The organism is Pantoea sp. BL1 (assembly GCF_000963985.1).
In the GTDB taxonomy this organism is placed as follows: domain Bacteria; phylum Pseudomonadota; class Gammaproteobacteria; order Enterobacterales; family Enterobacteriaceae; genus Pantoea; species Pantoea rwandensis_B.
Genome location: NZ_JZRH01000009.1, coordinates 1 through 56,457 on the forward strand (window position 1 = coordinate 1; position 56,457 = coordinate 56,457).

At 55.1% G+C, this 56,457-nt stretch carries 58 protein-coding genes and 1 riboswitch (1 of these 59 only partly in view); of the genes, 26 read left to right on the forward strand and 32 right to left on the reverse strand.

Annotated features, from left to right (window positions below; all coding sequences use genetic code 11):
* A partial coding sequence (locus VH86_RS26090) for a hypothetical protein (protein ID WP_045832188.1) occupies positions 1-181 on the forward strand: 181 nt, incomplete at its 5' end.
* 31 nt (positions 182-212) lie between these two features.
* On the opposite strand, the gene VH86_RS05550 is transcribed toward VH86_RS26090, so the two are convergent.
* Complete coding sequence (locus VH86_RS05550; protein WP_072050584.1) at positions 213-1,211, reverse strand: LacI family DNA-binding transcriptional regulator; 999 nt, start codon at positions 1,209-1,211, stop codon at positions 213-215.
* A 108-nt stretch (positions 1,212-1,319) separates the two neighbouring features.
* Here VH86_RS05550 and VH86_RS05555 point away from each other — a divergent pair, with 108 nt between their 5' ends.
* From VH86_RS05555 to VH86_RS05570, 4 genes are all read left to right on the forward strand, one after another.
* On the forward strand, positions 1,320-2,069 hold the full coding sequence (locus VH86_RS05555) for an SDR family oxidoreductase (RefSeq protein WP_197080196.1): 750 nt from the start codon (positions 1,320-1,322) through the stop codon (positions 2,067-2,069).
* Between the two features lie 19 nt (positions 2,070-2,088).
* Positions 2,089-3,702, forward strand: a complete 1,614-nt coding sequence (locus VH86_RS05560; RefSeq protein WP_045832190.1) for an FGGY-family carbohydrate kinase — start codon at positions 2,089-2,091, stop codon at positions 3,700-3,702.
* 230 nt (positions 3,703-3,932) lie between these two features.
* Positions 3,933-4,865: a nucleoside recognition family protein gene (locus VH86_RS05565; protein ID WP_045832191.1), complete on the forward strand. Its 933-nt coding sequence runs from the start codon at positions 3,933-3,935 to the stop codon at positions 4,863-4,865.
* Positions 4,866-5,123: 258 nt separating this feature from the next.
* Positions 5,124-5,903 carry an L-threonylcarbamoyladenylate synthase gene (locus VH86_RS05570; protein ID WP_045814106.1) on the forward strand — a complete coding sequence of 260 codons (780 nt, stop codon included), beginning with the start codon at positions 5,124-5,126 and terminating at the stop codon, positions 5,901-5,903.
* Between the two features lie 44 nt (positions 5,904-5,947).
* Here VH86_RS05570 and VH86_RS05575 read toward each other — a convergent pair whose 3' ends face one another.
* The gene (locus VH86_RS05575; RefSeq protein ID WP_045832192.1) at positions 5,948-6,964 is read right to left on the reverse strand and encodes an NAD(P)-dependent alcohol dehydrogenase; all 1,017 of its coding nucleotides are present in this window, start codon (positions 6,962-6,964) and stop codon (positions 5,948-5,950) included.
* Positions 6,965-7,254: 290 nt separating this feature from the next.
* Here VH86_RS05575 and VH86_RS05580 point away from each other — a divergent pair, with 290 nt between their 5' ends.
* Complete coding sequence (locus tag VH86_RS05580) at positions 7,255-7,593, forward strand: DUF488 domain-containing protein (protein WP_369800310.1); 339 nt, start codon at positions 7,255-7,257, stop codon at positions 7,591-7,593.
* Here VH86_RS05580 and VH86_RS05585 read toward each other — a convergent pair.
* A complete protein-coding gene (locus tag VH86_RS05585; protein ID WP_045832193.1) occupies positions 7,590-8,411 on the reverse strand; it encodes an SDR family oxidoreductase in 822 nt (273 codons plus the stop codon). The two genes, VH86_RS05580 and VH86_RS05585, sit on opposite strands and share 4 nt — an antisense overlap.
* Positions 8,412-8,506: 95 nt before the next feature.
* Here VH86_RS05585 and VH86_RS05590 point away from each other — a divergent pair, with 95 nt between their 5' ends.
* Complete coding sequence (locus tag VH86_RS05590; protein WP_045832194.1) at positions 8,507-9,409, forward strand: LysR family transcriptional regulator; 903 nt, start codon at positions 8,507-8,509, stop codon at positions 9,407-9,409.
* A gap of 79 nt (positions 9,410-9,488) precedes the next feature.
* Here VH86_RS05590 and VH86_RS05595 read toward each other — a convergent pair whose 3' ends face one another.
* Positions 9,489-10,565 (reverse strand): type I restriction endonuclease, encoded by a 1,077-nt coding sequence (locus tag VH86_RS05595; RefSeq protein ID WP_045832195.1) that lies wholly within the window; start codon positions 10,563-10,565, stop codon positions 9,489-9,491.
* Positions 10,566-11,048: 483 nt separating this feature from the next.
* Between VH86_RS05595 and VH86_RS05600 the strand changes: the two genes are divergently transcribed.
* Complete coding sequence (locus VH86_RS05600) at positions 11,049-11,291, forward strand: LysR substrate-binding domain-containing protein (protein ID WP_045832196.1); 243 nt, start codon at positions 11,049-11,051, stop codon at positions 11,289-11,291.
* A 1-nt stretch (position 11,292) separates the two neighbouring features.
* Here the strand turns inward: VH86_RS05600 and VH86_RS05605 are convergent, their stop codons facing one another.
* The gene (locus VH86_RS05605; RefSeq protein ID WP_045814110.1) at positions 11,293-11,934 is read right to left on the reverse strand and encodes a hydrolase; all 642 of its coding nucleotides are present in this window, start codon (positions 11,932-11,934) and stop codon (positions 11,293-11,295) included.
* 255 nt (positions 11,935-12,189) lie between these two features.
* On the opposite strand from VH86_RS05605, the gene VH86_RS05610 reads away from it, so the two are divergent.
* Entirely contained in the window at positions 12,190-13,107 is a 918-nt protein-coding gene (locus tag VH86_RS05610; RefSeq protein ID WP_045832197.1) for a bestrophin family protein, read from the forward strand.
* Between the two features lie 111 nt (positions 13,108-13,218).
* Here the strand turns inward: VH86_RS05610 and VH86_RS05615 are convergent, their stop codons facing one another.
* From VH86_RS05615 to VH86_RS05630, 4 genes are all read right to left on the reverse strand, one after another.
* Positions 13,219-14,064, reverse strand: coding sequence for an alpha/beta hydrolase (locus VH86_RS05615; protein ID WP_038649806.1), 846 nt, complete (start codon positions 14,062-14,064; stop codon positions 13,219-13,221).
* Between the two features lie 471 nt (positions 14,065-14,535).
* Positions 14,536-14,883: a YaeQ family protein gene (locus VH86_RS05620; RefSeq protein WP_045832198.1), complete on the reverse strand. Its 348-nt coding sequence runs from the start codon at positions 14,881-14,883 to the stop codon at positions 14,536-14,538.
* 26 nt (positions 14,884-14,909) lie between these two features.
* Complete coding sequence (locus tag VH86_RS05625; protein WP_045832199.1) at positions 14,910-16,259, reverse strand: sodium:proton antiporter; 1,350 nt, start codon at positions 16,257-16,259, stop codon at positions 14,910-14,912.
* 53 nt (positions 16,260-16,312) lie between these two features.
* Positions 16,313-17,521 carry an MFS transporter gene (locus VH86_RS05630; protein ID WP_045832243.1) on the reverse strand — a complete coding sequence of 403 codons (1,209 nt, stop codon included), beginning with the start codon at positions 17,519-17,521 and terminating at the stop codon, positions 16,313-16,315.
* Positions 17,522-17,613: 92 nt separating this feature from the next.
* Between VH86_RS05630 and VH86_RS05635 the strand changes: the two genes are divergently transcribed.
* Entirely contained in the window at positions 17,614-18,543 is a 930-nt protein-coding gene (locus VH86_RS05635; protein WP_045832200.1) for a LysR family transcriptional regulator, read from the forward strand.
* Positions 18,544-18,829: 286 nt separating this feature from the next.
* Here the strand turns inward: VH86_RS05635 and VH86_RS05640 are convergent, their stop codons facing one another.
* The 11 genes from VH86_RS05640 to VH86_RS05685 form a co-directional block, all read right to left on the reverse strand.
* Entirely contained in the window at positions 18,830-19,327 is a 498-nt protein-coding gene (locus VH86_RS05640) for a TIGR00645 family protein (RefSeq protein WP_045832201.1), read from the reverse strand.
* Positions 19,328-19,381: 54 nt separating this feature from the next.
* Positions 19,382-22,057 carry a two-component system sensor histidine kinase KdpD gene (gene kdpD / locus VH86_RS05645; protein WP_045832202.1) on the reverse strand — a complete coding sequence of 892 codons (2,676 nt, stop codon included), beginning with the start codon at positions 22,055-22,057 and terminating at the stop codon, positions 19,382-19,384.
* Between the two features lie 296 nt (positions 22,058-22,353).
* Positions 22,354-22,926, reverse strand: a complete 573-nt coding sequence (gene kdpC / locus VH86_RS05650) for a potassium-transporting ATPase subunit KdpC (protein ID WP_045832203.1) — start codon at positions 22,924-22,926, stop codon at positions 22,354-22,356.
* Positions 22,927-22,937: 11 nt separating this feature from the next.
* Positions 22,938-24,986: a potassium-transporting ATPase subunit KdpB gene (gene kdpB, locus VH86_RS05655; protein ID WP_045832204.1), complete on the reverse strand. Its 2,049-nt coding sequence runs from the start codon at positions 24,984-24,986 to the stop codon at positions 22,938-22,940.
* A gap of 7 nt (positions 24,987-24,993) precedes the next feature.
* Positions 24,994-26,673 carry a potassium-transporting ATPase subunit KdpA gene (gene kdpA / locus VH86_RS05660; protein WP_045832205.1) on the reverse strand — a complete coding sequence of 560 codons (1,680 nt, stop codon included), beginning with the start codon at positions 26,671-26,673 and terminating at the stop codon, positions 24,994-24,996.
* Positions 26,673-26,762, reverse strand: a complete 90-nt coding sequence (kdpF, locus tag VH86_RS24975; RefSeq protein ID WP_064511346.1) for a K(+)-transporting ATPase subunit F — start codon at positions 26,760-26,762, stop codon at positions 26,673-26,675. The genes kdpA and kdpF overlap by 1 nt, the downstream gene beginning before the upstream one ends.
* 108 nt (positions 26,763-26,870) lie before the next feature.
* Complete coding sequence (locus VH86_RS05665; RefSeq protein WP_038644209.1) at positions 26,871-28,034, reverse strand: HD-GYP domain-containing protein; 1,164 nt, start codon at positions 28,032-28,034, stop codon at positions 26,871-26,873.
* 263 nt (positions 28,035-28,297) lie between these two features.
* Positions 28,298-28,630, reverse strand: coding sequence for a HigA family addiction module antitoxin (locus VH86_RS05670; protein WP_038644208.1), 333 nt, complete (start codon positions 28,628-28,630; stop codon positions 28,298-28,300).
* 42 nt (positions 28,631-28,672) lie between these two features.
* The gene (locus VH86_RS05675; protein ID WP_045832206.1) at positions 28,673-28,981 is read right to left on the reverse strand and encodes a type II toxin-antitoxin system RelE/ParE family toxin; all 309 of its coding nucleotides are present in this window, start codon (positions 28,979-28,981) and stop codon (positions 28,673-28,675) included.
* 221 nt (positions 28,982-29,202) lie between these two features.
* Positions 29,203-30,162 carry a 2-hydroxyacid dehydrogenase gene (locus tag VH86_RS05680; RefSeq protein WP_045832207.1) on the reverse strand — a complete coding sequence of 320 codons (960 nt, stop codon included), beginning with the start codon at positions 30,160-30,162 and terminating at the stop codon, positions 29,203-29,205.
* A complete protein-coding gene (locus VH86_RS05685; RefSeq protein WP_038644205.1) occupies positions 30,143-31,537 on the reverse strand; it encodes an MFS transporter in 1,395 nt (464 codons plus the stop codon). The genes VH86_RS05680 and VH86_RS05685 overlap by 20 nt, the downstream gene beginning before the upstream one ends.
* Before the next feature lie 467 nt (positions 31,538-32,004).
* Here VH86_RS05685 and VH86_RS05690 point away from each other — a divergent pair, with 467 nt between their 5' ends.
* Positions 32,005-32,919 (forward strand): sugar ABC transporter substrate-binding protein, encoded by a 915-nt coding sequence (locus VH86_RS05690; RefSeq protein WP_045832208.1) that lies wholly within the window; start codon positions 32,005-32,007, stop codon positions 32,917-32,919.
* Between the two features lie 140 nt (positions 32,920-33,059).
* Here VH86_RS05690 and VH86_RS05695 read toward each other — a convergent pair whose 3' ends face one another.
* Positions 33,060-33,554, reverse strand: coding sequence for a GNAT family N-acetyltransferase (locus tag VH86_RS05695; RefSeq protein ID WP_045814125.1), 495 nt, complete (start codon positions 33,552-33,554; stop codon positions 33,060-33,062).
* 62 nt (positions 33,555-33,616) lie between these two features.
* Between VH86_RS05695 and VH86_RS05700 the strand changes: the two genes are divergently transcribed.
* Entirely contained in the window at positions 33,617-35,449 is a 1,833-nt protein-coding gene (locus VH86_RS05700) for an ABC transporter ATP-binding protein (RefSeq protein ID WP_045814126.1), read from the forward strand.
* Here the strand turns inward: VH86_RS05700 and VH86_RS05705 are convergent.
* From VH86_RS05705 to VH86_RS05715, 3 genes are all read right to left on the reverse strand, one after another.
* Complete coding sequence (locus tag VH86_RS05705) at positions 35,446-36,570, reverse strand: GNAT family N-acetyltransferase (RefSeq protein WP_045832209.1); 1,125 nt, start codon at positions 36,568-36,570, stop codon at positions 35,446-35,448. The genes VH86_RS05700 and VH86_RS05705 overlap by 4 nt on opposite strands.
* Positions 36,571-36,722: 152 nt before the next feature.
* Complete coding sequence (locus VH86_RS05710; protein ID WP_045814128.1) at positions 36,723-37,052, reverse strand: type II toxin-antitoxin system RelE/ParE family toxin; 330 nt, start codon at positions 37,050-37,052, stop codon at positions 36,723-36,725.
* A complete protein-coding gene (locus VH86_RS05715) occupies positions 37,021-37,257 on the reverse strand; it encodes a ParD-like family protein (RefSeq protein WP_045814129.1) in 237 nt (78 codons plus the stop codon). The genes VH86_RS05710 and VH86_RS05715 overlap by 32 nt, the downstream gene beginning before the upstream one ends.
* Positions 37,258-37,446: 189 nt before the next feature.
* Here VH86_RS05715 and VH86_RS05720 point away from each other — a divergent pair, with 189 nt between their 5' ends.
* The 3 genes from VH86_RS05720 (at position 37,447) to VH86_RS05730 (ending at position 40,004) form a co-directional block, all read left to right on the forward strand.
* Complete coding sequence (locus VH86_RS05720) at positions 37,447-38,346, forward strand: LysR family transcriptional regulator (protein ID WP_045814130.1); 900 nt, start codon at positions 37,447-37,449, stop codon at positions 38,344-38,346.
* Positions 38,347-38,445: 99 nt separating this feature from the next.
* Complete coding sequence (locus VH86_RS05725) at positions 38,446-39,387, forward strand: glutathione S-transferase family protein (RefSeq protein WP_045832210.1); 942 nt, start codon at positions 38,446-38,448, stop codon at positions 39,385-39,387.
* 11 nt (positions 39,388-39,398) lie between these two features.
* On the forward strand, positions 39,399-40,004 hold the full coding sequence (locus VH86_RS05730; RefSeq protein ID WP_045832211.1) for an alpha/beta hydrolase: 606 nt from the start codon (positions 39,399-39,401) through the stop codon (positions 40,002-40,004).
* Here the strand turns inward: VH86_RS05730 and VH86_RS05735 are convergent.
* From VH86_RS05735 to VH86_RS05750, 4 genes are all read right to left on the reverse strand, one after another.
* The gene (locus VH86_RS05735) at positions 40,001-40,798 is read right to left on the reverse strand and encodes a sugar phosphate isomerase/epimerase (RefSeq protein ID WP_045814132.1); all 798 of its coding nucleotides are present in this window, start codon (positions 40,796-40,798) and stop codon (positions 40,001-40,003) included. The two genes, VH86_RS05730 and VH86_RS05735, sit on opposite strands and share 4 nt — an antisense overlap.
* Before the next feature lie 118 nt (positions 40,799-40,916).
* On the reverse strand, positions 40,917-41,294 hold the full coding sequence (gene crcB / locus VH86_RS05740; RefSeq protein WP_045832212.1) for a fluoride efflux transporter CrcB: 378 nt from the start codon (positions 41,292-41,294) through the stop codon (positions 40,917-40,919).
* 91 nt (positions 41,295-41,385) lie between these two features.
* Positions 41,386-41,461, reverse strand: a riboswitch (Fluoride riboswitch).
* A 53-nt stretch (positions 41,462-41,514) separates the two neighbouring features.
* Positions 41,515-41,856: a plasmid stabilization protein gene (locus VH86_RS05745; RefSeq protein WP_045814134.1), complete on the reverse strand. Its 342-nt coding sequence runs from the start codon at positions 41,854-41,856 to the stop codon at positions 41,515-41,517.
* A gap of 7 nt (positions 41,857-41,863) precedes the next feature.
* Positions 41,864-42,091, reverse strand: coding sequence for a type II toxin-antitoxin system Phd/YefM family antitoxin (locus tag VH86_RS05750; RefSeq protein WP_034819917.1), 228 nt, complete (start codon positions 42,089-42,091; stop codon positions 41,864-41,866).
* Positions 42,092-42,182: 91 nt separating this feature from the next.
* Between VH86_RS05750 and VH86_RS05755 the strand changes: the two genes are divergently transcribed.
* Both VH86_RS05755 and VH86_RS05760 read left to right on the forward strand, forming a co-directional pair.
* Entirely contained in the window at positions 42,183-43,100 is a 918-nt protein-coding gene (locus VH86_RS05755; RefSeq protein WP_045832213.1) for a nucleoside hydrolase, read from the forward strand.
* 197 nt (positions 43,101-43,297) lie between these two features.
* On the forward strand, positions 43,298-44,119 hold the full coding sequence (locus VH86_RS05760) for a DUF4225 domain-containing protein (protein WP_045814136.1): 822 nt from the start codon (positions 43,298-43,300) through the stop codon (positions 44,117-44,119).
* Here VH86_RS05760 and VH86_RS05765 read toward each other — a convergent pair.
* Both VH86_RS05765 and VH86_RS05770 read right to left on the reverse strand, forming a co-directional pair.
* Positions 44,116-44,430, reverse strand: a complete 315-nt coding sequence (locus tag VH86_RS05765; protein WP_045814137.1) for a hypothetical protein — start codon at positions 44,428-44,430, stop codon at positions 44,116-44,118. The genes VH86_RS05760 and VH86_RS05765 overlap by 4 nt on opposite strands.
* Before the next feature lie 411 nt (positions 44,431-44,841).
* The gene (locus VH86_RS05770) at positions 44,842-45,870 is read right to left on the reverse strand and encodes a zinc-binding alcohol dehydrogenase family protein (RefSeq protein WP_045832214.1); all 1,029 of its coding nucleotides are present in this window, start codon (positions 45,868-45,870) and stop codon (positions 44,842-44,844) included.
* 135 nt (positions 45,871-46,005) lie between these two features.
* Here VH86_RS05770 and VH86_RS05775 point away from each other — a divergent pair, with 135 nt between their 5' ends.
* Entirely contained in the window at positions 46,006-46,908 is a 903-nt protein-coding gene (locus VH86_RS05775; protein ID WP_045832215.1) for a GntR family transcriptional regulator, read from the forward strand.
* A gap of 172 nt (positions 46,909-47,080) precedes the next feature.
* On the forward strand, positions 47,081-48,433 hold the full coding sequence (locus VH86_RS05780) for an MFS transporter (RefSeq protein WP_045832216.1): 1,353 nt from the start codon (positions 47,081-47,083) through the stop codon (positions 48,431-48,433).
* 105 nt (positions 48,434-48,538) lie between these two features.
* On the opposite strand, the gene VH86_RS05785 is transcribed toward VH86_RS05780, so the two are convergent.
* Together VH86_RS05785 and VH86_RS05790 are read right to left on the reverse strand one after the other, a co-directional pair.
* Positions 48,539-49,453, reverse strand: coding sequence for a LysR family transcriptional regulator (locus VH86_RS05785; RefSeq protein ID WP_038644186.1), 915 nt, complete (start codon positions 49,451-49,453; stop codon positions 48,539-48,541).
* A gap of 2 nt (positions 49,454-49,455) precedes the next feature.
* Positions 49,456-50,505, reverse strand: a complete 1,050-nt coding sequence (locus VH86_RS05790; RefSeq protein WP_045832217.1) for a dipeptidase — start codon at positions 50,503-50,505, stop codon at positions 49,456-49,458.
* Between VH86_RS05790 and VH86_RS05795 the strand changes: the two genes are divergently transcribed.
* From VH86_RS05795 to VH86_RS05825, 7 genes are all read left to right on the forward strand, one after another.
* Positions 50,495-50,692: a hypothetical protein gene (locus tag VH86_RS05795; protein ID WP_156150565.1), complete on the forward strand. Its 198-nt coding sequence runs from the start codon at positions 50,495-50,497 to the stop codon at positions 50,690-50,692. The two genes, VH86_RS05790 and VH86_RS05795, sit on opposite strands and share 11 nt — an antisense overlap.
* 12 nt (positions 50,693-50,704) lie before the next feature.
* Complete coding sequence (locus VH86_RS05800; RefSeq protein WP_045832219.1) at positions 50,705-52,300, forward strand: ABC transporter substrate-binding protein; 1,596 nt, start codon at positions 50,705-50,707, stop codon at positions 52,298-52,300.
* Positions 52,300-53,310 (forward strand): ABC transporter permease, encoded by a 1,011-nt coding sequence (locus VH86_RS05805; protein ID WP_038644180.1) that lies wholly within the window; start codon positions 52,300-52,302, stop codon positions 53,308-53,310. The genes VH86_RS05800 and VH86_RS05805 overlap by 1 nt, the downstream gene beginning before the upstream one ends.
* A complete protein-coding gene (locus VH86_RS05810) occupies positions 53,307-54,206 on the forward strand; it encodes an ABC transporter permease (protein WP_045832220.1) in 900 nt (299 codons plus the stop codon). Before VH86_RS05805 ends, VH86_RS05810 begins: the two co-directional genes overlap by 4 nt.
* Entirely contained in the window at positions 54,207-55,034 is an 828-nt protein-coding gene (locus VH86_RS05815; protein ID WP_045832221.1) for an ABC transporter ATP-binding protein, read from the forward strand. It abuts the gene before it with no gap.
* Positions 55,035-55,139: 105 nt separating this feature from the next.
* A complete protein-coding gene (locus VH86_RS05820; RefSeq protein ID WP_045832222.1) occupies positions 55,140-55,880 on the forward strand; it encodes an ABC transporter ATP-binding protein in 741 nt (246 codons plus the stop codon).
* On the forward strand, positions 55,877-56,457 hold the 5' portion of the coding sequence (locus VH86_RS05825; protein WP_045832223.1) for a serine hydrolase. It continues 931 nt past the right edge of the window; the window shows 581 of its 1,512 coding nt (coding positions 1-581); it begins with the start codon at positions 55,877-55,879; the stop codon falls past the right edge of the window. Before VH86_RS05820 ends, VH86_RS05825 begins: the two co-directional genes overlap by 4 nt.

Below are 56,457 nucleotides of genomic sequence, written 5' to 3' on the forward strand. Positions count from 1 at the left end.
GAACGGAATGAGGAAGCCAGAAGAGCCAGCATGGATGCTGGCGAAAGGTGCAGCCGGGACAGGGAAAGTCCCGTCTGCACCGGTCCGTCAGGCTGACGAGGGAAGTGAAGGTACCGCGTTAGCGGCGCGAGGACAGCCAGCCCCTGAGCGGCACCAGACTGCGTTATCACCACATGCTTAACTGACAAGTATTACGGCATTTGCCGCCCTTTTTACTGCATCTGCAGCACCGGCACTTCTATAACTGTCACTTCCTGCTCGCCTCTCTCCATCAGGCGGAACACCGTTTCCATCATGCCTGCCACATCCTGTTTCACCATGCTGATGTCTTTACACAGCAGCGCGACGAACGGATCCCAGTCGAAACAGCCAATCGCTGGATGTTTATCATCAGATAACAGATCCTCAGCACGCAGAAACTGCACCACCCCTTCCAGCGAAATGGTCGAGTTCACAAACAGGCCAAATTGCCCCGTTACATGCTGCTGAAAGTGATTTTTCAACGCCGTTTGCGCTTTTTCCGGCTCGTAGCCACACAACAGCAAATTCTCCTCCGGCACGGAAATGCCTCGTTCCTGATGTGCCGCCAAAAAGCCGCGCAGGCGCTCTTTACTGTTGTGATCGCTGGCACGCCCACCGATAAAAATCAGCGGCTGCGGGCACTTCTCCAGCAGGCTGCGCGTCAGGCTCAATGCGCCATTGAAGTTATCCGAAATCACTGAAGGGGCCAGCGAACCGGGCAGATCAAGATTCAGCGAGGGGACGCCTGCGGCCTGACAGAGTGCAGTAATACGATCCGGATCGGTTGCCCCCGTCACTACCATGTAATCCACCTGCCAGGAGAGCATGGTGCGCGCCGCTTCCAGTTCCAAATCAGGATCGCGCTGCGTGCAGGTAATCACCGGGAACAGGCCGCGATCGCGCGCCATCTGCTCAAAATTTTCCACGATTGAGCCAAAATAGCGGTTGTCGTATTTGGGCACGATCATCCCGATGGTTTTCGAGCGCGTAGTACGCAGCATGCTGGCCTGTCGATTTAGCGCATAGCCCTGCTCTTGCGCAATCCGGCTCACTTTCTCGGCAGTGCTGGCACTGATGCGCCGCTTCTTCCAGTTGCCGCTTAAAATCGCGCTCACCGCGCTTGCCGAAACCCCCGTGAGTTCCGCGAGGTCATAAATGGTGGTTTTCTTGTTTTTGCCGATCCCCGTCACAGAACCCATCCCTTTATTGCGCTTTTTGTTGCTGGTTAAAAGTCGGGGTGATACTTGTGCTTCATCGATTGAGCACCACCCAAAACGCCATTGATAAAGGATTATAAGATGAACTCGAACCTCTTCTCCATGCATAACCCACTCAACGGAAAAGTCGCCGCCATTACGGGCGCTGCCTCCGGGATCGGTCTGGAATGCAGCAAAGTGCTGCTGCAGGCCGGGGCGAAAGTCGTCCTGATCGATCGCGACGGCGACAAGTTGCAGCAGCTGGTGGCGGAACTGGGTCCACAAGCGCTGCCGCTGCAGATTGACCTGATGGACGGCAAACAGGTTGATGGGATTCTCGATGACATTCTCAAGCTGGCGGGCCGCCTCGATATTTTCCACGCTAACGCCGGTGCCTACATTGGCGGGCCGGTGGCGGAAGGCGATCCCGATATCTGGGATCGCGTACTGAAACTCAACACCAGCGCGGCCTTTCGCTGTGTGCGTTCGGTGCTGCCGCATCTGATCGCGCAGAAATCGGGTGACATCATTTTCACCAGTTCGATTGCGGGCGTGGTGCCAGTGGTCTGGGAACCGATCTACACCGCATCCAAATTTGCGGTGCAGGCTTTTGTGCATTCAACCCGTCGTCAGGTGGCGCAGCATGGTGTGCGCGTCGGTGCAGTGCTGCCGGGTCCGGTGGTCACTGCCCTGCTCGATGACTGGCCGCAGGAGAAGCTGGACGACGCGCTGGCCAATGGCAGCCTGATGCAGCCCATTGAAGTGGCGGAGTCGGTACTGTTTATGGTGACGCGTTCGCCGGGTGTCACGGTGCGCGATATCGTTATCCTCCCCAACAGCGTTGACCTGTAACCAGCCGAGGTGCAGCAGCATGAGTAACGAAAAATATTTGATTGGTGTCGATGTGGGTTCGGCCAGCGCTCGTGCGGGCGTGTTTGACCGCGCGGGAAATCTGCTCGGTCATGCAAAGCAGTCCATCACCACCTTCCGCGCCCACGGTCATGTGGTGGAGCAATCCGCCAATGAGATTTGGCAGGCGGTCAGCCGCTGCGTGCGCGAGGCGGTGGCCACTGCCGCTATCGATCCCGCTGCGGTGGCGGGCATTGGCTTCGATGCCACCTGCTCGCTGGTGGTGATCGATGATCAGGGACAACCGTTGCCCGTCAGCCCAAACGGAGAAGCAGAACGTAATATCATTGTATGGATGGATCATCGCGCGACGCAGCAGGCCGATGCCATCAACGCGACGAAACATCCGGTGCTCGACTATGTGGGCGGACGCATCTCACCGGAGATGGAGATGCCAAAACTATTGTGGCTGAAAACATACAACCCGCAGACGTTCCAGGCCGCCGCTCACTTCTTTGACCTGACCGATTACCTGAGCTGGCGCGCGTCGGGCGATAGTGCCCGTTCGTCCTGCACCGTCACCTGTAAATGGAACTATCTGGCGCATGAACAGCGCTGGGATAGCGACTACTTCCACGCCATTGGTTTACCGGAATTCGCCCAGGAAAAGTTTGCGCGCATTGGGCAACGCATCGTCGAACCTGGCACGCCATGTGGAAGCGGTTTAACCGCACAGGCCGCCGCCGACTTCGGTTTACCCGCAGGCACGCCAGTGGCCGCCGGGTTAATCGATGCCCATGCAGGCGGCGTCGGTACGCTGGGCGCAGATGGCAGCCCGGAAGACAAACTCGCCTACGTATTCGGCACCTCATCCTGCACCATGACACCCACGCGTGAGGCCGCATTTGTGCCAGGTGTGTGGGGCCCGTATTACTCGGCGATGGTGCCGGGTTTATGGTTGAGTGAAGGCGGACAAAGCGCGGCAGGCGCCGCCATCGATCGCCTGCTGGAGATGCATCCAGCGGCTGCAAGGGCACAGCAGGCCGCCGATGCCGCTGGCCTTTCACTGCCGGTGTACCTTGCGGAACAGGCTTTGCAGCACGCTCGCGGTGAATCAGCAACGGTGGATTTAGTCGAAGGTCTGCATATCGTGCCGGAATTTGCGGGTAATCGCGCCCCCTTTGGCGACCCTTACGCGCGAGCGGTGATTTGCGGTCTGGGCATGGACAATGACGAAGCCAGCCTGATCGCACTGTATATCGCCGGCTTGTGCAGCCTTGGCTACGGCCTGCGCCAAATCATTGAGGCGCAAACCAGCAAAGGCATTGTCACGCGGTCGATTGTCATCAGCGGCGGTGCGGGGCAACACTCGTTGGTGCGCCAACTGTTGGCGGACAGCTGCCAGCTTCCAGTGCAATCCACCCACTGCCCTGAGCCGGTATTACTGGGCTCAGCGATTCTTGCCGCTGCCGCCAGTGGCGTGTATTCCGACGTCACCTCGGCGATGGCCAACATGACCACCGATGAAAAGCGCTGGCATCCGGAGCCGTCGGTTTCGCCACTGCATCAGCACCGTTATGATGCATTTAAATTATTGCAGAGTACCGCGCGTAATATTCGTCAGATAAGCGAATAAACGTCGAATAATATTTCCGTGCGCCGCACAAACGTCGGCGCCCGGTTATTTCACCCTGCCATTTCCTGCAAGATAAAATTTAATTTCTTCACTACTCAAGCTTACGCCACCGGGATACTATTTATCCCTTAGCTAGCGCCCTTCGCGCTGGCATTTTTATGCGTTTTTTAAGGCAAGGGGAGCAGCATGTTTATCGGTATTAAGCCGTGGTTCGAGGTTCAGGCAACCGCATGAATATCATCAGCATTATTATGTCTGCGGGCAAAGCCTCGGTGGATGTCGCGTTGTACACGCTAATTCCTATCATGGTGGTGATGTTATTCATCATGAAATATCTGGAAGTGAAAGGCGTGCTGGATTTTGTGGTTCGTCATTCCACTCCGTTATTAAAACCTTTGGGTATTACCGGACTGGCGTTATTTGCCCTGATCCAGCTGAACTTTGTCAGTTTCGCTGCGCCGTTAGCGGCATTAGCGATTATGGAAAAGCGCGGCACCTCCGATCGTCATATGGCGGCCACGCTGGCGATGCTGTTTGCTATGGGGCAAGCCAACGCGTTTTATCCGTTGATTCCCGCAGGACTGAACTGGACTGCGGCACTGCTGATCTCCATCTGCGGCGGCGTGCTGGCCGCAGCAGCCACTTATCACTTCTTTGGCCGCAAACTTTCTGATGCGGCGCTGCTCAATGAAGATGAAGCCGTTGCGAATAGTGAAAGCAAGATGGGGCTGATTGCCATCATCAACAGTGCGGGTGCGGATGCGATTCGCCTGGCGCTGGGCTCACTGCCGATGCTGATTCTGTCGCTATCAGTGGTCGGCATTTTGAAGGAATCCGGTGGCATTGAGATGCTCACACGGCTGGTTTCTCCGCTGCTGGATAGGCTCAACATCTCCGAAGTCTACATTCTGCCTGCCCTGACCAAATGCCTGGCAGGCGGTACTGCGTACTATGGCGTGGTGGCGGGATTGGTGGAGAAGGGACTCTACAGCGCGCATAACATTAATGCCTCGGCGGGCTGGTTGATTCAGACCTTTGACCTGCCGGGTATTGGTATCTTCCTGGGTCTGTCGAGCCGTTTCCCGCGTCTGTTCCGTTTCGCCGTGCCGGGCATTATTCTTGGCATCGCGCTACGCGGCGTGGCACACGCCCTGATATTTTAATTAACCCTGGCGCTGAAAGGTTTATTCAGCGCCCTGTTTAAATAACACTACAATTCCCGCGTGTTATTTTAAATTAACCCTATACATTCCATCGTTATTTTCATCAGTTGCAAAGCCTTTAAATATCGTACTATTATCGCCAGCATGGTTTTGCAAAAATAATTAATCCCGACTTAATATCCGGTTAATTAATTCCTTAATTTCATTGCAGGTAATATTCCTGCACGTCATCTATTGATACGCAGATAGGGTAGATCCATGAGCGGTAAACAAATAACGTGGAATGGCGGGTTACAACCTGAAGCCATCGACATTTTGTCACAAGACGGCGGCATGATTGTGAGCCCAACGAAAGTCGGTTACATCATCATGACCTCCGATAAAGCCGGGTTAGAACGTAAGTTCGAAGCCAAGCAGCGCAAGCGCAACAAGCCTGGCGTAGTGCTGTGTGGCTCGCTGGAACAACTGCGTTCACTGGCTCAACTGACGCCGGAAATTGACCAGCTTTATCAGCAACATTGGGATCAAGATATCCTGCTGGGCTGTATTTTACCGTGGCGCGAAGAGGCGCTGGCGCGTATTCCGGCAGACGGCTCTAAAGAGCTGATGATGGATGGACGCCAGACCAGCTGCTTCGTGATTAAATTTGGCCGTCCCGGTGAAAATATTGCGAAAGCGCTGTGGGAAGAGCACGGGAAATTCTCCTTCGCCAGTTCCGCCAACCCATCGGGTCAGGGAAACCGTGGTCTGGTTGAGGGTATTGGCGAACGTATTGAAGCACGTGCTGATTTAATTATTGAAGCCAATGACTACGTGAAATCCATCCAGCCCAACGACGAAAATAAAGTGCGCTATGAACAGGGTGTGATGGTGTCGATGGTAGATAGCGAAGGTCGTCTGATCCCGCAGCAAAACGGCGAACGTAAAATCACGCCGTGCCCGGTGCTGATTCGTAAAGGTCTGGATGTCGATAAAATCATGGCGCTGCTGTCAGATATCTTCCCATCATGGGATTACCGCCACGGTGATTACTACTGATGTGCTGACGCCTGTTTCCTCATAGAGGAAACAGGCTCACCTTATTACCACTCCACCGTAATCTTGCCGAAATGCCCTGCTGACTGCTGATGTTTAAACGCCGCTGGCAGGTCGCTCAAGGTACCGTAGCTGTCGCTGATCACGGGGCGAATACCGGTTTGCTCTAACGCCCGCACAAAGTCCTGCTGCTGACGGCGATGCCCGACAATCAGGCCCTGAATACGTGCCTGTTTTGCCATTAACAGCGAGGTGGGGATCACCCCTTCGCGCCCGGTCAGTACGCCAATCAGCGCAATATGACCGCCGACGCGCACTGCCTCAATCGACTGTGCCATGGTGCCCGGCCCACCGAGTTCAATCACCACATCGGCCCCCTTGCCATCCGTCAGCTGTTGAACGGCTTTGCCCCACTCCGGCGTGCTGCGATAGTTGATGCCCGCATCGGCACCCAGCGCTTGCGCCCTTGCCAGCTTCTCATCTGACGAGGAGGTGACAATCACCCGTGCACCCATCACTTTGGCAATTTGCAATGCGGTGATCGACACGCCGCCGGTACCCAGCGTGACGATGGTATCGCCCGCTTTGATTTGTGCATCCCCTACCAATGCGCGCCACGCCGTCAGGCCGGACGTGGTAATGGTTGCCGCTTCAGCATGGCGCCAGCTACGCGGGGCGAGCGTAAAGTGATGGGCCGGACGCACCACCACTTCAGCGGCAAAACCGTCCGCGCCATCGCCGGGTGTCTGGGTGAAATTGCCGACCTGGGCAAAGGGTAAACCGTCCTGCCACTGCGGGAAGAAGCAGGACACCACGTGGTCACCGGGCTTAAAGTCCGTGACGCCCGCCCCGACCTCTTCGACCACGCCCGCGCCGTCCGCCATCATGATGCGATCCTGCTCGGTAGGAATCGATCCATCAGCCACCAGCAGATCGTGGAAGTTGAGTGACGTCGCGTGGATCGCCACGCGGATCTCTCCGGCGGCGGGTTTACCCGGATCGGGCAGATCCGCCAGTTGCAGATGCGCTAAACCACCGGGCTGTTTCAGGATCATCGCTTGCATGATTGCTGTTCTCCTTGGTGACGGTCGCCATAAATGGCAACCCTGCAATGTTGGATGCAGTGTGTTCGCTCAGATATATGGCGACCCCACTATGTTGGATACCGTGTATACGACCAGATATATGGCAACCCCACCCTGTTGGATGCCGTGTATACGACCAGATAAATGGCAATCTAGGGTTTCATGTTCAATCGTAGGGTGCGCATTTATGCGCACCTGGTAAAAACTGACGCTAAGTGTGGCAGTTATGCTCAATCCCTGCCTGCTACAATGTGCGGTAAAGGAGCGCAATGATGGTTGATGTGAAAAGGGTCTATGACGAGATCAGCGAGCAGGACGGCTACAGGATTTTGGTGGATCGGCTGTGGCCGCGTGGCATTAAAAAAGCCGATCTGCACTGCGATGCGTGGTTGAAGGACATCGCGCCTTCTGCCGTATTACGCAAAGAGCTACACGGTAAAACCATTGATTTCGCCCATTTCGAAAAGCAGTATCGTGCCGAGTTGCAACAAAACGCAGCACTCGCCGAGCTGAAACAGCGGATGGAAAAGCAAAAAGTGACGCTGCTGACCGCCACCAAACTCGATCAGCAGAGCCACATTACCGTATTGCAGCAACTGCTGGATTAAACATCCGCCCCGTACGCGGCGGCTTTTTGCGCACGTAACTCAGCCAGGCGCCGTTCCAGTGCGGCCTCAATATTGTCATACGCTGTGCTGCCCAGCGCTAAGCGCAGCGGCATGGCAGGCTGATCCAGTGTGGCGATCATGGCGGTGACAGATTTTGCGGCATCTCCCTTAATCACGAAATCACCCGACAAGATCGCGCGGCGCAGTTGGCCTGAAGCCGAATCATGATAAGCATCCAGCGGCTCGGCAATATCCAATCCGGCACCAAAGTTAGTGGCGGTTGGCCCCGGCTCCACCAGCAGGAAATCGATGCCAAAGCTGGCCACTTCCTGCCGTACTGCTTCAACAAATCCTTCAATGCCCCACTTGCTGGCGTGATACAGGCTGAAGTTGGGATAAGCCACCTGCCCACCTTCCGAGGAAACCTGCGCGATGCGACCGCCGCCCTGCTGGCGCAACAATGGAATCACGGCACGAATCAGCTGAATGGAGCCGGTGAGATTGGTGGCGATCTGGCGATTAATCTGCGCATCGCTCAGCTCTTCCGCAGCACCAAACAGACCATAGGCGGCATTGCTCACCACCACATCGACGCGCTCAACGTTGGCAAATGCCTGCGCGATGGCTGGCGCAATGCTGGCAGTGTTCGCCAAATCCAGCATCATGACCTGTAACTGCTCACCGTATCGCGCTTGCAGATCTGCCATTGCCTCAGTGCGGCGCACGCAGGCCAGCACGCGATCGCCACGCGCCAGTAAATCTTCACTCATTAAACGGCCCAGTCCACTGCTGGCACCGGTAATTAACCAGGTTTTCATTTTGTCGTCCTCCGGTTGAAAACCCGATGATAGAACGCTTTACTGGTGGCTATCGTCTCCCTAATCGCGCATGACCTGGTGAGGAAAATCCACCAATGAGAAGACCTTCCTGGCATGAATTGCAGGCCATCAAAACCTTGGGTGAGCAACGCAGCTTCCGTCGCGCCGCTGAGATGCTCGGCCTGAAACGCTCTTCACTCAGCCATCTGGTGAAAACGCTGGAACAGAATCTGGGGGTACAGCTTTTTCAGCGCACAACCCGCAGCGTATCGCTCACCGATGCCGGGCAACAGCTCATCGACCGGCTGGCACCGCTGCTGAATGAAATGGATGAAGTGCTGCACGATGTCAGCGCTCGCCGCCAGCAGCACGCAGGCACCTTGCGCATCAGCGCCAGCGATGCGGCAATTAGTATCCTGCTGGAAAAGGTAGTGCCGGGATTTTGCGCCGAGTACCCCAATATTCAGCTCGATCTAGCCGCGCAAGGTGAACTGGTGGATATCACCGCAGCCGGATTCGATGCCGGCATTCGGTTAATGGAAGATGTGCCGCAGGATATGGTGGCGATTACGCTGGGTGGTTCATTGCACTTTATCACCGTCGCTTCCCCTGAATATCTGGCCGCGCACCCGCCGGTGCAGCAGCCACAGGATTTGCTGCAGCAGCAGTGCATTCGCCACCGGCTGCCAAGCGGCAAGCGATATCGCTGGGAGTATGCAAAGGCGGGAGAGAGTTGTGAGATCGATGTACCGGGCTTGATTACGCTGGACAATAACGCGCTGATGACCAGCGCGGCCATCAGCGGATTGGGCATTGCTTATGTACCCTCGCTTTACGCCGAAGCGGCGCTGCAATCGGGTCAGTTAGTGGAACTGCTCGCCGACTGGCGGGTGCAGTCGGCGGGGATGGCCTTGTGGTTCCCGCCCAACCAGCATCAGTCGATGGCGCTGCGGCTGTTTATCGATGCGCTGAAAATCAGCCTACCGCGCCAGTCGTAATTCAAGCCTGACGCTGTGGCGCTTTGTGCACCATGGTGTAGGCCTGCTTATAGTAACAAGCAGGCTTCCATCAAGGTAATCAAGCGTTCACGTACCCTTCAATCATTGCGACAATAGCATCGGCATGCTTGTAAATGTCATCCAAATCATTAATTGCATGTTTAATCTCTTTTTTCTCTGAATCAAACAGACTTAAATATTTTTGAGCTGTGTTGAATCTAAACCGACAAATTGGCTTTCTATTATTATCATCGAAAAGTATTGCGCAATATGACTTTGAATCCCTGAGAAAAACTTTGGAAGGAGAAACAACTTTACTGGCTATAGCTTTAACAATTAAATAGCCATTAATTTCATCTTCGGTTGTTTCAATCTCCCCACCATCAAGAATATCACTGACAGCCTCTTTGACGGGCATCGTGTCATCGGCAACGCCGCTCGTGTTGAACATTGCATTTTTCAGTCTAATATTCAACTGATCGTTAAGATATTGCGCTGAACCTTTCTTAATTAAAATGGAGAATAAATCTCTCACTTTTTGTGTTACTACTCCTTCATAAACCTTTGATGCCATATACTTTGTGAAGTCATCATCACCTTCATTCAGTATGAGACCAATCACCTTTTTTATTTGGCTAACATACTTCAACTCGCCTGCCGCATTAACTATGGATTCGACATCAAACGTCTGTTTATTAAGCTTTATTATCTCTGGAATTGCGTACTCATCAATATCCAACATATCCAGTTCAAGGAAGGGTTTTTCATCCATCTTATTAGGTGTATCAAGATCGGTGAAAAACTTATAGTACTGACCGTTAGTAAGTATCGCGACTCTTGCACTAGTAACATGGAAATATCTAAAGAGCTGCATAGCATGATTTATGGATAAGGACTCACCTATTTTTTTACACTCAATCAGTATCTGTATATTCCCATCTTTCTTTATCGCGTAATCGATTTTCTCTCCTTTCTTAGTCCCTATGTCACAGATGTATTCTGGAGTAACCTCTTCAGGATCGAACACATCATAACCAAGAACACTGCTGATGAAAGGCATAACGAATGCTGCTTTCGTAGCCTCTTCAGTTTGTATCATATGTGCCTGATTCTTAATTTTTCCAGAAAGTGCAGCTAATTTCTCACTAATTTCCATTTCACACCTCTATTTTAAATTCATCCATACTTTTTGTGATACTCTTAATAGCATAATAATAGAATGACACTGATGGCTTTAATAAAGTGCTTTTAACACCCCCTTAATAAAATTTCCCTCACCCATCATCAACAATAAGTCTAATTAAATTTAAATAACAAGACATCATTTAATAAAATCAGGTTGTTTATATTAAAATTTTAGTGAGAAATGATGCTAATAATAGGGCCAGATATTACTAAGAACGACAGGTATCGATTGGTAAAATTATCTTTAGCATTATCAGAATACTAGATCAGCGATTATGGTCAACTGACATTATCAGATCGATTTTAATAACATGAAATAATTCACATTATTATATGAGCTAAGCTATTGAACATATGAATAAAACCCTAGCTATGCTACTGATTAACAAGAAGCAAATACTAATTCTGGGTTTTCAAAAAAGCAGGAAAATAGTGTGAACTGGATGTGCCGGGTATGATGAATTTACAAAATAACGCGCTGATGACCAGCGCGGCCATCAGCGGAATGGGCATTGCTTATGTACCGTCGCTTTACGCCGAAGCGGCGCTGCAATCGGGTCAGTTAGTGGAACTGCTCGCCGACTGGCGGGTGCAGTCGGCGGGGATGGCATTGTGGTTCCCGCCCAACCAGCATCAGTCGATGGCGCTGCGGCTGTTTATCGATGCGCTGAAAATCAGCCTGCCGCGCCAGTCGTAGTTCAAGCCTGACGCTGTGGTGCTTTGTGCACCATGGTGTAAGCGTAATCTACGCCCATGCCGTATGCGCCGCTGTGCTCACGCACCAGATCCATCACCGCATCGTAAGTTTCTTTGCGTGACCAGTCGCGCTGGTACTCCAACAATACTTGCTGCCAGGTCACCGGCACCGCACCGGCCTGCACCATGCGCTGAATCGAACGCTCGTGGGCATCGACGCTGGTGCCGCCTGAAGTATCGGTCACCACGTACACTTCAAAGCCCTCTTTCAGCGCCATCAGGGCCGGGAAAGTCAGGCACACTTCCGTCCACAGTGCGGAGATAATCAGCTTCTTGCGACCGGTTTTCTTTACGGCTTCGACGAATTTGGCATCTTCCCATGAGTTCATGGAAGTACGCTCAATCGGCCTGGATTCCGGATGCACTGCCAGCAGTTCTGGCCAGATGTAGCCGCTGAAGCTTTCGGTCTCTACAGAGGTATAAATCACCGGCACGTCGAAAACTTTGCCCGCTTTTGCCAAAGCGACGGTGTTATTTTTGAGCTGCTGGCGATCAATATTGGCGACGCCGAAGGCCATCTGCGGCTGGTGGTCGATGAAGATCAGAGTAGAGTTCTGTGGGTCGAGCAGGTCAAGTTTAGACATGATGTATTCCTCTAAAGTGTTTTTTAAATTTGGGTGTTGTGCTGCTGGAATGAACTTTAGAGAAAGGGGCCGCGAAGAGATAACGCAAAGAATTTTACAACTTGTTCAAACTGTTTTTAGAAGATTGATTTATAAAGATAAAACCAGCTTACAGCGTCTGTATTTGTGGTGAAAATACCTGACTTTCACATTGCTTATACGGCAATGACGGGCGTAACCTGTGCTGACTAAATCATAAAAAACACCATCGCAAAAATGATCGTACGTCCTCATCAACACTGGTTCCTCCGGCTGTTCGACTGGCATGGCTCGGTACTGGTAAGCATTGTATTTCGCCTGTCACTCAACCTGCTGATGTCGGTGATCGCCATCATCGGTTATCCCTGGTATTCCACGTTCGGCATTCACCTCACCACGGCACCGTTCAGCTTGATTGGTGTGTCGATTGCGGTATTTCTCGGCTTTCGCAACAACGCCAGCTATGCACGCTTTATTGAGGCACGCACGCTGTGGGGCAATATGCACATCGCCCAGCGCTCGCTGCTGCGTCAGATAAAAACGATTCGTGGCGTCAGTGAAGAACAGGTGCAGGAGTTTATTGGATTGCTGCTGGCATTCAGTTGGGCGTTGAAACACCGATTGCGCAAAACCGATGCGCAGGCTGACTTAGCAAGGCTGCTACCGGAAAAATGGCAACGCGCGGTGCTGGGCCATCCTATGCCGACCTCGCAGACGCTGTTATGTATGGGCGAGTGGCTGGCGCAGCGGCGCGATGAAGGGTTGGTATCGGATATTGTCTGGCAGAGTATTGATGAGAATCTCAATCTGCTGTCGGCATATCTGGGAGGCTGCGATCGTCTGGCCAGCACGCCGATTCCGTTTGCCTACAGTTTGATTCTGCACCGCACTGTGTATCTGTTCTGTACCCTGCTGCCGTTTGCGCTGGTGGCGGATTTGCATCTGATGACGCCGCTGGTGTCGGTGTTTATTTCCTACACCTTCCTCTCGCTGGAGTCACTGGCGGAGGAGTTGGAAGATCCATTCGGCACTGCGCCTAATCATTTGCCGCTGGATGCGCTGTGCGTCAATATCGAGCGTAATTTGAAGGCGATGAACAACGATTTCCCGCTGCCAGAACCGCATCAGCCGGATCGCTATTTTAATTTGACGTGATGCGTCCATGTGTCAGACGCGCACAACCGGCACAGGACTAGCAGATCAGACCGACCCCATAGATAACACTTTTGTGGTCAGTCTCTTTGGATAATCTGTTTTTCTGTCCGGTTAGCTGTGCAGATCCAGCCAGCGCACATACGCCTGATCCCACAGCGCGGCAGGCGAACCCGCTTTACCCAGACCAAACCCGTGCCCGCCACTGCTGAGTTCAATCAACTCGACCGGCACCTGCATACGACGGCAGGCATCGCGCATCATTTCAGTGTTATGAGGATTGGAGGTGTGATCATCTTCCGCCTGGGCGAGGAACGTCGGTGGATATTGTCGGGTGACATAATTCTGCACTGACCAGTTCGCTTCCTGGGTGGGTGTCGCGTGATCGCCTACCATCATCAGATGCGTCTTGGTGTTCTGATACGGCGCTTCAAGGGTGATGACCGGGTAGATCAGCCCAACGCTATCGGCCGTTGGACGGATCTGGTCAAGCGGGTCTTGCGCAGGATAGGTGGTGAAATCGGGGCGCGCCGCCGCCATACCCAGCAGATGTCCGCCGGCAGAGAAGCCGAGCAAGTGCACTTTACGTTCCATCGAACGCACCAGACGAATAGCGCGCTGCGCATCCTGCAGCGGCGCGAGGTTGCCCGCCTGCCACTTTTCTCCTGGCAAGCGGTAACTCAGCACATAAACGGTATAGCCATTGGCATTCAACCAACGCGCGACGGGCCAGGCTTCGCGCCCCATGCCGATAAAGCGGTAGCCGCCGCCAGCCGCCACAATCACCGCTTCGCCATTAGGATTTTCAGGCCGGAAGCGTTGAATGGCTGGAGAAACGATATTTGTCCAGGAGCCGTTCATGCTGACTTTCAATAGTCCAGACGGCCCGCCGCCGCCCGGCGGATCGTCAGGCCACAATGGGATGATGTCATCACGGGCAAACAGTTTGCCTGTGGTCATCGAGAGAGCGGTTGCCCCAGTTGCCAACAAAAAGTGACGCCGTGTAAGTTTCATGCCCAGTAGCCAGTATTGAAAAAAACATGTCAGCCTTGTGGGCTGCGTCTCGTTATGTGATGCGTGTCTGATTTCAACGCTGGCGATTATGTACGCATTTTGTACAAAAGATCCATTAAAAAAGCGCCTAAAAAGGCGCTTATTTTATCGTTAATTTGCATAACATTTGCCGCTAACGCTCAAGGTATGGCGTGGATGCAATCCCTCTAACCCCGGGAGCTTACTCCAGTAAGTGACCGGAGTGAGCAGACGCAGCCAACGCCGCTACAGTGCGAAGTATGACGGGGATTTAATCCCCTAAATAATTCGAGCTGTGGCAAGGCGGCAAGTGCGTGAGTCCCCGGGAGCTTACTGTAGTAAGTGACCGGGGCGAACAAACGCAGCCAACGCCGCTACAGTTTGAAGTATGACGGGGATTTAATCTTGCTGCTGGAATTGGGTCATCACAGTTTGCTCACACTGCTGCTGATTATGGCGCAGCTGCGCACGCTCATCCTCGCCCAGTTCCATCCAGGCGCTGATCACTTCCTGCGCCGTTTCTTCATTAAATTCAGGCTTATCCATGGCGGAAGAAGACTGGCTGGCGGCCAGCTGAGACTTCATCTTCGCGGTATAGGTATCCAGATCGCTGGTCTTTTTTTCCGTGCTCACCAGATGGCACAGCTGGCTGGCATACACATTCTCTTCGCTGGTGTTATCACCGTCGGCGGCGAAGACACTGGCAGAGAGCGAGAGCCCAACGAGGGCGATCAATATAGCTTTCATAACAGGCTCCAGTAATTTCCAGAAAATCACTTTTGATTATGTTGCGCACGTGCCGCCTGACGGGCGGCACGCCAGTTTAATAACGGCGTCACCGTGATGCCGTGCAGCACGATGCTGCACACTACTAACGTCAACGCCATATCCACCATTTGTTCAGCTTGTGGACCGTGCAGGCCATGCACCCAAGCGTAAGCAATATAATTGATACTGCCGATGCCGCGAATCCCTAACCAGCCAATCAGCAGGCGGCGCATCAGGGGAATTTCGCAGCGCCAGGTGGTGATCCACACCGCCAGCGGACGCACGACCACGAACAACAGCAGCGCTAAACCAATACCGGTGAGATTCCAGTGCTGCGCCAGTGTGATACCCAGCACCACCATCATGCCTGCGGCCAACAAGCGCTCGATGGTATCACCAAATGACAGCGCATCGCCGATCACCAAACCGACCGATTTCACCATGCCACTACCGCCATGCGATAGTCGCTGATTAGGATTGACGCGTGCCTCGGCGGGCAGATATTGCTCTTCTTCTGACAACTCCGCTTGCGGATAGTGCTTCACCACCCGCAGTTCCGCACGTCGCAGCCCCACGCCCGCCGCAAAGGTGGCGAGGAAGCCAGAAGCATCCACGGCTTGCGCCGCTGCATAACTCAGCGCAATCAGGGCCAGTGCGAGAAAATCGTTGGGGGCAATATCCTCGTGGGCGCTGCGCAACTGGGTCGCTAATTGTCCGATCAAACGTCCTAGCAAATAACCGATACCCAGCCCGCCCGCGATAGCCCACAACACGTCTTTCAACGCCCAGGTGCCCCAATGACTGATATCCATGCTTTCAGGCGCCAGCAACAGCAGCGCCAACATTAGCAACGGCAGCGCCGAACCATCGTTCATTCCCGCTTCGCTGGAGAGCGCCACACGCAACGCGTCATCATCACGCGCATCGTTGACGGAAATCAGACTCGCCAGTACCGGGTCGGTGGGTGCCACGATGGCACCAAATGCCAGAGACAGCGCCCAGTCAAATCCGGTGATCCAATGCACCAGCAGCGTCATGCCGCCTACGGTGAGCAGCATCGCGGGAAAGGCCAATCGCACGCCGACCCGCCAGGCATGTGCGTTAAGCGGGAGACGTAACTTGAGCCCGGTGATAAACAGCGAGGCTGCCATGGCTATTTCGGTGAGGTGGGCGGCAAGATTGGCGTGCCCGATGATGTCGATTTGCAGCAGATTGAAGACCCACGGACCACACAAGATGCCTGCAAGCAGGTAGAGCCCAAACGAGGTCACTGGCCCACGGTGTATCCAACCGGAAGCCAGTGACATCAGAAGTAACAGACCACCGGTGGCGGCGGTCCAGGCCAGGAAGTTCATAACGCTCCGTTTTTAAATAACATTCTCCCTTAATCCTGGCACAGGATTGACGATCAGTTTTTCAATTGACGACTCGCCAGACGAATCAGCAACGCAAGCGCAGCGGCAAGTGTGGAGAGCGCCACCACGCCGGTCCAGCCAAAGTGCGCTAACGCCAGGCTTCCGAGTGCCGCACCGGTCGCCATGCCGATAAATACCACGGTAAACATCAGCGCATTCAGTCGGCTACGCGCTTCTGGTGCCAGGCTGTAGACCAATGTCTGATGCGCCACCAGCGTGGCCTGCACGCCTAAATCGAAACCGATGGTGCTGATGATGATCAGGCCAATCTGTGCCGGAACCGGCAACAGTGGCAGCAGGAACATCAGGGCAAAGGACACCATCACCAGCGTGGCGCCATACTGGGTGACACGTGCAGGGCCGATGCGATCCGCCACGCTTCCCGCCAACGGCGCCGCCAGCGCCCCAGCCGCACCCGCCAGACCAAATGCCCCCGCTATTGCACTATCAAAATGGAAGCGTTCACTCAGCATCAGCGCCAGCGTTGACCAGAAAGCGCTGAATGCCACTGACAGCAAACCCTGTGCTATCGCCGCACGGCGCAGCGTCTGGTGATGCTGCCACAGGTGCGCCAGCGACAGCAGCAGACGCGGATAGCTGACAGAAGTGCCCGGTTTGAAGCGCGGCAACACACGCCACAGCGCGAGGCTAATCAACAGCACGGCAACCGCCGCCACCATGTACATGGTGCGCCAGCCCAGATATTCCGCCACCACGCCGCTCACCACGCGTGACAGCAGAATACCGACCAGTAAGCCGGTCATCACCGTGCCAACGGTTTTACCGCGGCTGCGCTCTGGCGCGAGAGCCGCCGAAGCAGGCACGATATCCTGCGCCACGGTAGCAGTTAAACCGGTGACAAAGCTGGCGATGAGTAACGCGTTGATGCCGCCAGAGAAGCCACACAGCAACAGCGCAGCGACCAGCATCAGGCCCTTAATCAGAATAATGGTGCGGCGGTCATGGCGGTCACCGAGCGGTGCCAGCAGCAGAATACCGAGCGCATATCCCGCCTGAGTCAGCATTGGCACCATACCCACGCTGCCGATACCGACGTTAAATTGTTTGCTGATGATATCCAGCATCGGCTGGCTGTAGTAAATCGATGCCACGCTAAGCCCGGCACCTGCAGCAAGCGTGAACACCAGCGGCGCTGGCAGTTTTTCAGCTGGCAATGCAGTAGATTGCGAAATGGCTGACATAGTGGATTCCCCCGTGAAAGTGCGCTTATTAAAGCGCGTCACGGCCATACGCGGTAGACTCATCAATAACAGAACTGTTATGCGTGGTGCGTATGAACAATCCAACCAGTATTGACCGCATTGAATTGATGCAGACCTTTATCCGCATTGTTGAAAGTGGGTCGCTGTCAGCGGCGGCGGCACAGTTGGGCACCACGCAGCCCACCATTAGTCGCCGTTTGCAGGCGCTAGAACAGCGGCTGGGTCTCAAGCTGATTCTGCGTACCACCCACGCACTGAAACTCACCGATGATGGTGAGCGCTGCTATGCCCAGGCGCGACAGTTGCTGGCAACCTGGCATGCGCTGGAAGATGAGCTAACCGGTTCCAACGACGATCCAATCGGTACGCTGCGCGTGCGTGCGCCGCACGCTTTTGGCCAGGACCAGCTGATTGATCCGCTGGTGGCATATCTGCAGCGCTATCCGCGCCTGACAGTGGAGTGGATGCTCAATGACCGCACGCCAGATTTCATCAGCGAAAATGTCGACTGCGCGATTCAGGTTGGCGTGGTGAACGATCCCTCGCTGGTGGCGATTCTGCTGGCTGAGGTCCCACGCTTTGTCGTGGCGGCGCCCTCACTGCTGGCGCAATATCCGCCCGTGGAGGACGTGACTCAACTCCCCGACTTGCCCTGGCTGGCATTAACCAGCTTTTATCGCAACGAGCTGGCGCTACAGCGGCTGAGTGATGCTCAGCCGATGAACCTGGCGATTGCGCCCCGTCTCGCCAGTGACAGTTTATATGCCGTCCGCAAAGCCGCCCTGGCGGGCATGGGCGCCGCGATTATCTCTTCGTGGGTGGTGCAGGAGGATTTGGCGAAAGGAGAGTTGATTCAGTTGGTGCCCGAGTGGCAAGCACCGCCGCTGCCGGTATGGCTCACCTATCCGTGGGCCAGTTATTATCCTGCCAGGATGCGGCATTTTTTCGCGATGATCAGGGAAGTGATGCCGAAACTGGCCGGGGCACAGCCGGTGCGGTGATTGACCAGGTCGCAACATCAACGCGGTGTTTGAACAGGGTGAAATAGCAACGCGGTGATTAACCAGGGCGCGATATTATTACGGTGTCTGACCAGCGCGCCATAAATGCCGCCCCTACGCGGAATGATGCGGATTTTACCAGGGGTGCAGATTTTCGGGGATGATGCTGATTTCTAATAGGGGGCAGATTTTCGGGAATTATGCGAATTTTTCATAGTGTGAAGATTTTCAAGAATTGTGCGGGTTTTTCGTAGGGTGCGCATTGATGCGCACCCGGCACACGACATTACTTCTTCTCAACCTTCGACATATTATCCAGCCAGCCCATCACAAAGGCCGACAGCACAAAGGTCAGGTGGATAATCACGTACCACATCAGCTTGCTGTTCTCGACGTTGCGCGCGTCCATAAAGATGCGCAGCAGGTGGATCGATGAAATCGCCACAATTGAGGCCGCGACTTTGTTCTTCAGCGAGCCGGAATCCATTTTACCCAGCCAGCTCAGCTTCTCTTTGTTCTCATCAATATCCAGCTTAGACACAAAGTTCTCGTAGCCAGAGAGCATCACCATCACCAGCAAGCCGCCGACCAGCGTCATGTCCACCAGCGACAGCAGCAGCAGAATCAGATCGTTCTCGGCGATGCTGAAAATGTTGGGCAACAGGTGAAAAATTTCCTGGAAAAATTTAACGGTCAGCGCCAGCAGCCCCAGCGAAAGTCCAATGTAAACCGGTGCCAGCAACCAGCGCGATGAATACATCAGGTTCTCGATAAAACGTTCCATAATTTCCCATTAATCAACAGACAAGTGGTCGATTATAACCGAACTTGTGTGAAGTTATTTCAGCGGTTCTTCAGAAATTTCAGGGGCCGCTGGCAGCGGTAGTGACAAGCGAAACTCTGCGCCCCCTTGCGGTCGATTTTCCGCCCAGATCCGTCCGCGATGGGATTCAATTATGGTTTTGCTGATCGCCAAACCCAGCCCGACACCGGGCACAGCCGACTCCTTATCACCGCGCGCAAACTTGTCGAAAATACGCGTCATGTTCTCAACGGCGATGCCCGGACCGTTGTCCCACACCGCAATCTCCAGCCGCTCTTTATCACGCCAGGCGCGAATACCGTGCTGCGCGGCGTTACCCGCATATTTGAGGCTGTTCTCAATCAGGTTGGTGAACACGCGCTCTAACATCGCGCTGTCGCCTTTGATCAGTACCAGCTCTGGCGGCAGATCCAGCGCGAAATCATGCCCTTTTAGCGACGGCCCCATACTGCTCAGCGCCCCGCCAATCACTTCATCCAGCGCCACCCACTCTTCGCGCAGGTTAAGACCGCCGGACTGAATACGCGCCATATCCAGCATATTGCTCACCAGCCGAATGGTGCTTAACGTCTGCTCACGAATCTGATTGGCCTGCCCGACATATTTTGAGTCCTCTCCGGCCAAATCCAGCATCAGCATTTCCGCCTGACCGAACAGCACTGTCAGCGGGGTTCGCAGGTCATGTGAAAGTGCTGATAGCAGGGCATTACGCAGTTGCTCACGCTCTGCCGCTAGCCGTGAGGCCGCCTCACTCTGTGACAGCGCCATGCGCTCCAGTGCGTTGGCGATCAACACCGTGAAGGTTTCCACCAGACGCTGCTGTTCGGGAATCATTAGCTGGCGCAGATTCTCTGGCTCAACCACCAATAAACCCCGGCAGTGATTCCCGCTTTTCAACGGCAGAATTTGATACGGCACCGCAGGCAAGGTATCGGTGCCCGCACCCGCGGGTTGCGCTTTGCTAAAGCTCCATTTGGCGATACCGAGATCGGGCGGCGTACCAATACTGCTCTCACCCACCGCCTGTAACTCACCCTTCTCATCCGGCAGCAGCAGTTGGCTGCGTGCCTGCAAAGTGACATCCATCACGCGCTGGCTGGTGGCGGCGATATCCTGCGGCGTGAGCGCGCTGCCGAGCGATTTCGCCATCTCATACAGATGGCGCGCACGCTGTTCACGATAGCGCGCCACTTTAGCCTGATAGCGCACGCCTGCTGTCAGGTTCCCGACGATCACCCCTACAGCCAGCATCACCGCGAAGGTCACCAGATACTGCAAATCCGATACCGCCACGGTGCCGGTGGGGGCGACAAAGAACAGGTCAAAGGCCAGGATGTTGATCACCGTGGCAAACACCGAAGGCCAGCGGCCAAAGCGCAGCGCGACTAACACCACGGCCAACAGATAAATCATCACGCCGTTGGCCGGATCGAACTCCACCAACAGCCAGCGACCCACGGTCGTCACCAGAATGCACAGCGCAATCGCCATCAGGCAGCCGCGCAGATGCAACCGCCACTTATCACTGTTGGCCTGTTTACCGCCCAGCGGATGCGGCGCGTCGCGCACCGGCTCGTCCAGTGCCACCACCAGTAAATCGAGGTCTGGGCCGAGCTGCCCCAAACGCTGAGCAAAGCTATCGCGCCGCCAGCGTCGCTGTGGCTGGCGTCCGGTGACAATTTTGCCGAGGTTGTGCTCACGTGCGTAACGCAGCACGGCACGGGCTTCATCGGGATCAGAGAGCGTGGCCGTTTCCGCACCCAGTTCTTGTGCCAGTTGCAGGGTGCGCAGAATAGCGCGACGACGCGCTTCCGGCAGGCGATTGAGGCGCGGGGTTTCTACATATACCGCATGCCATTCGCTGCCGAGACGGGCGGCTAAACGCGCAGCGGTGCGCACCAGCTTTTCGCTGCCGGTGTCGTCACCGATGCACAGCAAAATAGCGTCGCGCGTGTGCCACACTTTGTCGCGGCCTTGCTGATCGCGCCAGGCACGCATCTGATCGTCAACACGGTCAGCGGTACGGCGCAGCGCCAGTTCGCGTAGGGCAAACAAGTTGCCTTTGCGGAAGAAGTTTTCAATCGCGCGTTCAGCGCGATCGCCGACGTAGACTTTGCCCTCTTTCAGCCGTTGACGCAGATCGTCCGGTGGCAGATCCACCAGTACCACCTCATCGGCGCTATCGAAAAACGGATCGGGTACGGTTTCGCGCACCTGAATGCCCGTCACGCCGCCGACCACATCGTTGAGGCTTTCCAGATGCTGCACGTTGACGGTGGTGATCACGTCGATGCCCGCTTCCAGCAACTCTTCGATGTCCTGCCAACGTTTGGGATGACGCGAACCCTGTACGTTGGTGTGCGCCAACTCGTCCATCAGAATTACTGCCGGGTGGCGTGCCAGTGCCGCATCGAGGTCGAATTCAGCGTGCCGTGAACGCCCAGTGGCACGACGTGGCAAAACCGCCAGGCCGTTGAGCAGCGCAGCGGTTTCTTCACGTCCATGGGTTTCCACTACCCCCGCCAGCACATCAAGGCCTTGCGCACGTAAGCGCTGCGCCTCCTGCAGCATGGCGAAGGTTTTCCCCACGCCCGCACAGGCACCGAAGTAGATTTTCAGCTTACCGCGATGGCTGTCACTGTGATTGAGCAACAGCGCATCGGGGTCCGGGCGGGTGATTTCATCGTTCATTCGTTATCCGTCATACCAACGTGCGACAAATCGCGTTGTCGTCATCGGCGCGCTCATCAAAACGGTCGCCATCAATGACGGCCCTAAAAACTATAGGGTGCGCACTGATGCGCACCTGGTCAAAAAACGCATCGTATTCAATAACGCAATGATGCGCACCTCGTCATAAACAGCAACGTATTCAATGACGCATTGATGCGCACCTCGTCATAAACAGCAACATATTCAATGACGCCTTGAGGCGCACCTCGTTATATACCGCACCGTATTAATGACGCCTTGATGCGTACCGGGTCTTATCCCTGCAGTGCATCCAGCGCCATATTCAGTCGCAGCACGTTCACCCTCTCTTCACCGATAAATGGCAGCAGCGGGCGTTCGGTGTTGCGGGCAATCAACGCTTCCACATCCTTCAGCGCCATATTGCGTGCTGCAGCGATACGGGGTGCCTGCCAAAGTGCGGCTTCCGGCGAAATATCCGGATCAAGTCCACTCGCCGATGCCGTCACCAGCTCAACCGGTACCGCAGCAGGAGCCTGTGGATTGGCGGTGCGCAGCGCAGCCACGCGTTCCGCCACGGCTTTATCCAGCGCCGGATTACTCGCCGCCAGATTGCTACCGCTGGAAGCCAACGCGTTGTAAGGCGTATCGCCGGTGGCCGACGGGCGGCCCCAAAAGTGTCCCGGCTGGCTAAAGGCTTGCCCGATTTGATCGGAGCCGCGCACCGCGCCATCTTGCTCAATCAACGAGCCGTTGGCCTGAGACGGGAACCACCACTGCGCCAAACCCGTGGTCAGCAACGGATAAACCGCGCCGGTTAACAGCGTCAGCAGTATTAACAATACAATAGCCGGACGTAACTGACTCATTTCTCTTCTCCTTAAACCAGGCCAAACAGCGTCAGCAGCAGATCGATGGCTTTAATACCAATAAACGGCACCACAAGTCCGCCCACACCGTAAATCCACAGGTTGCGGCGCAACAGAGCAGCAGCACTCATTGGGCGATAACTCACGCCCTTCAGTGCCAGCGGGATCAGGAACACAATCACCAGCGCGTTAAAGATCACCGCCGACAGAATCGCCGAGTTCGGCGAGTGCAGCGCCATCACGTTCAGCATATTGAGCTGCGGATAGGTCGCGGCAAAGGCGGCCGGAATGATGGCGAAATACTTCGCCACGTCGTTGGCAATACTGAAGGTGGTCAGCGAACCGCGCGTCATCAGCATCTGTTTACCGATGTGCACCACTTCTAGCAGTTTGGTCGGGTTGGAGTCGAGATCGACCATGTTGCCAGCCTCTTTCGCCGCCTGCGTACCCGAGTTCATGGCCACCGCTACATCGGCCTGTGCCAGTGCAGGGGCATCGTTGGTGCCGTCACCCGTCATCGCCACCAGGCGCCCTTCTGCCTGATACTGGCGAATCAACGCCAGCTTGGCTTCCGGTGTCGCTTCCGAAAGAAAATCATCCACGCCTGCTTCTGCCGCAATCGCCGCCGCCGTCAGGGGGTTATCCCCGGTGATCATCACGGTTTTGATGCCCATCTTGCGCAGTTCAGCGAAGCGCTCTTTGATACCGCCTTTCACAATATCTTTCAGCGCCACCACGCCCAGCACCTGCGCCCCTTCAGCCACCACCAGCGGTGTGCCCCCGGCACGCGCCACTTCTTCCACGCTGGCGTTAACTTCAGCCGGGAAACGACCGTGATTGGCTTCGATATGGCGACGAACGGCATCAACGGCGCCTTTACGGATCAGGCGGTCTTGCACATTGACGCCGCTCATGCGCGTTTGTGCTGAGAACGGAATAAAGCTGGCCCCCATGCTGCTGAGATCGCGTTCGCGCAGGTTAAATTTTTGCTTCGCCAGCACCACGATACTGCGCCCTTCCGGGGTTTCATCCGCCAGCGAGGCCAGCTGCGCGGCGTCCGCTAACTGCTGCTCGGTGATGCCAGGTGCAGGCATAAACTGCGTCGCCTGGCGGTTACCCAGCGTGATGGTGCCGGTCTTATCCAGCATCAACACATCCACGTCACCCGCCGCTTCCACTGCACGACCGCTGGTGGCGATAACGTTAGCGCCCAGCATGCGGCTCATCCCCGCCACGCCGATCGCCGACAGCAAGCCGCCGATGGTGGTTGGAATCAGGCACACCAGCAGCGCCACCAGCACCGTCACGCTCACTGGCGTACCGCCATAAGCGGAGAACGGCCACAAGGTTGCGGTTGCCAGCAGGAACACGATGGTCAGCGACACCAGCAAAATGGTTAGCGCAATTTCGTTGGGTGTTTTACGGCGTTTGGCGCCCTCCACCATGGCGATCATGCGATCAAGGAAGGTTTCGCCTGGATTGACGCTGCACTGAATCACCAGCCAGTCAGAAAGAATGCGCGTACCGCCGGTGACCGACGAAAAATCGCCGCCGGATTCGCGGATCACCGGAGCCGATTCACCGGTAATCGCACTCTCATCCACTGAAGCACCCCCCTCCAGCACTTCACCGTCGCACGGGATGATGTCACCGGCTTCCACCAGTACCACATCGCCTTTTCGCAGTGTGTCGGCCGCCACGTTGTGCCACTGGGCACCGTGGCGCGGCTCAGCCAGTTTTTTCGCATCGCTGGTTTTGCTGATGCCTTTCAGACTGTTGGCCTGCGCCTTACTGCGCCCTTCCGCCAGCGCTTCGGCGAAGTTGGCAAACAGCACGGTGAACCACAGCCAGATGGCAACCCCTGCGGTAAATCCGGCATTGCCGCTCAGATGGCCGGTGAGCATCCCGATAGCCAGCAGCGAGGTCAGCACGCTGCCCAGCCACACCAGGAACATCACCGGATTGCGAAACTGTACGCGCGGGTCGAGTTTTTTCACCGCATCGATCATGGCGGTGCGCGTTAACGCCGCATCAAACAGCGCCAGTTGTTGATGACTCATGATTCCGTTATCCCTGAATTAATTGCAGATGTTCCGCCACTGGGCCGAGTGCCAGCGCGGGGATAAAGGTCAACGCCCCCACCAGCAACACGGTGCCAATCAGCAGCGCGATAAACAGTGGGCCGTGGGTCGGCAGCGTACCGTTACCCACCGGCTGGATTTTCTTCACCGCCAGCGAACCGGCTATCGCCATCACCGGGATGATGATGCCGAAGCGCCCGATCAACATGCAGAAGGCCAGCAACAGGTTCCAGAATGGCGTGTTAGCGCTTAAGCCAGCAAAGGCACTGCCGTTGTTGTTAGATGCAGACGAAACGGCATAGAGCACTTCACTGAAGCCATGAATGCCGGGGTTAGCCATGCCGGCGCGGCCGGCATCGGTCATCATGGCCAGTGCGGTCCCCAGCAGTACCAGGGTCGGCGTCACCAGAATCGCCAGTGCGGTCATTTTCATCTCCCACACGTCGATCTTTTTACCCATGTACTCAGGTGTGCGACCAATCATCAGACCGGCAATAAATACGCCGAGCAGCACAAACAGCAGCATGCCGTACAACCCGGCACCCACGCCGCCGAACACCACTTCACCCAGCTGCATCAGCCACATCGGCACCATTCCGCCGAGGGCGGTGAAGGAATCATGCATGGCGTTCACCGCGCCACACGATGCAGCGGTGGTGATTACCGCAAACAGGCTGGAGTTGAGGATGCCAAAGCGCGTCTCTTTGCCCTCCATATTGATGGCGCTGTCCGCCCCTAACGTCAGGAAGTGCGGGTTACCGCGCAGCTCCGCCCACATCACGGTCACCACTGCCAGCACAAACATGATGGTCATCGCCCACAGCAGCATATGGCCCTGACGACGGTCGCCCAGATGCTGACCAAAGGTGAAGCACAGCGCAGCGGGGATCAGGAAGATACTCAGCATCTGCACAAAGTTGGTCAGCGCGGTCGGGTTCTCAAACGGATGAGCCGAGTTAACGTTGAAGAAGCCCCCGCCGTTAGTGCCCAGCATTTTAATCGCTTCCTGCGAGGCCACCGGACCGAGCGGCAGCGTTTGCTGTGCCCCTTCCAGCGTGGTGAGTGCGTGGTATGGCTCAAACGTCTGGATGCTGCCCTGATAAACGAAGAACAGCGCCATCAACAGGCTGATCGGCAATAATACATAGACGGTGATGCGCGTCAGGTCGCGCCAGGCGTTACCCAGCGTAGCCAGTGAGCGATTGGCAAACCCACGAATCAGCGCAAAGGCCACCGCGATACCGGTCGCCGCCGACAGGAAGTTTTGCACCGTGAGGCCCGCCATCTGGCTAAAGTAGCTCACCGTGCTTTCGCCGGCGTAGGCTTGCCAGTTGGTGTTAGTGACAAAACTGATGGCGGTGTTCAGCGCCAGATCCCAGCTCAGATTAGGCAGGTGTTGCGGGTTCAGTGGCAACGATCCTTGCAGCATCAAAATAGCCAGTAGCAACAAGAAACCCAACGCATTGAACAGCAGAATCGCCAGCAGATAGTGCGGCCAGCGCATCGCGCCGTTTTCTACGCCCGCCAGCCGCCACAGCGCCCGCTCGGTTCGCGGCAGCAGCGGTTTGTCGGCCACCAGCACCGCAAGAAAACGCCCCAGCGGTTGTGCCAGCACCATCAGCACCAGCAGGAACACCGCAATCAGTAAAAACGCATTCGCAGCCATCAGAATGCCTCCGCATTAAGCAGGGCATAAATCAGGTAGCCCAACAAGATAAACACCAGCACGATGCCGGTAATCACGCCCACGCTCACAGCAACCTCCAGAGGATTTGGTAGTGCTGCAAGCATGCGCGGCGCGGCATAAAGAAGGGGTAAAAAGGCGGGAATCCGGCGTAAAGAAAGTATAAAAATGCAGTCGAATTAGGCGGTTTCCAGTGCCCAGATACGATTGAGGTCGATGTTCTGCCACAGGCTATTGTCTTCGGCCCCCGTGATACTGTCGGTGCAGAACGAATCCCCGAGATCCAGCTCTTCAGGTTTCACTTCACGTTGCGCGTGTAAAGACCAGAACACATGCACTTTGGGTTTCAGCAATGATTTTTCGCCAGCCTGCACCACCAGCGCCACGCGCCCGGATGCCAGTCGCACCAGCGATCCCACTGGATAAATGCCAATGGTGCGCACAAAGGCGTGCAATAGCGTGTTATCGAAATGGCCGCGCCAGCTCAGCATGTTGTGCATCGCCTCGGCGGGCGTCCAGCCTTTGCGGTAAGGACGATTAGAGGTGACAGCATCATAGACATCGCACACCGCGGCCATGCGGGAAAACAGCGAGATCTCTTCCCCTTTCTGGCCATGCGGATAACCACTACCGTCAAATTTCTCATGATGATGCAGCGCGATATCCAGCAGGTCTTCGCCCGCATCGGCCTCCATGAGCATCTGCGCACCAACAATCGGGTGCTGACGCATAACGGTAAACTCTTCTTCAGTGAGCTTGCCGGGTTTGTTGAGGATTTCAAGCGGCACCGCCGATTTCCCCACATCATGGAGCAATCCGCCCATGCCTACACGCCGCTGCTGGTGCTCATCAAGCCCCATTTTTTTACCCAACGAGATCATCAAACCGCACACTGCCATGGAGTGCAAATAGGTGTAATCGTCGTGATTTTTCAGCCGCGCCACGCTAAGCAGTGCCGTCGGTTCACGGGTAATCGACCCGGCAATATCGTCCACCAGATCCATCGTATAGTCGAGATCCAGCCCCTGCCCCATACGGGCTTCGTTAAACATCGCCAGTACCTGCGGCTTGCCCTGATTAAAGATGGTTTGCGCCTGGTCCAGCTCTTTAAAAAAGGGGGTTTGCGGAATGGCTTTCTTCGGCGCAGGCTTTGCAGGTGCCTGCACCGACTTATCGAGATCGATCCAGATTTGCTGGATCCCTTCATTGCGGATCATCGCGATCTGGCGTTTATCGGTGATCAGCATTTGGTTGCGAATGCGTTTGTCCTTGAGCCACCAAACCTCCAGTTTGTGGATGAACATTCCCTGCCGCAGTTCGTCAACGTTAATCAGCTTTATCACGATATCGCTCCTTAATATCAGTGGATGGTAAGGAGAGGTATCGGCAGCTGAGCAAATAATCTTCAGGAGTGATTTGTGCGATCTTTCGCGGTGTGATTTATCGCTCATATCTCGAGCGACCGTTCAGGAGATGGATGGCCGAAAAACTCAGCGAGCGGTGGCGGCACTATTCATCGTGCATGTTTACAGCCGCAGAGCTGCTGACAGATACGCAATAAATTGCGCCGCTACGCTTTTCTGTATGGGTTTAGGGTTATAAATCGTCAGGCAACCTGCATACCGCGCTGTGCCATAAAAGTGCTTAGCGGGATGACACGGCTTAACTCTTCCTGCGTGCGGGCATCATTTTCAACTTCCCATTGGTCCTGATAACGCTGGAGGTTGAGCCAGAAATCAACGGAAGTATCAAAAACGGCCGCTAAACGGTATGCCATTTCTGTAGTCAGTTTGCGATTGTTATTGACCATCGCACTGGCGGTGTTCCTGTGTACATTCAGCATCTCAGCTAAATCATTCACTTTGAGATGAAGGGGTTCGAGGAACTCATACTGCAGCACATCACCAACACTGGTGGGCTTACGTTTTGCCTGATTCATTTTTGTGTCTCTTTGCTGGTAATTTTCGACCACAAGCAGTGGTTATCGGTGGTTTTTATAAGAATGCGGATCGAGATAAAGATCGCTGGCTTCGCCATTCATCCAGCTAAATATGAGTCGATATTGCTCATTAACGCGGATGGAGTAATACCCCAGCAAAGGAGGCTTTAGGGCTTCAAAACGATTTCCGGGCGGCGAGCGCAGGTCACGATGCGTTTTAGCGGCATTGATGATATCGAGCTTACGCGCGAGCGCGGATTCAATTGTTTTGGGGAGGCACCTGTGTGGTAAGGCATAAATAAAAAATTGCTCAAGCCAATCATCCCGAAAATGTCTAATTGCACCCTTCATATGCTTCCCTGCCTGAAAATTAAATCAGGCAGGCAAGTTAACGCCGAAATGCACAATATCAAAGTGCAATATTTAACATATTATGAAGTATTCTAGCGAGATTACAAAATTATTTTGAGATTCAAGAAAACTTCATATGAACTGTGAGCAACTTAGCATTGTGCAGCCGCTACGTTTGCCTGTATGCATCGGTAACGGCGCTATTTATCATGCAGCAGAAGCTATACCACCCGCGTCAATACCGCTTCACCCTGCGAGAACGCCAGCAGGTTTTCAAACACCAGATCCGCCATCGCGGCCATGGTTTCATGGGTGCTGCTGGCGAGATGCGGAGTGATCACCACATCATCACGCTTTAGCAGTGCGGCAGGCACCGCCGGTTCGTGCTCGAACACATCCAAACCGGCACCCGCAATCTCACCGACTTCAAGCGCCGCAATCAACGCCTGCTCATCCACCACGCTGCCGCGCGCAATGTTAATCAAAAAACCTTGTGGCCCCAGCGCACGCAGCACCTCAGCATTGACCAGGTGATGCGTCGATGCGCCACCCGGCAGCGTCAATACCAGGAAATCCGCCTGCTTTGCCAGTGATAGCAGCGAGTCATGTCGCGTGTAAGGCACATCCGGGCGCGAGCGCGGGTTGTAAAAATGCACTTCCATATCAAACGCCTGCGCGCGCTTCGCCAACTGTTTACCAATACCGCCTAGCCCCACAATTCCGCACACTTTCCCGCCGACTTTCGTTGTCAGCGGATAACGTCCTTTCGTTTGCCAGTTACCGGCGCGCACATAACGATCCGATGCGCTGATGCGGCGCGCCACATCCAGCAGCAGCGCCATGCCGGTATCGGCCACGCAACTGTTGAGCACGCCTGGCGTGTTAGTCACCACAATGCCACGCGCTTCGGCAGCCGCGATATCAATGGCGTCGTAGCCGACACCATTACTGCAAATCACTTTCAGATTGGGCAAACGCGCCAGCAATTCTGCATTGGCACCCATTAGCGCATTACCGCTGGTCACCAGTGCATCGATGCTGGCACCGTGTTCTGCCAGCCAGGCCGCCTGGTCTTCCTGCTGCCACAGGCGCGAGGTAGTGAAATGCGCGTCGAGATTATCCTGCAGCCGCTGCGGCAACAGCGGCCCTTTCAGCAGCACGTTAAACGGCTTTGATCCCATCTTGTTTCCCCTGAGTTTCGTAGGATGTTGCAGACGAATCCTGCTCGTCGCCGACACGTTCAATCGGGCCCATGACCAGCAGGAACAGCAGCGCCGCGACAATGCAATGCGCGCCAACGAACACCAATCCAATACTGTAGCTACCGGTCACACCAACGATGATGCCAAACAGCAGTGGCGTGATAAATCCGGCCATATTCCCGATACCATTAAAGATCGCGCCCGCCAGACCCACAGCTTCTTTCGGTGCGGTATCGCTAACAATCGTCCAGGTTCCCGCGCCCGCCGCTACGCCTTTGCCAAAGAAGGCAAACGACATAATGGCGATAATGCCGGCATTGGTCGGGATCACGGCTGCCAGAATCAGCGAGGCGGCCATCAGCATGCCGACGATATAGGGCGTTTTGCGCGCCCACGACAGGCTCCAGCCGTTAGCCAGCAATTTGTCAGAGATGTAACCGCCGCTGATGCCACCAAGGAAGCCAAACAGCGCCGGTGCAATGGTGGCAAAGCCCGCTTCCATGATGTTCATGCCGCGTGCCTGCACCAGGTAAATCGGGAACCAGGTGATAAAGAAGTAGCTGAGCGCAATGATGCAGTACTGCCCGATATAGGCGCACCACAGCATGCGATTGCTGAGCAAGGTCTTGAACATCGCTTTGCTCAGCGGTGGGCGGGCTTTCAGCGTTTGCGCTGAATCGATATCCACCAGCGCACCGCCTTCCTCAATATATTTCAACTCTGCGGCTGACACATGCGGATGCTGTTTTGGGCTGCGCATATACCAACCCCACACAAACACCGCCAGCACGCCAATGCCTCCCAGCACAAAGAACGGCCACTCCCAACCGAAGCGAGACACCAGCCAGCCGGAGAGCGGCGAGAAGATGGCAACGGCAAAATACTGCGCTGAGGCAAACAGCGATGAGGCTCGGCCACGTTCGGCGCCGGGGAACCACATGATCACCGCACGGGCATTGGCCGGAAAACTCGGCGCTTCAATCAGGCCGAGCGCGAAGCGCAGCGCAAACATCAACACCAGCGCCATGGTCATGCCGTTGGAAAATTCGCCAATAAAGCCCATCAAAATGGTAGAAACCGACCACAGCGCCAGCGTCACGCCGTAGACTTTTTTAGTGCCGAAGCGGTCAAGGAATATCCCACCGGGGATCTGACCGATCACATACGCCCAGCTGAACGCCGAGAGGATCAGGCCAAGCTGGATCGCCGACAGACCAAACTCCTCTTTGATCGCCGATCCGGAGATCGACAAGATCGAACGATCGGCATACGCCACCACGGACAGAAACAGGATCAGACAGAGGATCCAGATACGCACATGGCTGTTCTCATTGCGGTTTTTACTTAGTAACATGGCTGAACCCCTTGATGAAGGAGCGTCCTGCTCCGAAGCGATGATGTTCAGGAATACCGCTTAAATTTCACTGTTCAGCAACTATAGAGAGCCAGATGTGAGGTGGTCATTGTGCGAATGGAGGAATCCTTGCGGTAATTTTGCGTCCGTTTTGGCATCTGCCACAAAGCAGGGTGCGGCGCTGCACAGAACCTTAAATAAGCCGATGCTTTTGCACCGGAATGTGCGCCAGCTCTGAGAAAACCTTCGCAACATCACTATGAGCCTGCAAATCATCATCCACCGGCTCGTCACATGAGGCCGCCAGCATGATGCACCCGCGAGCAAAATGTGCGCTTAGCTGCAAAATCCATACATGTTGATTGTCAGGGTCCTTACCGCCTCGTAGTCTGAAAATGATTTCATTGAGCCATTTTAAATCTCATTGAAACATTCATTCTAATAACAAGCTTATCCTGGAGTCCGCGATGAAAACCCTCAAGGCGATACTGTTGCTTGGCCTGCTGTCCAGTTCTGCCTCCGCTTTGGCAGAGAAAATCGGCGTATCAATGGCGTATTTCGATCAGAACTTTTTAACCATTATTCGCCAGTCGATTGATAAAGAGGCCAAGGCGCGCGGACTCGATGTGCAATTTGAAGATGCACGCGGCGACGTTGGCCGTCAGACCGATCAGGTGCAGAGCTTTATCGGGGCGGGCGTTGACGCCATCATCGTCGACCCGGTGGATTCCGCCAGCACGCCGCAGCTGACCAGGCTGGCGCAGCAGGCGAAAATCCCGCTGGTGTATGTGAATCGCACGCCAGGCGACAAAACGCTGCCCACGGGCGTAGTGTTTGTCGGTTCGGATGAGCGCGAGTCCGGCACGTTGCAAATGGAAGCCCTGGCGAAAATGGCCAACTACAAAGGCAATGTGGCGATCATGATCGGCAATCTGACTGATGCGGGCGCGCTGCAACGCACCAAAGATGTGGAGCAGGTGGTGGCGAAACATCCGGGCATGAAAGTGGTGCAGAAGCAGCCGGCCAACTATGCACGTAATGAAGGCATGGATCTGATGCTCAACTGGATCGGTAACGGCGAGGCGATTGATATCGTCGCCGCTAACAACGATGAAATGGCGATTGGTGCTGCGATGGCGCTGGCGAAGAGCAACAAGAAGATTCTGGTCGGCGGGATCGATGCCACGCCGGATGGTCTGAAAGCCATGGCGCAGGATAAAATGCAGGTCACCGTGTTCCAGGATGCGATTGGTCAGGGTAAAGCCTCGGTGGATGTGGCGCAGAAGCTGATTAAAGGCGAGAAAGTGGATTCACACGTCTGGATCCCGTTCGAGCTGGTGACCAAAGAGAACATGCAGAAGTACGTGGAGAAGAGTCAGTAACGTTTGCACGGTCGCCATAAATGGCGACCCTACGAACCCCTCATCCCCTCCGTAGGGTGCGCATTTATGCGCACCTGGTCAAATATCGCAAAAGCCTTAATGACGCCTTTATGCGCGCCTGATCAAAACCCGCACGTCACTTAATCGCGCAGTTTCGCCATCACCACGATGTCGTGATATTCACCCTCACGCAGACAGGCTTTGCGTTTCACCCCTTCCTGCTCAAAACCCAGACGCTGATAGAGGCGCAGCGCTCGTGCGTTATCGTGAAACGCTTCCAGCTCAATACGTACTATGCCGAGCCAGTTAAAGGCATAATCCATGGCGTTACGAATCAGTTTTTCACCGATTCCCCGCCCGCCAAACGCCGGATCGACGCTGATACCAAAACTGATGCTGTGGCGCGTGCGCGGCCGCTGCTCAACAAACAGCGTTAGCTCGCCCACCATCTGGCCATCAATTTCGGCCACAAAGCCGATATAGCCTGCCGCGTCCATGTTCTCGAATTTTTTCTGCCAGGTTTGCACACTGGGAAACGGCAACTGCGTGGTCCAGCGATAGACCTCAGGGTGGCTGTAAAGGCGTTGGTATGCAGCCGCATCGGTTGGTTCGCGACCGCGAATGATCAGATCCATGTCGGTAATCCCTTTCAATTGCACTAAGCTGTTAACTCTTACCAAACGGAAAGAGTGACTGTATGTTGTATCGTCGTTTTGAACGTTTTATCAATATTTTCCAGGATGCACCAACCGATTCTCCCCCTTCCAGCGTCTGGCCGTTTTACCTCTATTATCTGCGTCAGGTGTGGCCGAGCTTTGTCGCCCTGCTGATTGTGGGATTAGCGCAGGCGCTGATTGAAGTGGCGCTGTTTAGCTACCTTAGCCGCATCATCGATTTAGTGAATCACTCAACGCCCGCCACGCTGTTCACCGACAACTGGCAGGTGCTGCTATGGATGGGTTTTGTCGCGCTGATTCTGCGGCCAGTGATTATCGCGCTGCACGATATGCTGGTGCATCAAAGCATTAACCCGAGCATGACCAGCATGATCCGCTGGCAGCATCATAACTACGTGCTGCGCCAGAGCCTGAACTTCTTCCAGAACGATTTCGCCGGGCGCATTGCTCAGCGCATCATGCAGACCGGTAACTCCCTGCGTGATTCCGCGGTGCAGCTGGTGGATGCCATCTGGCATGTGGTGATTTACGCCGTGACGTCACTGGTGCTGTTCGCCGAAGCCGACTGGCGTTTGATGATTCCGCTGATTATCTGGATCGTTGCCTATAGCGTGTCGCTGAGCTTCTTTGTGCCGCGCGTAAAGCAGCGTTCGGTGGTTTCATCAGAAGCGCGTTCTAAATTGATGGGCACCATCGTCGATGGCTACACCAACATCGCCACCATCAAACTGTTCGCGCACAACGATTTGGAAAAGCGCTACGCGCGCGAAGCCATTCAGGAGCAGACCGACAAAACCCAGCACGCCAGCCGCATGGTCACCACCATGGATATCACGCTGTCGACGCTGAATGGCCTGTTGATTGTCAGCACTTCCGGGCTGGCACTGTGGCTGTGGAGCCAGTCGCTGATCAGCGTCGGTGCGATTGCATTAGCCACCGGCCTGGTGATTCGCCTGGTGAACATGTCCGGCTGGATTATGTGGGTGGTGAACGGCATCTTTGAAAACATCGGCATGGTGCAAGATGGATTGAACACCATCGCGCAGCCACTGAGCGTGCAGGATGAACCGCAGGCGAAAAACCTGCAGGTGACGAGCGGGCAGATTCGATTTGAAGATGTACGCTTTGATTACGGCGGCAGCCGCCAGGTGATCAATCGCCTCAACCTGAATATCAAACCGGGTGAAAAAATCGGTTTGATTGGGCCATCCGGCGCGGGTAAATCCACGCTGGTGAACCTGCTGCTGCGACTGTACGACATCAACGGCGGGCGCATCCTGATTGACGATCACAACATCGCCGAAGTGACGCAAGAGAGTCTGCGCGGCCAGATTGGCATGATTACTCAGGACACCTCACTGCTGCATCGTTCGATTCGAGAAAACCTGTTGTACGGGCGACCGAACGCCACGGAAGATGAACTGCAGGCGGCGATTATTCGCGCCCGTGCCGACGAGTTCATTCCGCTGCTGTCCGATCCACAGGGCCGCACCGGGTTAGATGCACATGTGGGTGAGCGCGGGGTGAAACTGTCGGGCGGTCAGCGTCAGCGTATCGCCATCGCCCGCGTGCTGTTGAAAGATGCACCCATTCTGATCATGGATGAGGCGACTTCCGCCCTCGATTCCGAAGTCGAAGCGGCGATCCAGGAGAGTTTGGAAACGCTGATGCAAGGCAAAACGGTGATTGCCATCGCGCACCGCCTTTCTACTATCGCCAAAATGGATCGACTGGTGGTGCTGGATAAAGGTGAGATTGTTGAGATGGGCAATCACCGCGAACTGCTGGCGCATAATGGACTCTACGCGCGTCTGTGGCAGCATCAGACCGGTGGTTTTGTCGGCGAAGATTAATCGCCGCGTCGATACGGCAGGGCTTCGCGCGCCTCAATGGCATAGGCGCGAATCCCTGCCCGTTCCTGCACTAAATACTCTTCTACGGCTTCACGCAATCCCGGATGGCACAGGTAGTGCCAGGAATGGGTAATCTGCGGCTCGAAGCCACGCACCAGTTTGTGCTCGCCCTGCGCACCGGCATCAAAACGCTGTAATCCTTCGGCAATGGCGAAATCCATGCCCTGATAAAAGCAGGTTTCAAAGTGCAGACGGTCAAACTCTGCCAGACAGCCCCAGTAACGCCCGTACAGCGAATTGCCATCCACCAGATAGAACGCCATGGCGGCCGGATGGCCCTGCAGCGTGGCCATGACCACGCGAATCGAGCGCGGCATGCGTTCGGCCAGCAGGCTAAAGAATTGCCGGGTGAGGTAAGGACGTTGACCACGTACCGCATAGGTGTTGGCGTAGCAGATGTAGACGAAATCCCACTGATCTTCGCTGAGTTCGTCACCACGATACCAGTTGAACTCAAAGCCGCTGCTTTGCACCTGCTCACGCTCTTTGCGCAGCTGTTTACGTTTGCGTGACATCAGTGTGTCGAGGAAATCCTGAAAATCGCGGTAGCCTTTATTATGCCAGTGATACTGGATGCCGAGACGCGCGAGCCAGTCGGGCTGCTGTTCCATCACATCGTTGGCGAACGGCGTGGTGAAATTGATATGTGCACCGCTCAGGCCATGCTGTACCAGTTCATCAGGCAACGCCGCGAGCAGTTGGCTGATAGCGGCTCCTTCACCCAATAAACGCGCACCGGTGACCGGGCTAAACGGGATCGCACCCAGCCATTTTGGATAGTATTGAATGCCGGCGCGGTGGCAGGCATCGGCCCACGCATGATCGAATACGTATTCACCTTGCGAATTGCGTTTGCGATAGCCCGGCAGCGCGGCGCTGAGCACGCCCTTTTCCCGCCACAGCAAGTGATCCGGTTGCCAGCCGTTTTCCGGCCGCACGCTGCCGCTCTCTTCCAGCGTGAGCAGAAAGGCATGGCGTAAAAACGGTTGATCGTCAGGTAACAGCGCATCCCATTCGAGGGCGGAAATCTCCGCCAGCGATGACAGATGAAGCAAAGACATGCATGGCTCCCGGCCAGCTAAAGGCGAACAACTAGTTCAACAGGTTTTGTTGCAAGGGAAAAGAGGGGGCGCACTGAATGTGAATCGACTGGAAGGGGCTTGAGGATGAAAAAAAGCTTCCACCACTTGAGGAAGCTGTAGTGCAGGATCGTTTAGCCGATAAGTTTCAGGTCACCTTTGCGGTGGCGTTTCTGCTCATCATAGTAATTCTCATGCGTGCCGAGACTCAGCAAATAGATTTCCAATCTCTGATCTACCCAACTGTAACCCAACAGATATTGCTGCTTACCCAAGTAAAACTTGTGCACCCAGAGATAGCTCAGATCACCTTTCTTGCGTTCGCCTATCTCTGGGTTCGCAATGATGCGATCAATCTCTTCATCAACACCCTCCTTGTCCTGTTCCGTCAGGCGGTTAAAAGCCTTCTCAAAACGACCTGTTTGATATACTTCAACTTCCTGTCCGGTCTTTTCTGCGCACATATTTTTTGACCTTGCCGTTATCCATTTCTGCTTTAGCCAGTAAGATCTCATTGATGAATGAGAACGTCAGATCGGGATTATCCTCTGCTATGCGACCAATCCTGGCCCAGTGCTCAATCTGTTTTGGCACGCTGCGACTCATTGCTTCGGCATGTGTTCTCACATCTTCAACGAAATCATCGTCTAAGCGAATGCTGGTTGCCATATATAAACCTCTTGTTGTCGCCACCCGCGACGGTGTGGTGAGGGTGTACTATCAATACGTCATTGCCTGACGTACAGCAGATGAGATTGTGCGACATTTTGTCGCATTTAGCAATTTATGATAGCAACGCGATTTATCGTTGATCATTAACGAGTGTGTATACTCACCCTTTTCACCTCAGGAACCGCCATGGATCGCCTCGATTGTGACCGCATGTTTGTCGCTGTGCTGGAAGTAGGCAGTTTTGCTGGTGCCGCGGAGCGCCTTGGCACCAGCAGCGGGCAGGCGTCCAAGCTGGTTTCCCGGCTGGAACAAGAACTGGGCGTGCAGTTGTTTAAACGCAGCACGCGTGCACTGTCACCCACGGAAGTGGGTCGCGCCTATTACGAACGCGTGAAAACGCTGCTGGAGGCGTTCGACACGCTGGATGCCACGGTGCGAGAAAACGCCACCACGCCGACGGGGCGCTTAAAAATAAGCGCGCCCGGCACCTTTGGTACAGCGGTGCTCGCCAGCGTACTCGTGGCGTTTGCACGTCACTATCCGCTCATTGAACTGGATGTTAACTTCTCCGATCGTGCAGTGAATATCGTCGATGAGGGCTTCGATATGGCGATTCGCATTGGCAAGCTGGATGACAGCAGCCTGATTGCACGTCGTCTGGGCGATGTACCGATTCGCGTGGCGGCCTCGCCGGGCTATCTACTGCAGCACAGCACACCGCAGCACTGGCGTGACCTCGCGACGCATCAATGTATTAGCGACACCAACTTCCGCGATCCCTGGCACTGGCCATTTGTGACGCCCTGCGGCGACAGTGTCAGCATGCCGATTCGTGGCCGCTTGTGTTTCTCCAATACCGAAGCTTGTTTGCAGGCAGCGATTGCCGGATTGGGTATCGCCCGTCTGCCCGGTTTTATTGCCGCACCAGCGCTACAACGAGGCGAAATCGTCTCGCTGCTGGATAACTTCGCCACGCCGCCGATGGGCTTGTTTGCCCTCTATCCCCCCGCCCGCCATCTGGCGCAGAAGACCCGCTTGCTAATCGATTTCCTCGCCGATCATTTCCAGCAGCATCCGCCCGGCTGATTCCTTCCAATTTGGAAGCAATGAAAGCCATTTTGCCCGGATTATCACCTAACCGGCAGCGCGGTATGCTCACTCCATCACCAGAGAGGAGTCGAGCATATGTTGGTTAACGGTAAGTGGAGCGCAGAGTGGCACCCGATTCAAGCCACCGATAAACAGGGCGGATTTGTCCGTCAGACGTCCAGTTTTCGCCACTGGATTACCGCAGACGGCTCCAGCGAATTTGCCGCCGAGCCGGATCGCTATCATCTGTATGTGGCGCTGATCTGCCCCTGGGCTTCACGCACGCTGGTCGCACGCAGTCTGAAAGGACTGGAGAAAGTGATCAGCGTATCAGTGGTAGAGCCGCAACTGGGTGCTCAGGGCTGGCACTTCGGTGATTATCCGGGCTCCGACCGTGACTGGCTCAACAAAGCCGAGTACATCCACGAGATTTATACCCGCGCTGATGCTGACTTCACCGGCCGCGCGACCGTGCCGGTGCTGTGGGATAAGAAAACGCAGACCATTGTGAATAATGAGTCAGCTGACATCCTGCGTATGCTCAACAGCGGTTTTGGCGATCTGGCAGACAACAGCCTCGATCTTTATCCAGAGGATCTGCGTGCTGAGATCGACGCGATCAACGCATCGATCTATCCACGTCTCAACAACGGCGTGTATCGCACTGGTTTTGCCACTACGCAGGTGAGCTATCAGCAGGCGTTTAATGATGTGTTCAGCCAGTTAGACGAACTTGAACAGCGTATGAAAGATGGCCGTACCTTCCTGCTCGGCGAGCGCCTGACTGAAGCCGATATTCGGTTGTTCGTGACGCTGGTGCGTTTTGACGTTGCCTATCATGGCCTGTTCAAATGTAACCTGCGCCGCCTGCGCGACTATCCGCTGCTCGATCGCTATCTGAAGAGTATGCTGGCAGTTTCAGGTGTGCGTCAGACAGTGAACATCGACCATATCAAACAGGGCTACTACTCGATTAAGGCGCTGAACCCGAATGGGATTGTGCCGGCGGGCCCGGATATGGCGGATTATGGTTTATAAGGAGCAGGAAGATGGCAAAAGCATTAGTGATTTTTTTACATGGGGTGGGCAGTAATGGCGACGATCTGGCGGTACTCGGCCAGCATTGGGCCAGCCTGCTGCCGGATGTGGCCTTTGCCTCGCCGAACGCGCCCTATCCATTTGAACATGCGATGGGTTATCAGTGGTTTAGCCTGACGGGCATTACCCCAGAAAATCGTCCTGCTCGCGTGCGTCAAGCCCGCGAGGCGTTTGATGAAACACTGCATCAACTGATGGCGCAGCACGGTATGGCGGATGCCTGGGATAAAGTGATTCTGGTGGGCTTTTCTCAGGGCTCGATCATGGCGCTGGATGCACTGGCATCTGGCCGTTATCCGCTGGCGGGCGTGGTGGCGTTTTCCGGCCGGTTGTCTTTTGAGGGTGCATTAACACCCAACCCGCAGACCCCGGCCCTGCTGATTCACGGCAAAGTGGATGATGTGATTCCGTTTAGCGAGAGTGAGTCTGCGGTAGCGCGTCTGCAGGCGGCAGGCGTCACGGTGGAAGCGCGCTATGAAGCTGCTACCGGCCACACCATTTCGTCACAGGGTGCGATGCAGGCAGCCGCATTCATTGCCCAGTGTTTGCAGGACTAAGGCCAGTAGCGATTTAATGCGCGCCAGGCTTGTTGCGCGGCCACTTCCGGCGGTTGCGCTTTCAGCCCATCGTTGAACACTTCAATGCCGACCGGGCCACGATAGCTGGCACTTTTTAGCTTATCGACAAAGCGATCCACTTCAATAATGCCGTCACCGGGCAATAAGCGCTGGTGACGCGCAAAATCGCTCAACGCGCCCCTCTCTTGCGGCGGTATCTCTGCCATATCACACAGCTGCACTTCATAGATACGATCGGCAGGAATGCCATCCAGCTGCGAGGCATCACCGCCTAAAGCACAGATGTGGAACAGATCGACCACCAGTCCAATATTCGGCTGGTCCAGACGCTGCAATCGTTCCCACGCCAGCGGCAGCGTATTATCCACGCTGCACCACGCCATGGGTTCGTACATGATGCGCATGTTATAGCGCGCGGCTTCCGAGGCCATCCAACGCAGATCTTCATCGATGCGCTCCGCCACGCAATCTTCACGCGTGGTGGCCGGTGCCTGAATGGTGTTGCAACCGATAGACTGCGCAATCTGGATAAACTGCCGCAGCTCTTCACGCTTCTGTAAACGTTCGCGGTCAGGGCTGCCGGTAAAGTCGCGCAGTACCTGAACATTGGTAAATCCCAGGTTTAACTCTTGGGCCAGCTGCGGCGTACTGGCCTCCACATCATCTCGCCAGATTTCGACCTGATCGAAACCGGCGGCACGGGCCGCGCGCAGTTTCTGCTCAGGTTCACCGTTTAACAACACCAGGTTAAGGAATTTGGGGTTACTTCGCATCAACGGGCTCCCTAATCGTCCGGATAAATCGGTGACAGGTTCTGCTTGTCACGCAAACAGAACAGCGACCAGTATCTACCTCTTAGGCGTTATTTCAAGCCCGTGATGCGCAGGGCCTTTATCCCAGCAGATTCACCACCGCAAAGCCGGCGAAGGTCATCAGCAGTGAACCCATCACATGCACCATCACGCTCGACATCGCCCAGAGGTATTTACCGGTTTGCAGCAAGCCGACAATTTCCGCTGAAAAGGTAGAGAAGGTGGTTAAACCGCCGCACAAGCCAGTGACGATCAGCAATTTCCAGAAAGGGTCAATATGCGGATTGCGGACAAAAAACGCCAACGCTGCACCGATGATAAACCCGCCAATCAGATTCACCATTAAGGTGCCCGGCGGCAGATTAGGAAACAACGCGTTGAACCGCAGGGAAATGAGCCAGCGTAGCGAGCAGCCCACGGCACCGCCAAGCACAACAGCCAGTAACGACTTCAACATACTTTTGGAGCTCCTGAAATGAGTTACGCGCAGGGCCGCGGCAGGACAGAAAAACGCCTGACACACCGCCGTCTCCCGCGCAGGGATACGAGTGTTGTCAGGCGTCATCAGCCGTCTGTTTCCAGAACGGCGGTTGGGGAAGGTGGCACGCCATCACCTTAGGGGGACGATAATACGCTGGCGCAGCGGGGGTGACAATACACCAGAGATCAGTGCGTCATTAATGCACAAGTATGCGTCGCAATAATAATTGTTGGATGCTTTGCCGGTATGACACAAGCACATGAACGAACACCGTGTTTTCTTCAATTGAAAATAATATGCGGTAGTTTTCACTGCTGTTGAATTCGCGGTAACGCGTGACACCCAAATCAGCCAATTGGGAACTCACGGGGCAACTTGAAGGAAAATTGCGTACTCGCGATTCAAACTCGTCAATCACTCGCGCAATGATAGCGTTGTAATCGTTACCTAAACGGCGATGAAAAGCAGAAATCTTTTCCAGACTTAATCGAACAGTGGGGAGATAAATAATAGTGAACTGCTCATCCTTGTGCTCCATATCATCCTCACAGGCCTTCGAGTAACTGTTCGCGAGTCATACCTTTCCCAGCAGCTTTATCCTCTTCCGAGAGGGCCAGCAATTTAAGTAGAGCTAGCGTTTCATCCCGTTGTTGGCGCTCTTCCCAAGACTCAATAACATACGCTGGTGTGCCGTTTTGCGTCACAAGAATTGGCTCGGAAAGATCGAGAGCGGCTGCATTTTTTTTGATATAGCTAATCGTTTCGATTTTCATAAACACCTCCTGAATAGACTAAATTTAGACTTTTTATGTCCTGGTGGCAATGGTTGTTTATCACCCATTTTAAGAACAAAAGGAGATCCCGATGCGTACCCTGATTTTTGACACTGATATTGGCGTGGATGACGCTTTTGCGCTGGCCTATGCGGCTAAAACTCAGCAGCTGCTGGGCATTACCACGGTATTCGGCAATGTGGCGGTGGGCCAGGCAGTGAAAAATGCCCGACTGTTCTGCGAAATGATGGGGATTGAAGCATCGGTGTATTGCGGCTGCTCGCGTCCGCTGGCGTTGGCCCCTTCTGCGCCTGCCACGCTGCACGGTCTGGATGGATTGGGTGATGCGTTCGAGAACTCACACAGTGAAGAAGCACCCAGCGCGGTGCAGTTTATTATTGATAGCGTGCGCGCGCAGCCTCATGCCATCACTCTCGTGGCGATTGGTCCGCTGACCAATATCGCCAGCGCCATCAATCAAGCGCCGGATATCATTCCACTGGTGAAAGAGTTAGTGATCATGGGCGGTGCCTTTGGCACTGACGGCCATTCCGGTAACGTCTCACCGTTTGCCGAGTTCAATATCTGGAAAGATCCGCATGCTGCCGATCAGGTGCTGGCCTCGGCGCTGCCGGTGGTGATACTCCCGCTGGATGTGACGCACAAGGTGCTGATTACCGGCGATGAAGTGCGGCAGTTAAATCAGCCGGTATTGAACGCCATCTGCCGTCCTTATCTGGCCTACAGCCTGCAAAAAGAGGGATTTGATGGCATGGCGCTGCACGACACCTTGACGCTGTCATGGCTGGCATTGCCGCAGGCGTTCACCGTGACCGAAGCACCAGTGCGCGTGATAACGGAAGGCATCAGTCGTGGCCAAACAGTACGGCGTCTCAGCGCCCTCGCCTCACGTGAAGATCCGTTTGCCGGACTCCGCCCGCAGCGCTTGTGCCTCGGCGTGGATGCCGAAGCGGTACGGGAACACTTTTTTGCCGCATTGCAGGCATAATATTCTTGTTCGCGATCAATAGCCTAATACCTGTAGATTAAGCGACAGGTATTAGGGTATCTGACGCTCAATAAAAAGAAAAATCACGCTAAGTTATTCTGGATATGTGTAAACCCAACACCCACGTTAATTTCTCATTTTACAGAAGGGTCTGAATAAGTATTATCAAGTCATCTACCAAACAAAGGATTTGTGAAATGGATGAAGCATTACTCGCTATGATGCGCTCGAATGGGCGTAATAAGGCTTGGGCAGAAACGATGGTAAATCTTGAAGCCCGGAAACTGATTGAAACAGCCAACCGTCTAGGCGGCTTCCACATTAAAGATGGACTGACCCGACTCCAGTTCGTGCAGGAAATAAGGGATGTTATTGAAGCTCAGTTCAAGATTGCCAGGCGGGCAAAGACCGATGAGGAATGCATTGCCTGCATAAAGAATCTTCGCGAAGAAACAGATAACCTTATTGAGCAAGACAGGTTATTAAGAATGAAGACTGCGCAACTGTACGCTAAGGTCGAATTTGTCAGGCAGAACAACAAAATTGTTGGTTACACCCTATCTGCTGTCCATATTGCCATATCGGGTATTGCTCTCTTTACCGGCTTCATGATGATATCAACGATGACGCCGATTGGGATGCTGGCCGGGGCTGTGCTCGTTACTGATGGATTTAATGGTGTATCACAGGAAGTTATCAATCATTTATCGCCTGCAGGTAGTGCTCATTCAGAAGGTATTTTTGGTGACGCCGCTATGGAAGGGGCTGAGTTCTTAGGTTTTAAGCCTGAGACTGGACTCGCTTTTTACAATGCAGTCACACTTACAGCCAGTGTATACAGTGTTTTCGGAGTAGCTAGAAAAGCCGGGGCGTGGCGTCTTTTCAGATCGATGCCTACCGATTTTTTCCGAAAAGTTGACAGTATGAGCAGGCCAAAGCTCACAATGAACATCGTGGGCTATGGCCTAAAAGCAAAAGTCGTGTTTGACCTACTGACTTTAGACCATTCGTCACATTAAGGCCGATTTGCCCGCCAGTAGCGCCATGACTTGTAGCAAAGCACTGGGGGCTGGCCAATCATCATAATCGCAATGCCAAACAGGAAAGCCACTCCACCAGCAATAATTTTTATTCCGGTACTAAACAACACCAGCAATAAAAAAACGATTGTGCACGCGGCGATGATCCAGGTGAGCGTACGGAATCGCCTTGCAAGGTCAAGGATTGCCTCATCAAGCGTCCCGCCATAGCTTTGGACATTATTTTTAACTATCTGCAATTCCGAAGAACTGAACCCAGAACGTAACAGCCCCTCTTCGCTGACTAACATAGCCTTCATCCCTAAATTTTTTGAATCAGATTGCAGGCAGATATAGCAGAATTTTTACTATCAATCGACCTTATCAATTTAGACCGCTACTTCACGTAATTCCGTCTGTTAATATGACATCGAGAGTTGAAGGCCAACCTTCATAGAACGTACGGTAAACGTAAATTCTATGTGGGACTTCGTTGACTTGGCGCTTTAATACCCTGTAGTGGTTTAATAGATTCGGTTCATTGCTGCGGATCACCTGCCCCTTAAAAGCCCCAGATTGCACTTGCGCGCAAACGCAAATAAAGCTGCCATTTCTAAACTGGCAGCTTAGTTGAATGAGGCTTTAACAAAAAAGCATTGCATCATAAATGGCAATACTACGGATTCTCAGAGCCTGGCCCAGCGCGCAGTTAAGCGCACCGACTACCTCGCAAAATGAATCACACCTTTAATCAGCTCACGATTATTAATCACCTCTGGCTCAAAGGTCTCCGCCAAAGTAGAAAAGTCATAATGCCGATTCAGCATGATATCGGCGCGTAGCTGACCCGAAGCCATTAGTTCGCCGACTTTCGTGAAGTCTTCGTGTGTGGCATTGCGACTGCCCATCAAGGTGGTTTCGCGTTTATGGAACTCGATATCCGGGATCACCAAATCGCCTTTATGCAAGCCGACAAACACAATGGTGCCGCCATGACGAATCAGCTTCACCGCACCGTTCATCGCCGCTGGGCTGCCGGTGGCATCAATCACTTTCGCTGCCAGACGTCCGCCAAACTCCGCACGCAGCGTGGCTTCGAAATCCTCGGCCATCGGGTTGAGGGTCGCGAGCCCCAGTTTGTCTGTGACATGCGCGCGTCGCGGTTCGCTGGTATCGGCCACCACCACCTGGGCACCCGCCGCAGCCGCTATTGCCGCGACGCCGAGACCAATTGGCCCGGCACCCACCACCAGCACCTGCTCATCCGCTGCCACCGCCGCCCGACGCACCGCATGCGCGCTAATGGCAAAAGGCTCGATCAGTGCCGCCGCTTCCGGCTCTACATCATCAACAGCTAACAGGTTGCTGGCGGGTACGCTGAGGAACTCGCAAAAGCCTCCATCCTGATGTACGCCAATCACCGATATATTTTCGCAGCAGTTGGTCTTCCCACTCAGGCACGCATCGCACTGCTGGCATGAAACATAAGGAATGAGCGCCACGCGCTGGCCAACCTGGAAACCCGTTACCCGACTGCCCAGTTCCACCACTTCGCCACACAGCTCATGGCCCAGCACGCGTGGATAGCTAAAGAACGGCTGGTTACCCGCCCAGGCATGAATATCGGTGCCGCAAATCCCGGCGGCGATCGGTTTAATCACAACCTCCTGGGCGGCCGCTGTCGGTTTCTCTCGCTGCTGCCACACCATTTTGCGTGGTTCGGCAACCACCAGAGTTTTCATTGTTGTCATGGGATTCTCCTGTGCTGATGTCGCAGTTATGGCGAAAATCGCTGATATCCGCTTTTTGCACATCCCGAACTGTGAGGCAGGCCAATTTTTTTGGGCTTTGTGTGGTTTTTAATAAATAAAAAACCGGAGAATCGCATGAGCCGAAGCCTGAATTTACGCCAGAACGTGATCAATCAAATGCTGGAAGGCATCGCTAAACGGCACATCCGTTCTCCGCTGCCACCGCAGGCTGCGCTGGCTGAAATGTTCAATATCAGCCGTACCACCGTGCGCCATACCTTGCAGCATCTGCATGAGCGCGGCGTGCTGGATAAGGTTGAGGAAACCTACGTTATCGTGCGCGATCCCAGCGAAGAGGATGGCTTTAGTGCATTAACGCCTCCGATTGACCAGCAAGCGCGACAGTTTGAACAGACGTTTTTTAATCTGATCAATCAACGCCAACTCATGCCCGGCGATAGCTTTAGCGAGTTGCAGTTGGCGCAACAGGTGAAAACCAGTCCTGTGGTGGTGCGCGAGTTTCTGCTGCGGTTTATGCGTTACGATCTGCTGGAACCGGTAAAGCGCGGCCATTGGCGCATGAAAAAGTTTGATCAACTATACGCTGAGAACCTGTTCGAACTGCGTGAAATGCTGGAAACACATGCACTTACCCGCTTTCTCAACCTACCCTCCAGTGATGAGCGCTGGATTCAGGCGCGCGACCTGTTAGATCGCCACCGTGCCATGCGTGACACCATCGCCAGTAACTACCGCCACTTTGCCGCGTTGGATAAAGAGATGCATACGCTGATTCTGTCAGCGGCTAATAATCCGTTCTTCAATCAGTCACTGGAGATCATCTCCGTGATTTTTCATTCGCATTATCAATGGGATGAAACAGATTTAAAACAGCGTAACATCGTGGCACTGGAGGAACATATGGCTATTCTGACCGCGCTAATCAGCCGCCGGGATGTCGAAGCTTTGTGCGCGTTACATAACCATCTTGGTACGGCGAAGTCATCGATGATCCGCTGCATTCGTCAGTACAATTAAAAACCGATTAAAAACCACAATTCTGAAGCGCCCGCACGAATCTGAAACATCCTCGCAACATCCCAACCGGTTTACTTCTAGTCTCCAAAGCAATCCGTTGTGGCAGCACCGTTTCGCTGCCGCAGGACCCCAACCCTCGATAACGATAAGACCCCAGACCTGGGAGGTTGCAATGGAAAATACATCTGCAAGTGGCCGTGACGCTGCGCCAACATCCGTCGCCGATGGACAAGACTTTGTCCCGGCACGCGGCGATGTGGTGCGCTCACCGCGCATTAAGAAGATTCAGCTGACCGCCATGTTGCTGCTGCTGTTTGCTGCCATCATCAACTATCTCGATCGTAGCTCGCTGTCAGTGGCAAACATGACCATTCGTGGAGAACTGGGCTTATCCGCCACCGAAATTGGTGTGCTGCTGTCGGCATTCTCGCTGGCCTACGGCCTGGCACAGTTGCCCTGCGGCGCGCTGCTGGACCGTAAAGGGCCGCGCATCATGCTGGCGCTGGGGATGTTTGTCTGGTCACTGTTCCAGGCCGCTGCCGGTCTGGTGCATAACTTCACCCAGTTTGTGCTGGTGCGCATCGGATTGGGCATCGGTGAAGCGCCGATGAACCCGTGCGGCGTTAAGGTGATCAACGACTGGTTCAACATCAAAGATCGCGGCATGCCGATGGGCATGTTTAACGCGGCATCGATGATTGGTTTGTCGATTGCGCCACCGATTCTGGCGGCGATGATGCTGGTAATGGGCTGGCGCGGCATGTTCGTCACCATCGGCGTGCTCGGGATGTTCCTCGCCATTGGCTGGTATTTGATGTATCGCAACCGCGATAACAGCAAGCTGAGCGGTGAAGAGATTCACTATCTGCAAGCCGGCAGCGTGGCATCACGCAAAGAGCCGCTGAGCTTTGCCGAGTGGCGCGGTTTGTTCAAGCAGCGCACCATGTGGGGCATGATGATTGGCTTCAGCGGCATCAACTACACCGCGTGGCTCTACATCGCCTGGCTGCCGGGTTATCTGCAATCGACCTATCATCTGGATCTGAAAAGCACCGGCTTGCTGGCGGCGATTCCATTCCTGTTTGGCGCAGCGGGCATGTTGCTGAACGGCTATGTGGTGGATGCGTTGGTGCGTCGTGGAATGGATGCGGTGAAAGTGCGTAAGGTATCGATTGTCAGCGGCATGCTGCTGTCTGCGGCCTTCACCACCTTCGTCACCCGTGCAACAGACACCACCAGTGCAGTGACGCTGATTGGCATGGCGCTGTTCTGCATTCACTTTGCCGGGACATCTTGCTGGGGCTTGATTCACGCGAACGTCACCGCGCGTATGACGGCTTCCGTGGGCAGCATCCAGAACTTCGCCAGCTTTGTGTTTGCTTCGTTCGCGCCGGTGATCACCGGTTGGGTGCTGGACACCACCAAGTCATTTAGCCTGGCGCTGATGATTTGTGCAGGCGTGGCCGTGGTGGGTGCACTGGCGTATTTGGTGCTGGTGCGTAAACCGATTACGGATGGGGTTTGATTCCCGGTGCGCATTAATGCGCACCCTACGAAAACCGCACCAAGCCATTGTAGGGTCGCCATTAATGGCGACCCAAACGCGCTTAAGTGGCAAGCATTAGGGTATTCATGGCGACCGGGTAAAAAACCGCGTTTCACACTGTCGCGCAATCTCCCACAGCTTATTGCGAATCACCTGTTTCAGCTGCAACGTTGACTGCGATTGCGGCTGATCGCGGCGGCTGATCAACATCACTTCAAACGGCAGCGGTTGTGCCACCGGCAGCAGTTTTAGCTGGTCGGCATAGCGGCAGGCGGTAAACAGATCCACCACGCCCACGCCACCGCCTGCCAGCACCATATCGGCAATCACCGAGTAGGTTTTGATCGACAACGACACCGCCGGGTCCAGCCCTTTGTCACGCAACGCACGGTGCAGCACGCGCCCAAGTGGATCCTGGTTCTGCATCATCAACAGGTTATTGGCACACAACCACTCCAGTGTGGCAGGTTCGTTATGGGTGTGATGCTGCGGCAACAGTGCCACCATTGAGGATTGAAACAGCGGTTCCGCCAGCAGATCGGCATCCACCTGCTGACCAAACACCAGCGCGAAATCGAGCTGGTTATCCATGATCATCTGACACAGCGTGCTAAAGTGTTCGGTCACTAACTCCACACTCACCGATGCAGCCTGCTGTCGCCAGTTGACCAGTGCGGGTGCTAATACCATCTGACCAAAAGCGTGTGCGGCACCCACACGCACTGTTTGCCCCTCGCCGCGCCGCAACTGCTCGGTAAGTTGGGTGATGGAGTGTAAACGCTGGTAGAGATCTTCCACTTCGGGCAGTAAACGCCGACCTTCTGCGGTGACCACCATGCCCTGCGCACGACGCTCAAACAGGGCAAAACCCAGCTGCTGCTCGGCATGCGTCAAGACGCGGCTGACATTTGGCTGTGACACATTGAGCAAGCGCGCCGCCGCACTGATGCTGCCGGTCTGCACAATCGCCTGAAAGACTTCAATGTGTCGTAATCGCATAATTACTCGCCCCAGGTCGCTTCGAGCACGCGCAGCCAGTTGCCGTGGCAAATTTTTTCCAGCAGTTCACGTGAATAACCGCGTGCCGCCAGCGCGTTCACCACCAGCGGAAAACCGGCCACATCTTTCATGTCGCCCGGCATGGTGGCGCCATCCAGATCGGAACCAAAGCCCACGCCATCTTCACCCACTTTTTCCAGCAGATACTCCACATGCTGCACGATGGCATCCACGGTGGTGGGTGCATGACGATCGCCATCTTCACGCAGGAAAGGCACGGCGAAGTTCACGCCAACAAAGCCGTGGGTTTCTTTGATCGCCGCCAGTTGGCGATCGGTAAGATTGCGCGACTGGGCGCTGATCACATGGGCGTTGGAGTGACTCGCCACCAGCGGTGCATCGCTGATCTCCGCCGTGTGCCAGAAGCCCTTCTCATCCATATGCGACAGGTCAACCATGATGCGGCGCTGATTACAGTCACGCACCAGCTGCTTACCCGCTGCGGTTAAACCGTTACCGACATCGGGTGAAGACGGATAGAGGAACGGCACGCCCTCGCCAAACTGATTGGGACGGCTCCACAACGGACCCAGGGTACGCAGGCCGCTGGCATAAAGAATATCAAGCAGCTCGCCATCGGTATCCAGCGCTTCCGCTCCTTCCACGTGCATCACCACCGCCAGCACGCCCTTTGCCATGCATTCGCGAATATCGCGCACGCTGCGGCAAATCTTCACTTGTCCTTCAGAGGCCTGCTCAATTCGCAGCAGCAGCGCCAGCATCGAAAAAGTGGCATCGCGCGCAGCGCCAATAATTTCCTGAGGAAAATCTGAGAGGTCTGGCGCACTTCTTGCAATCAGAGGGTGAGATGGCACCCAGGTGGCAAATATCCCACCTACCATATTTCCCTTGCGGATACGGGGAAGATCCATCTGACCGCGTCCGGTGCCCTGCATGAAGGCCCGCACTGCGTCAGGCTGATGGTGCTGCCAGAGTTTATTGAGCACATCGTTGTGACCGTCAAAGACCGGAATGTTGAAGATGTCAGACATGTTTTATCAGTTCCATATTCGGGAGAAAGCGCAAGCGCTGCCAGCTGGCGGGGCAATTTGCACCAAAAAGAGGCAAGTCTTTACGCATGAAACAAATGGCTTAATCCCATTATTAATCCTCCCGCACTGCGGGAAAGTCAAGACAAAAAACAGCAAAAAAATTAAATTTAATTTTGATAATCAATAACTTGGAGTTGTCATGGTAACCAGAAGACGTTTTCTCGCAGGATGCGCCGCCGTCCCTGCTTTTTCCTATCTGAGTCTCAATACCGCCTTCGCTGATACGCCACCGAGTATGTTCGTGATGGCGATGCAGTTGGACAACATCACCAGCCTCGACCCGCACGAAAGCTTTGAAGCGACCGGCGGCCAGATCTGCGGCAACATGTACCAGCGCCTGGTCACGCCCGATCCACAAAAAGCCGACAAGGTGATCGGCCAGCTGGCAAAAAGCTGGGATGTCAGCAGTGATAACAGCACCTATACCTTCTACCTCGACCCGGCCGCGAAATTCGCCGATGGCACAGCGCTCACCGCGGAAGATGTCGCCTATTCGATTGAACGTATCGTCAAACTGGATAAAAGCCCGGCCTTTATCATCAACCAGTTTGGCTTCACCAAAGACAATGTGACGCAGTTGGTCACCGCGAAAGATGCGCATACCGTGGAGATGAAGCTGGGTGCGCCAGCAGCCGAAACCTTCCTGCTGTATTGCCTCTCCGCCACCGTCGGCAGCATCGTGTCGAAGAAAGCCTGTGAAGCCAACCAGCAGAACAACGACTTCGGTAATGCGTGGCTGAAACAGCACAGCGCCGGCTCGGGCGCCTTCACCCTGCGCACCTGGAAAGCCAGCGAAACGGTGATTCTGGAACTGAGCCCGCAATATGCTGCGCAGAGCAAGATTAAGCGCGTGATCCTGAAGCACATCACTGACCCGGCAGCTCAGGCGTTGATGGTGAAGAAAGGGGATGTGGATGCGGCCTACGATCTCACCACCGAGCAGCTGTTGCAGGTGAAGAACGACAGCAACGTCTCGCTGGTCAATCAGTCGCTGTCAGCCATCATGCTGATGTCATGCAACACCAATAATGAATACCTGAAAAAGCCGCAGGTGTGGCAAGCCCTGAAGTGGGCGCTGGACTACGACAGCATCCAGAAGAACATTCTGTCGATGAGCTTTATTACCCATCAAAGCTTCCTGCCAAGCGGCTTCCCGGCCGCGCTGGACGACACGCCGTTCCATAAAGACGTGGCAAAAGCTAAGTCGCTGCTGGCGGAAGCGGGTTATCCCAATGGATTCGAGATCACCCTCGACCACTACTCAATGCAGCCGTATCCCGATATCGCTCAGGCGATCCAGACCCAACTGGGTGCCATTGGCATCAAGGTGTCGTTGATTGCTGCCGAGAACCGCCAGGTGTTGACCAAGATGCGTGCGCGCCAGCATCAACTGGCGCTGACCGTGTGGGGCGCGGACTATTTCGATCCTAACTCCAACACCGAAGCCTTCTGTGTGAATACCGACAACAGCGAAAATGCCCGCAGCCGCACGCTGGCATGGCGCTGCAGCTGGTCAGATGAAGAGTTCAATAAACTCACCGAGCAGGCACTGCACGAGCCCGATCCGGCGAAGCGTATTGCGCTCTATCAGCAGATTCAGCAGTTGGGCCGCGAGAAAAGTCCGTTCATCTACATGATGCAGAAGACCAAGAATGTCGCCTGCGGCAAAAACATCTCGGATGTGCACATGACGGTGCTGGAGCAATGGCCATACGATCAGGTGAAAAAAGCCTGATGCCTTTACTGAAGAAAATCGTCAGCACCCTGGGAAGCCTGGTGCTGACGCTGTTTGGTCTGTCGGTGCTGACCTTCTTTATTGGTCGAGTGATGCCCACCGATCCAGTGCTGGCGGCGGTGGGTGATAACGCACCGCAGTCCGTGGTGGATCGCGTGCGCATTGAAATGGGGCTGGATCAGCCCCTCTACATTCAGTTCGGCCACTATCTCAACCAATTACTCCATGGCGATCTGGGTAAATCGATTCTCACCTCAAATCCGGTGACCACCGATATTGCGCGCTTCTTCCCCGCCACCATGGAACTGGCGACAGCGGCGATTATTATCGCTGCGCTGGTCGGTATTCCGCTGGGTGTCTGGGCGGCAGTGCGGCAAAGCACCTGGGTCGATCAGACCATCCGCGTGGTGTGCCTGGCGGGGCATTCACTGCCGGTGTTTGTGCTGGCGCTGCTGAGCCTGCTGGTGTTCTACGCGGTACTCGGCATTGCGCCGGGACCGGGCCGACAGGACATCATCTGGCAGGATATGGTGCCGCAGGTCACTGGCTTTCTCACCATCGACTCGCTGCTCGCGGGTGAAACCGATGCCTTCTGGGATGCGCTGGCACATATGGCGCAGCCGGTATTAATCCTCGCCTACTTCAGCATGGCCTACATCACGCGTATGACGCGCACCTTTATGCTCAATGCCTTGAGCGGCGAGTTCGTGATCACCGCGCGTGCTAAAGGGCTGTCATCGCGCCGGGTGATCTGGCGGCATGCCTTCCCTACCGTGGCGGTGCAGCTGGTCACCGTGCTGGCGCTGACCTACGCCGGCTTGCTGGAGGGCGCGGTCGTCACCGAAAACGTCTTCTCCTGGCCCGGCCTCGGACAGTATCTCACCACCTCGCTGATGAACGCCGACATGAATCCGGTGGTCGGTGCCACGCTGCTGGTCGGCACCGTGTATGTGTTGCTGAATCTGCTGGCTGACCTTCTCTATCGACTTTGGGACCCACGCGTAAAATGATCTTCTTCTCTCGTGACTGGCTGCTGGACGATACGCCAGCCAATCGCCGTCAGGCGGTGTGGGGCCGACGCTATCGCTTGTGGCTCAGCCTGCGCAGCAACCCGCTGGCGATGGCCGGATTGGCGGTCATTGCCGTTATGCTATTGCTGGCACTGTTCGCCCCGTGGCTGACGCCCTTTGACCCTGGCACACAACATCTGGAAAACCGCCTGGCGCTGCCTTCCGTGTCGCACTGGCTCGGCACGGATGAACTCGGCCGCGATGTCTGGACGCGCATTATTTATGGCGGACGTACCACGCTCGGCATGGTGATCGCCGTGGTGCTGCTCACCGCCCCGCTCGGCCTGCTGATCGGCTGTATCGCAGGCTACGCGGGTGGCATTGTGGATAAGACGCTGATGCGTATTACCGACATCTTTCTCGCTTTTCCGCGTTTGATTCTGGCGCTGGCGTTTGTGGCCGCGCTAAAACCCGGCGTTGAGAGCGCGATTCTGGCGATTGCCTTAACCGCCTGGCCGCCGTATGCGCGTCTGGCACGTGCCGAAACCATGCAGTTCCGCCACAGCGATTTTATCGCCGCCAGCCGACTCACCGGTGCCTCGCCGTTGCGCATTATCCTGCGCCACATCATGCCGCTGTGCGTGCCGAGCCTGATTGTGCGTGTCACGCTCGATATGAGTTCCATCATCATCACCGCCGCCAGCCTCGGTTTTCTGGGGATGGGCGCGCAACCGCCGTCGCCTGAATGGGGCACCATGATTGCCACCGCGCGCCGCTTCCTGTTTAGCGAATGGTGGGTGCCATTGATGCCATGCATCGCCATCTTCCTGACCTCACTGGCGTTTAACTTTCTCGGCGACGGTCTGCGTGACGTGCTGGACCCCAAGGAGCGCTAAATGTTGGTGGAAATTGAAAACCTGCGCATTGCCTTTCGCAGTCGCACAGAAACCTTTGAAGCGGTGCGCGGCGTCAGTTTTAGCGTGGGCCGCGAGAAGTTCGCTATCGTGGGTGAGAGCGGTTCCGGTAAATCCCTGACCGCACGCTGCCTGATGCAGTTGCTGCCGGGTAATGCGGGAGTCACTGCCGACGTGTTGCGTTTTGACGGTATCGATCTGCGCGGTGCCAGCGAAAAAGTGCTGCGCCAGATTCGCGGTAAACGGGTGGGATTTATCCTGCAGGACCCGAAATATTCGCTCAATCCGGTGATGACCATTGGGCAGCAGATTGCGGAAGCCTGGCGCGAGCACAAAGGCGGCAGCCGCAAAGCAGCGATGCTGGCGGCGATTGATCTGCTGGAGCAGGTGAAAATTCGTGATGCCGCCGCGGTGGCGAAGCGCTATCCGCATGAAGTTTCCGGTGGGATGGGCCAGCGCGTGATGATTGCCATGATGCTGGCACCGGATCCAGAACTGCTGATCGCCGATGAGCCCACCAGCGCGCTGGATGCCACGGTACAAGCAGAGATCCTCAAGCTGATTGACGATCTGGTTTCAGCACGCGGCATGGGGTTGATCCTGATCAGCCACGATCTGCCGCTGGTTTCGCACTTTTGCGATCGCGTGGCGGTGATGTACGCCGGACGCATCGTTGAACTGCTGGAGGCAGGACAACTGCAGCAGGCGCAACATCCGTACACCCGTGGATTGCTGGCCTGTTTACCCTCATTAAAACATCCGCGCGAGCGTTTACCGGTATTGCAGCGCGATGCGGCGTGGCGGGAATAACGCCTTGCCCATCAACGCGGTTTTACCCCCATGCCCGCTTTACGCCCGCAGGATGCGTAGGGATGCGTACCGTTCAACGAACGCACAGAATTTACAGGCAGCTTCATGATTGAAATCGATAACCTGCGCATCGCCTTTGGTGCGCATCAGGTAGTGAAAGGTGTGAGCTTCGCCGTCGCCAACGGCGAAAGCTTTGGCATGGTCGGCGAGAGTGGTTCGGGCAAATCCACTATTCTGCGCGCTCTCGCCGGGCTCAATGCCGACTGGCAAGGCAGCATGAAATTTGGTGGCATGGAGCTGGGCGCCAAACGCAGCCGTGCTTTTTATCGCCAGGTACAGATGGTGTTTCAAGACCCCTTTGGCTCGCTGCACCCGCGTCAAACTATCGACCGCATTTTGCATGAGCCGTTGCTGGTGCATCAGCTTGATCGCGCCGAACAGCGTATCAGCCAGGCGCTGAGTGAAGTTGGCTTACCCGCAGCGGTACGTTTTCGTTATCCGCACCAGCTTTCGGGTGGTCAGCGTCAGCGCGTGGCGATTGCCCGCGCATTGATTGCCGAACCGGAAGTGCTGCTGCTGGATGAGCCCACGTCGGCGCTGGATGTTTCGGTGCAGGCCGAAATCCTGAATTTACTCAGCGATCTACGCAGCGAACGCAAACTCACCTACATTATGGTGACGCATAACCTCGCGGTGGTGACCCATCTGTGCCAGCACATTGGGGTGATGCAGCACGGTGAGATGGTGGAGCAGCTGAGCGCGGAGGATTTGCGCGCGCGGCGCATCCAGCATCCGCATACCGCTCAACTGTTTGATCTCAGCATGACGCTGGAGGAACCAGCATGACCGCGAACTGGCAACAGGCCGCCGAGGTGGCACAGCAGATAACACAAGGCTGGCAGCAGCCCGGCGCACCGGGTGGTGCGATAGTCCTGTTTGATGCTCATCAGATTCACTCGACACACTGCGCCGGTCTGGCCGATCTGGCGCAGCAAACCCCCTTCAGCGCCGACAGCGTGGTGCGTTTTGCCTCGATAACCAAGCATCTGTTTGCCGCGCTGGTCACCGGGCCGGGCCGCCGCTATCTGCAACTCGACGATAAGCTGGTGCAGCATCTACCGCAGCTTACGGGCGCCAACGGCCAGATCACCGTCGGCCAGGCGCTGGATATGAGCAGTGGCCTACCTGATGTGCGCGAGACCCTGTCGCTGCTGGGATTGTCGGTGTACAACGCCACCAGCGCTGCCGATCTGCTGGATTTTGTCGCACAGGAAGGCGACCTCAGCTATCCACCGGGCAGCGAGATCTCTTACACCAACACCGGTTACCGCCTGGTGGAAGAGGCGCTGAAAGCCAAAGGTGTACTGTTCAACGATCTGCTGCAGCAATATATCTGCGAGCCGCTGGATATCAGTTTGATCGC

Bases quoted from the DNA above. Each gene is read 5' to 3' on its own strand.
- VH86_RS05770 (WP_045832214.1), bottom strand. From the start codon at position 45,870: ATGACAACAATGAAAACTCTGGTGGTTGCCGAACCACGCAAAATGGTG.
- VH86_RS05600 (WP_045832196.1), top strand. From the start codon at position 11,049: ATGATGAATTTACAAAATAACGCGCTGATGACCAGCGCGGCCATCAGC.
- crcB (WP_045832212.1), bottom strand. From the start codon at position 41,294: ATGTTGAAGTCGTTACTGGCTGTTGTGCTTGGCGGTGCCGTGGGCTGC.
- VH86_RS05690 (WP_045832208.1), top strand. From the start codon at position 32,005: ATGAAAACCCTCAAGGCGATACTGTTGCTTGGCCTGCTGTCCAGTTCT.
- VH86_RS05610 (WP_045832197.1), top strand. From the start codon at position 12,190: ATGATCGTACGTCCTCATCAACACTGGTTCCTCCGGCTGTTCGACTGG.
- VH86_RS05710 (WP_045814128.1), bottom strand. From the start codon at position 37,052: ATGTGCGCAGAAAAGACCGGACAGGAAGTTGAAGTATATCAAACAGGT.
- kdpD (WP_045832202.1), bottom strand. From the start codon at position 22,057: ATGAACGATGAAATCACCCGCCCGGACCCCGATGCGCTGTTGCTCAAT.
- VH86_RS05810 (WP_045832220.1), top strand. From the start codon at position 53,307: ATGATCTTCTTCTCTCGTGACTGGCTGCTGGACGATACGCCAGCCAAT.
- VH86_RS05590 (WP_045832194.1), top strand. From the start codon at position 8,507: ATGAGAAGACCTTCCTGGCATGAATTGCAGGCCATCAAAACCTTGGGT.
- VH86_RS05790 (WP_045832217.1), bottom strand. From the start codon at position 50,505: ATGTCTGACATCTTCAACATTCCGGTCTTTGACGGTCACAACGATGTG.
- VH86_RS05745 (WP_045814134.1), bottom strand. From the start codon at position 41,856: ATGGAGCACAAGGATGAGCAGTTCACTATTATTTATCTCCCCACTGTT.
- VH86_RS05670 (WP_038644208.1), bottom strand. From the start codon at position 28,630: ATGAATCAGGCAAAACGTAAGCCCACCAGTGTTGGTGATGTGCTGCAG.
- VH86_RS05615 (WP_038649806.1), bottom strand. From the start codon at position 14,064: ATGACCACAGGCAAACTGTTTGCCCGTGATGACATCATCCCATTGTGG.
- VH86_RS05785 (WP_038644186.1), bottom strand. From the start codon at position 49,453: ATGCGATTACGACACATTGAAGTCTTTCAGGCGATTGTGCAGACCGGC.
- VH86_RS05725 (WP_045832210.1), top strand. From the start codon at position 38,446: ATGTTGGTTAACGGTAAGTGGAGCGCAGAGTGGCACCCGATTCAAGCC.
- VH86_RS05685 (WP_038644205.1), bottom strand. From the start codon at position 31,537: ATGTTACTAAGTAAAAACCGCAATGAGAACAGCCATGTGCGTATCTGG.
- VH86_RS05680 (WP_045832207.1), bottom strand. From the start codon at position 30,162: ATGGGATCAAAGCCGTTTAACGTGCTGCTGAAAGGGCCGCTGTTGCCG.
- VH86_RS05570 (WP_045814106.1), top strand. From the start codon at position 5,124: ATGAGCGGTAAACAAATAACGTGGAATGGCGGGTTACAACCTGAAGCC.
- VH86_RS05820 (WP_045832222.1), top strand. From the start codon at position 55,140: ATGATTGAAATCGATAACCTGCGCATCGCCTTTGGTGCGCATCAGGTA.
- VH86_RS05705 (WP_045832209.1), bottom strand. From the start codon at position 36,570: ATGTCTTTGCTTCATCTGTCATCGCTGGCGGAGATTTCCGCCCTCGAA.
- VH86_RS05780 (WP_045832216.1), top strand. From the start codon at position 47,081: ATGGAAAATACATCTGCAAGTGGCCGTGACGCTGCGCCAACATCCGTC.
- VH86_RS05720 (WP_045814130.1), top strand. From the start codon at position 37,447: ATGGATCGCCTCGATTGTGACCGCATGTTTGTCGCTGTGCTGGAAGTA.
- VH86_RS05620 (WP_045832198.1), bottom strand. From the start codon at position 14,883: ATGAAAGCTATATTGATCGCCCTCGTTGGGCTCTCGCTCTCTGCCAGT.
- VH86_RS05695 (WP_045814125.1), bottom strand. From the start codon at position 33,554: ATGGATCTGATCATTCGCGGTCGCGAACCAACCGATGCGGCTGCATAC.
- VH86_RS05580 (WP_369800310.1), top strand. From the start codon at position 7,255: ATGATGGTTGATGTGAAAAGGGTCTATGACGAGATCAGCGAGCAGGAC.
- VH86_RS05805 (WP_038644180.1), top strand. From the start codon at position 52,300: ATGCCTTTACTGAAGAAAATCGTCAGCACCCTGGGAAGCCTGGTGCTG.
- VH86_RS05755 (WP_045832213.1), top strand. From the start codon at position 42,183: ATGCGTACCCTGATTTTTGACACTGATATTGGCGTGGATGACGCTTTT.
- VH86_RS05585 (WP_045832193.1), bottom strand. From the start codon at position 8,411: ATGAAAACCTGGTTAATTACCGGTGCCAGCAGTGGACTGGGCCGTTTA.
- VH86_RS05775 (WP_045832215.1), top strand. From the start codon at position 46,006: ATGAGCCGAAGCCTGAATTTACGCCAGAACGTGATCAATCAAATGCTG.
- VH86_RS05715 (WP_045814129.1), bottom strand. From the start codon at position 37,257: ATGGCAACCAGCATTCGCTTAGACGATGATTTCGTTGAAGATGTGAGA.
- VH86_RS05555 (WP_197080196.1), top strand. From the start codon at position 1,320: ATGAACTCGAACCTCTTCTCCATGCATAACCCACTCAACGGAAAAGTC.
- VH86_RS05640 (WP_045832201.1), bottom strand. From the start codon at position 19,327: ATGGAACGTTTTATCGAGAACCTGATGTATTCATCGCGCTGGTTGCTG.
- VH86_RS05750 (WP_034819917.1), bottom strand. From the start codon at position 42,091: ATGAAAATCGAAACGATTAGCTATATCAAAAAAAATGCAGCCGCTCTC.
- VH86_RS05765 (WP_045814137.1), bottom strand. From the start codon at position 44,430: ATGTTAGTCAGCGAAGAGGGGCTGTTACGTTCTGGGTTCAGTTCTTCG.
- VH86_RS05565 (WP_045832191.1), top strand. From the start codon at position 3,933: ATGAATATCATCAGCATTATTATGTCTGCGGGCAAAGCCTCGGTGGAT.
- VH86_RS05595 (WP_045832195.1), bottom strand. From the start codon at position 10,565: ATGGAAATTAGTGAGAAATTAGCTGCACTTTCTGGAAAAATTAAGAAT.
- VH86_RS05730 (WP_045832211.1), top strand. From the start codon at position 39,399: ATGGCAAAAGCATTAGTGATTTTTTTACATGGGGTGGGCAGTAATGGC.
- kdpB (WP_045832204.1), bottom strand. From the start codon at position 24,986: ATGAGTCATCAACAACTGGCGCTGTTTGATGCGGCGTTAACGCGCACC.
- VH86_RS05560 (WP_045832190.1), top strand. From the start codon at position 2,089: ATGAGTAACGAAAAATATTTGATTGGTGTCGATGTGGGTTCGGCCAGC.
- VH86_RS05760 (WP_045814136.1), top strand. From the start codon at position 43,298: ATGGATGAAGCATTACTCGCTATGATGCGCTCGAATGGGCGTAATAAG.
- kdpA (WP_045832205.1), bottom strand. From the start codon at position 26,673: ATGGCTGCGAATGCGTTTTTACTGATTGCGGTGTTCCTGCTGGTGCTG.
- VH86_RS05700 (WP_045814126.1), top strand. From the start codon at position 33,617: ATGTTGTATCGTCGTTTTGAACGTTTTATCAATATTTTCCAGGATGCA.
- VH86_RS05575 (WP_045832192.1), bottom strand. From the start codon at position 6,964: ATGCAAGCGATGATCCTGAAACAGCCCGGTGGTTTAGCGCATCTGCAA.
- VH86_RS05800 (WP_045832219.1), top strand. From the start codon at position 50,705: ATGGTAACCAGAAGACGTTTTCTCGCAGGATGCGCCGCCGTCCCTGCT.
- VH86_RS05675 (WP_045832206.1), bottom strand. From the start codon at position 28,981: ATGAAGGGTGCAATTAGACATTTTCGGGATGATTGGCTTGAGCAATTT.
- VH86_RS05625 (WP_045832199.1), bottom strand. From the start codon at position 16,259: ATGAACTTCCTGGCCTGGACCGCCGCCACCGGTGGTCTGTTACTTCTG.
- VH86_RS05605 (WP_045814110.1), bottom strand. From the start codon at position 11,934: ATGTCTAAACTTGACCTGCTCGACCCACAGAACTCTACTCTGATCTTC.
- VH86_RS05735 (WP_045814132.1), bottom strand. From the start codon at position 40,798: ATGCGAAGTAACCCCAAATTCCTTAACCTGGTGTTGTTAAACGGTGAA.
- VH86_RS05630 (WP_045832243.1), bottom strand. From the start codon at position 17,521: ATGTCAGCCATTTCGCAATCTACTGCATTGCCAGCTGAAAAACTGCCA.
- kdpC (WP_045832203.1), bottom strand. From the start codon at position 22,926: ATGAGTCAGTTACGTCCGGCTATTGTATTGTTAATACTGCTGACGCTG.
- VH86_RS05815 (WP_045832221.1), top strand. From the start codon at position 54,207: ATGTTGGTGGAAATTGAAAACCTGCGCATTGCCTTTCGCAGTCGCACA.
- VH86_RS05795 (WP_156150565.1), top strand. From the start codon at position 50,495: ATGTCAGACATGTTTTATCAGTTCCATATTCGGGAGAAAGCGCAAGCG.
- VH86_RS05635 (WP_045832200.1), top strand. From the start codon at position 17,614: ATGAACAATCCAACCAGTATTGACCGCATTGAATTGATGCAGACCTTT.